This is a genomic window from Cohnella sp., assembly GCF_041640265.1.
Classification (GTDB): Bacteria; Bacillota; Bacilli; order Paenibacillales; family Paenibacillaceae; genus Cohnella.
Genome location: NZ_JBEQAP010000026.1, coordinates 1 through 57,671 on the forward strand (window position 1 = coordinate 1; position 57,671 = coordinate 57,671).

47 protein-coding genes and 3 pseudogenes (1 of these 50 running past the window's edge) are annotated in these 57,671 nt (G+C 47.4%); 35 read left to right on the forward strand and 15 right to left on the reverse strand.

The genetic code is table 11. The features are described 5' to 3' along the window. Positions 1-185: 185 nt before the first annotated feature. The 3 genes from ACESLK_RS17925 to ACESLK_RS17935 all read right to left on the reverse strand — a co-directional run bounded on the left by ACESLK_RS17925 (position 186) and on the right by ACESLK_RS17935 (position 1,772). Positions 186-659 (reverse strand): hypothetical protein, encoded by a 474-nt coding sequence (locus ACESLK_RS17925; RefSeq protein WP_326050465.1) that lies wholly within the window; start codon positions 657-659, stop codon positions 186-188. Positions 660-1,174: 515 nt separating this feature from the next. Then, a complete protein-coding gene (locus ACESLK_RS17930; RefSeq protein ID WP_373231069.1) occupies positions 1,175-1,351 on the reverse strand; it encodes a hypothetical protein in 177 nt (58 codons plus the stop codon). Positions 1,352-1,568: 217 nt separating this feature from the next. Beyond that, a complete protein-coding gene (locus tag ACESLK_RS17935) occupies positions 1,569-1,772 on the reverse strand; it encodes a hypothetical protein (protein ID WP_021624015.1) in 204 nt (67 codons plus the stop codon). A 231-nt stretch (positions 1,773-2,003) separates the two neighbouring features. Between ACESLK_RS17935 and ACESLK_RS17940 the strand changes: the two genes are divergently transcribed. The 7 genes and pseudogenes from ACESLK_RS17940 to ACESLK_RS17970 form a co-directional block, all read left to right on the forward strand. Next, positions 2,004-2,153 (forward strand): hypothetical protein, encoded by a 150-nt coding sequence (locus ACESLK_RS17940; RefSeq protein WP_373231070.1) that lies wholly within the window; start codon positions 2,004-2,006, stop codon positions 2,151-2,153. Between the two features lie 62 nt (positions 2,154-2,215). Beyond that, the gene (locus ACESLK_RS17945; protein ID WP_127610275.1) at positions 2,216-2,512 is read left to right on the forward strand and encodes a hypothetical protein; all 297 of its coding nucleotides are present in this window, start codon (positions 2,216-2,218) and stop codon (positions 2,510-2,512) included. A gap of 808 nt (positions 2,513-3,320) precedes the next feature. Next, a complete protein-coding gene (locus tag ACESLK_RS17950; RefSeq protein ID WP_029197840.1) occupies positions 3,321-3,467 on the forward strand; it encodes an SHOCT domain-containing protein in 147 nt (48 codons plus the stop codon). A 71-nt stretch (positions 3,468-3,538) separates the two neighbouring features. After that, the gene (locus tag ACESLK_RS17955; RefSeq protein ID WP_373231071.1) at positions 3,539-5,287 is read left to right on the forward strand and encodes a recombinase family protein; all 1,749 of its coding nucleotides are present in this window, start codon (positions 3,539-3,541) and stop codon (positions 5,285-5,287) included. A 232-nt stretch (positions 5,288-5,519) separates the two neighbouring features. Further along, positions 5,520-6,761 carry a carbohydrate-binding domain-containing protein gene (locus ACESLK_RS17960; RefSeq protein WP_373231072.1) on the forward strand — a complete coding sequence of 414 codons (1,242 nt, stop codon included), beginning with the start codon at positions 5,520-5,522 and terminating at the stop codon, positions 6,759-6,761. A gap of 169 nt (positions 6,762-6,930) precedes the next feature. Then, a pseudogene (locus ACESLK_RS17965) lies at positions 6,931-7,083 on the forward strand (ADP-ribosylglycohydrolase family protein); the annotation flags it as partial. After that, positions 7,073-7,273, forward strand: a pseudogene (locus ACESLK_RS17970) (DNA alkylation repair protein); the annotation flags it as partial. The pseudogenes ACESLK_RS17965 and ACESLK_RS17970, both read left to right, overlap by 11 nt. Positions 7,274-7,349: 76 nt before the next feature. Here ACESLK_RS17970 and ACESLK_RS17975 read toward each other — a convergent pair. Further along, positions 7,350-8,138 carry a lipase family protein gene (locus ACESLK_RS17975; protein WP_373231073.1) on the reverse strand — a complete coding sequence of 263 codons (789 nt, stop codon included), beginning with the start codon at positions 8,136-8,138 and terminating at the stop codon, positions 7,350-7,352. 165 nt (positions 8,139-8,303) lie between these two features. Between ACESLK_RS17975 and ACESLK_RS17980 the strand changes: the two genes are divergently transcribed. From ACESLK_RS17980 to ACESLK_RS18015, 8 genes and pseudogenes are all read left to right on the forward strand, one after another. Continuing rightward, positions 8,304-8,906, forward strand: coding sequence for a P-loop nucleotide/nucleoside kinase family protein (locus ACESLK_RS17980; protein WP_373231124.1), 603 nt, complete (start codon positions 8,304-8,306; stop codon positions 8,904-8,906). A gap of 334 nt (positions 8,907-9,240) precedes the next feature. Beyond that, complete coding sequence (gene serC, locus ACESLK_RS17985; protein ID WP_373231074.1) at positions 9,241-10,338, forward strand: 3-phosphoserine/phosphohydroxythreonine transaminase; 1,098 nt, start codon at positions 9,241-9,243, stop codon at positions 10,336-10,338. 2 nt (positions 10,339-10,340) lie between these two features. After that, positions 10,341-11,622 (forward strand): annotated as a pseudogene (gene serS / locus ACESLK_RS17990) (serine--tRNA ligase). A 571-nt stretch (positions 11,623-12,193) separates the two neighbouring features. Further along, the gene (locus tag ACESLK_RS17995) at positions 12,194-14,461 is read left to right on the forward strand and encodes a helix-turn-helix domain-containing protein (protein WP_373231075.1); all 2,268 of its coding nucleotides are present in this window, start codon (positions 12,194-12,196) and stop codon (positions 14,459-14,461) included. A gap of 274 nt (positions 14,462-14,735) precedes the next feature. Continuing rightward, positions 14,736-15,698 carry an ABC transporter permease gene (locus ACESLK_RS18000; protein WP_373231076.1) on the forward strand — a complete coding sequence of 321 codons (963 nt, stop codon included), beginning with the start codon at positions 14,736-14,738 and terminating at the stop codon, positions 15,696-15,698. A 14-nt stretch (positions 15,699-15,712) separates the two neighbouring features. Then, positions 15,713-16,612 (forward strand): carbohydrate ABC transporter permease, encoded by a 900-nt coding sequence (locus ACESLK_RS18005; protein ID WP_373231077.1) that lies wholly within the window; start codon positions 15,713-15,715, stop codon positions 16,610-16,612. A gap of 36 nt (positions 16,613-16,648) precedes the next feature. Then, complete coding sequence (locus ACESLK_RS18010; RefSeq protein WP_373231078.1) at positions 16,649-18,304, forward strand: type 2 periplasmic-binding domain-containing protein; 1,656 nt, start codon at positions 16,649-16,651, stop codon at positions 18,302-18,304. 65 nt (positions 18,305-18,369) lie between these two features. Further along, complete coding sequence (locus ACESLK_RS18015; RefSeq protein WP_373231079.1) at positions 18,370-19,425, forward strand: glycoside hydrolase family 88/105 protein; 1,056 nt, start codon at positions 18,370-18,372, stop codon at positions 19,423-19,425. Positions 19,426-19,642: 217 nt separating this feature from the next. Here ACESLK_RS18015 and ACESLK_RS18020 read toward each other — a convergent pair whose 3' ends face one another. After that, entirely contained in the window at positions 19,643-19,726 is an 84-nt protein-coding gene (locus ACESLK_RS18020; protein ID WP_373231125.1) for a putative holin-like toxin, read from the reverse strand. 480 nt (positions 19,727-20,206) lie between these two features. On the opposite strand from ACESLK_RS18020, the gene ACESLK_RS18025 reads away from it, so the two are divergent. The 15 genes from ACESLK_RS18025 to arfA all read left to right on the forward strand — a co-directional run bounded on the left by ACESLK_RS18025 (position 20,207) and on the right by arfA (position 41,292). Continuing rightward, entirely contained in the window at positions 20,207-21,190 is a 984-nt protein-coding gene (locus tag ACESLK_RS18025) for a phosphotransferase enzyme family protein (protein WP_373231080.1), read from the forward strand. Between the two features lie 319 nt (positions 21,191-21,509). Then, complete coding sequence (locus ACESLK_RS18030) at positions 21,510-22,391, forward strand: AraC family transcriptional regulator (RefSeq protein WP_373231081.1); 882 nt, start codon at positions 21,510-21,512, stop codon at positions 22,389-22,391. 135 nt (positions 22,392-22,526) lie between these two features. Continuing rightward, positions 22,527-23,810 (forward strand): glycoside hydrolase family 27 protein, encoded by a 1,284-nt coding sequence (locus ACESLK_RS18035; RefSeq protein WP_373231082.1) that lies wholly within the window; start codon positions 22,527-22,529, stop codon positions 23,808-23,810. Positions 23,811-23,981: 171 nt separating this feature from the next. Next, positions 23,982-26,249 carry a helix-turn-helix domain-containing protein gene (locus tag ACESLK_RS18040; protein ID WP_373231083.1) on the forward strand — a complete coding sequence of 756 codons (2,268 nt, stop codon included), beginning with the start codon at positions 23,982-23,984 and terminating at the stop codon, positions 26,247-26,249. Between the two features lie 226 nt (positions 26,250-26,475). After that, complete coding sequence (locus tag ACESLK_RS18045) at positions 26,476-28,101, forward strand: extracellular solute-binding protein (protein WP_373231126.1); 1,626 nt, start codon at positions 26,476-26,478, stop codon at positions 28,099-28,101. A gap of 84 nt (positions 28,102-28,185) precedes the next feature. Beyond that, positions 28,186-29,088 carry an ABC transporter permease gene (locus ACESLK_RS18050; RefSeq protein WP_373231084.1) on the forward strand — a complete coding sequence of 301 codons (903 nt, stop codon included), beginning with the start codon at positions 28,186-28,188 and terminating at the stop codon, positions 29,086-29,088. Between the two features lie 58 nt (positions 29,089-29,146). After that, on the forward strand, positions 29,147-30,019 hold the full coding sequence (locus ACESLK_RS18055) for a carbohydrate ABC transporter permease (RefSeq protein WP_373231085.1): 873 nt from the start codon (positions 29,147-29,149) through the stop codon (positions 30,017-30,019). 69 nt (positions 30,020-30,088) lie between these two features. Continuing rightward, complete coding sequence (locus tag ACESLK_RS18060) at positions 30,089-31,855, forward strand: hypothetical protein (RefSeq protein ID WP_373231087.1); 1,767 nt, start codon at positions 30,089-30,091, stop codon at positions 31,853-31,855. 5 nt (positions 31,856-31,860) lie between these two features. Further along, positions 31,861-34,116, forward strand: a complete 2,256-nt coding sequence (locus ACESLK_RS18065; RefSeq protein WP_373231089.1) for a glycoside hydrolase family 88/105 protein — start codon at positions 31,861-31,863, stop codon at positions 34,114-34,116. Between the two features lie 66 nt (positions 34,117-34,182). Further along, complete coding sequence (locus ACESLK_RS18070; RefSeq protein WP_373231090.1) at positions 34,183-35,193, forward strand: LacI family DNA-binding transcriptional regulator; 1,011 nt, start codon at positions 34,183-34,185, stop codon at positions 35,191-35,193. A 175-nt stretch (positions 35,194-35,368) separates the two neighbouring features. Further along, a complete protein-coding gene (locus tag ACESLK_RS18075) occupies positions 35,369-36,400 on the forward strand; it encodes a LacI family DNA-binding transcriptional regulator (protein WP_373231091.1) in 1,032 nt (343 codons plus the stop codon). 163 nt (positions 36,401-36,563) lie between these two features. Then, positions 36,564-37,922: an ABC transporter substrate-binding protein gene (locus tag ACESLK_RS18080; RefSeq protein WP_373231092.1), complete on the forward strand. Its 1,359-nt coding sequence runs from the start codon at positions 36,564-36,566 to the stop codon at positions 37,920-37,922. Positions 37,923-37,996: 74 nt separating this feature from the next. Further along, positions 37,997-38,899: a carbohydrate ABC transporter permease gene (locus ACESLK_RS18085; RefSeq protein WP_373231093.1), complete on the forward strand. Its 903-nt coding sequence runs from the start codon at positions 37,997-37,999 to the stop codon at positions 38,897-38,899. Between the two features lie 22 nt (positions 38,900-38,921). Next, positions 38,922-39,749: a carbohydrate ABC transporter permease gene (locus ACESLK_RS18090; RefSeq protein ID WP_373231095.1), complete on the forward strand. Its 828-nt coding sequence runs from the start codon at positions 38,922-38,924 to the stop codon at positions 39,747-39,749. A gap of 46 nt (positions 39,750-39,795) precedes the next feature. After that, on the forward strand, positions 39,796-41,292 hold the full coding sequence (gene arfA / locus ACESLK_RS18095) for an arabinosylfuranosidase ArfA (RefSeq protein ID WP_373231096.1): 1,497 nt from the start codon (positions 39,796-39,798) through the stop codon (positions 41,290-41,292). An 89-nt stretch (positions 41,293-41,381) separates the two neighbouring features. On the opposite strand, the gene ACESLK_RS18100 is transcribed toward arfA, so the two are convergent. From ACESLK_RS18100 to garR, 4 genes are all read right to left on the reverse strand, one after another. Then, on the reverse strand, positions 41,382-42,230 hold the full coding sequence (locus ACESLK_RS18100) for a class II fructose-bisphosphate aldolase (protein WP_373231097.1): 849 nt from the start codon (positions 42,228-42,230) through the stop codon (positions 41,382-41,384). An 81-nt stretch (positions 42,231-42,311) separates the two neighbouring features. Further along, the gene (locus tag ACESLK_RS18105; RefSeq protein ID WP_373231098.1) at positions 42,312-43,760 is read right to left on the reverse strand and encodes a four-carbon acid sugar kinase family protein; all 1,449 of its coding nucleotides are present in this window, start codon (positions 43,758-43,760) and stop codon (positions 42,312-42,314) included. Positions 43,761-43,794: 34 nt separating this feature from the next. Next, positions 43,795-45,150, reverse strand: coding sequence for a GntP family permease (locus tag ACESLK_RS18110; RefSeq protein ID WP_373231099.1), 1,356 nt, complete (start codon positions 45,148-45,150; stop codon positions 43,795-43,797). Positions 45,151-45,192: 42 nt separating this feature from the next. Further along, on the reverse strand, positions 45,193-46,086 hold the full coding sequence (garR, locus tag ACESLK_RS18115; protein WP_373231127.1) for a 2-hydroxy-3-oxopropionate reductase: 894 nt from the start codon (positions 46,084-46,086) through the stop codon (positions 45,193-45,195). A 197-nt stretch (positions 46,087-46,283) separates the two neighbouring features. Here garR and ACESLK_RS18120 point away from each other — a divergent pair, with 197 nt between their 5' ends. Next, positions 46,284-46,901: a GntR family transcriptional regulator gene (locus ACESLK_RS18120; RefSeq protein WP_373231100.1), complete on the forward strand. Its 618-nt coding sequence runs from the start codon at positions 46,284-46,286 to the stop codon at positions 46,899-46,901. Positions 46,902-46,979: 78 nt separating this feature from the next. Continuing rightward, complete coding sequence (locus ACESLK_RS18125) at positions 46,980-47,615, forward strand: spore coat protein (RefSeq protein ID WP_373231101.1); 636 nt, start codon at positions 46,980-46,982, stop codon at positions 47,613-47,615. Positions 47,616-47,693: 78 nt separating this feature from the next. Here ACESLK_RS18125 and ACESLK_RS18130 read toward each other — a convergent pair whose 3' ends face one another. The 6 genes from ACESLK_RS18130 to ACESLK_RS18155 form a co-directional block, all read right to left on the reverse strand. Continuing rightward, entirely contained in the window at positions 47,694-48,722 is a 1,029-nt protein-coding gene (locus ACESLK_RS18130; protein ID WP_373231102.1) for a DUF3231 family protein, read from the reverse strand. 172 nt (positions 48,723-48,894) lie between these two features. Beyond that, positions 48,895-50,346, reverse strand: a complete 1,452-nt coding sequence (gene katA / locus ACESLK_RS18135) for a catalase KatA (protein WP_373231128.1) — start codon at positions 50,344-50,346, stop codon at positions 48,895-48,897. Positions 50,347-50,521: 175 nt separating this feature from the next. Beyond that, entirely contained in the window at positions 50,522-51,631 is a 1,110-nt protein-coding gene (locus ACESLK_RS18140; protein WP_373231103.1) for a DUF3369 domain-containing protein, read from the reverse strand. A gap of 48 nt (positions 51,632-51,679) precedes the next feature. Next, positions 51,680-52,099, reverse strand: a complete 420-nt coding sequence (locus ACESLK_RS18145; RefSeq protein WP_373231104.1) for a response regulator — start codon at positions 52,097-52,099, stop codon at positions 51,680-51,682. Between the two features lie 4 nt (positions 52,100-52,103). Next, positions 52,104-53,597, reverse strand: a complete 1,494-nt coding sequence (locus ACESLK_RS18150) for a sensor histidine kinase (RefSeq protein WP_373231105.1) — start codon at positions 53,595-53,597, stop codon at positions 52,104-52,106. A 23-nt stretch (positions 53,598-53,620) separates the two neighbouring features. Further along, entirely contained in the window at positions 53,621-54,001 is a 381-nt protein-coding gene (locus ACESLK_RS18155) for a hypothetical protein (RefSeq protein ID WP_373231106.1), read from the reverse strand. A 209-nt stretch (positions 54,002-54,210) separates the two neighbouring features. Between ACESLK_RS18155 and ACESLK_RS18160 the strand changes: the two genes are divergently transcribed. The 3 genes from ACESLK_RS18160 to ACESLK_RS18170 form a co-directional block, all read left to right on the forward strand. Beyond that, positions 54,211-54,420: a hypothetical protein gene (locus tag ACESLK_RS18160; RefSeq protein ID WP_373231107.1), complete on the forward strand. Its 210-nt coding sequence runs from the start codon at positions 54,211-54,213 to the stop codon at positions 54,418-54,420. Between the two features lie 92 nt (positions 54,421-54,512). Continuing rightward, entirely contained in the window at positions 54,513-56,162 is a 1,650-nt protein-coding gene (locus ACESLK_RS18165) for a hypothetical protein (protein WP_373231108.1), read from the forward strand. Positions 56,163-56,475: 313 nt separating this feature from the next. Next, on the forward strand, positions 56,476-57,671 hold the 5' portion of the coding sequence (locus ACESLK_RS18170) for a putative bifunctional diguanylate cyclase/phosphodiesterase (RefSeq protein ID WP_373231109.1). The gene runs 391 nt beyond the window's last position; the window shows 1,196 of its 1,587 coding nt (coding positions 1-1,196); its start codon is at positions 56,476-56,478; its stop codon lies beyond the right edge, outside the window.

Here is a 57,671-nt window from a genome sequence, read left to right on the forward strand (position 1 = left end):
CCACCATTGTCGCGTAAATAGTACGTGAGTGCGCCAAATGTCAGTCATGTTGCGGCGTGCTTAGACAATCAATTGATAGGCTTGTTCGATTACATGATGAATCTGATTTTCGTCCACCGATGCCACCCCTTTCCGTTATCCGGATACCGATCATTTTTCATTCGATATGTGCCTGCTTTGCCTCTTTATATACGCGAGTTTCCATACAGTATATTCGACGTTACAAATACACCAACCGGCGGCAACGAAGTTGAAGGCGGTTGCGGTGGGACATAGCCGCTATACCCCGCCAAGTTTATATCAGTTGTCGCTACCCAGGTTCCATATTCGCCCGCTTGTAAAGAGGGGGGGAGCATCTGCAGACGTCCGGTGAGAACCAGATGCCGAAGTTGAATCTGGACATCGTCATAGATGGTTAAATGGCCGGAGTAGGAGGCGTAGGGGGAATGAAACATGATCTGCTGCGCGCTTTCATTCCAGCTTCCTTCAATTGAAATCGGCGTTCCGCGAAATTGGATGGTGCCTTGAATTTGCTGGTCCTGCAAAACACGCATCACTAGTTTGCCCCACACAACCGGTCTTCCGGCGACAGATGCATGAACTCCCCATATGGATAAGGGAGGTAAACTCTTTGTACTTGTTTGAGCCGCAATGGACATGATTTATCACTCCTCAAAGTTGGATCACGTCATTATATGCGTCCTCGGCAAAAATGCCAGTCACTGGCCATGAATTTTTTACAGATAGCCGAACCTGATCAAGTAAAAGAAGTGGACCCCTTATATTGGTTGGTTCTTAATGCAGACAGGTTTCGAACAGAATTGTTTCAACCCATCCCAGTTGCCCCAGATGCAATTTTTACATCGATTCGGTTGTCTTGGGGTAGAGATAGTCCGGTTTTCAACGCTTGTACTGAATGTTGGTGACATGCAGGTATCCGCCTTTCCAAATTTATGCAAACAGCATTTAAGTTGTCCAGAAACGAATCATCCTATTCCGCCAAGCAGTAATCCGCATCGTGAAAGTTCCGCTTGGATTCGATCCCATCTACCCTTGTCCCCTGCATACAAATATCAAAGACCGGAGCTGCCCATTTTGGGCAACAGCCGGCCTTTTGGTGGTCCTATTTCTCATGATAAGTTGTCTTCGAAAATTATACAATGAATTTTCCAACTTACGCACGGAGCAAGTCGGACATTTTGTTTAATCGGAATGCGGTTTGCAGCATTTCCTCGCTCTTCGCCGGTTGCCCCTCTGTCATGGCCGCCACCTCCTCGGGACAAAACGAAGTATGAATCGGTTCGTTTAAAAAAACTTCCGGCATTCTACCTATGGCTCGAATCGCAAACATTTTCCACGCACTGATTCTCCCAGTTGTTGCAGAAGTCCTCATATACTTGCTCTACTCCACAGTCGGATATCATGTGCCTGGCCAAAAAGTCATACCAGAACTGGTCGAAAGACAAGGGCATCCGGGTTCCATATTGGGAACGAAGGGTTAAATAACGGTCCCAGATTTTGATTCGGAATGCTGCCAATTCATCACATCGCTCCATGTCGGTTCGCCTTTAAGCGGCGCTGGTGCCGCTGGGTATTTCTGACGTTTTCGCTCTTTCTTCGGCCATCTTTTGAAATTGTTTCGCTCTTTCCAGATGAAAGGCACGCAATTGGTCTTGATACTGAGCCATTTTCACGTGCCAGTCGTACATTTGCCTGACATAAGCGGCGTGGTCATGCGTATACATGGGCATTTCCTGTTTGATAAACTGCATTCGAAACCATTCCTCCTTGGTAGGTGAGTTTTGATGAACTTACAACACCAGTCTATGGCAGATGCATAGAAGTGAACAACGGCATCCGCCCGGTTTCTGGTCATTTTTATCGGGTTGGTTGTCTATATGAGGCGGAAACACAGCCTTTTGGGGATACCGAAAAGCTCTGCTTTTCTTCAACTTAGTTATACCATTCTTTTTCATAAATGAGTCTAATTCACCTTCATAAACATGCATTCACCACTTATCTGCGATCCGCTTGAGACGCCTGCTACGAAGCCTCGGCGCTCTGCCGTGAAGCTGTTGATGTCTCAGGTACTCGGCGGTACCTGGCTACTGGATCAGTTTTGGAAGGAGTTTTTGGAGTTCGGCATCGATTAGGCCTTCATAAGCGCTTGGCGGACCGGGAATTCCGAAGTGACGGTAGAACGCGCCATTTTGCCATGGTGGCCAATCATGTGCTTGATCCCGGCAGCAAGCTGGCAGCCGAAGACTGGGTGGATCGTGAAGTTGTCATTCCACAACTGTCGTCCTTCGATGTGCAGCACGGCTATCGGGCGATGGACTTCCTGCTGGAATCCGACGAGCTTATTCAGCGTGAAGTGTTCCACAGCGTGGCCGGCCTGTTGGAAGTCGACTTGTCGCAAGTCGTCATCGGTTTCGCGGTCACCCGCGGCGAGTATTCCGATTCACTGCCGGGTATGGCCCGGCTTCAGGGAATCGTGGCATTACATTTGTAAGAAAAAGGAATCCATATGCAAATGCAAAATAAGTCTGCCCTTTACGCCATGGATTGGATACATAAATTGTTAAATTTAGCGGCATTAAGGAGATACTAAATTACAAATGATTTATGAATACGTCAATGGATGCGATAACATGCGATAACAAGTCGAATAGAAAATATAGCATACCATAAGGTTAAGCAGTAAACATTTCAAGATTGTATTGGAAGCTGCCAAAAAGCGTGAACAGGAATTTCTTGCACAGTCTTTTTATTTTACCAACTCCCTACCAACCTCCTCGTTTTCCATCCCGTAAAATATTTTTCTCGAAATCTTGCAACCGGAGTCCGATTTTATCCCGAAAACGTAGCGGATAGTAGAGGGATAAATGTCGCCCTCATCGCTCCTTAACAACCAAATACAATCTTATCCGGTACGTTCCCCGTATGGCCATGAAGGATAGCCACGTTGCAGGCGCGCCACGACCATTTTGTCGATTCTTGTTTTTGTATGCCTTGTTAGCAGAACCGATGGAATGCGAGCGATTTTGCCATGCAATCAATGAATGGCGGTACCATTTAAGGCGAAGACCCATGCGGAGGGATAATGATACTTCCGCCCAGCCATAGCTCATCGCAATGGGGGCGGCTTGCAGCGATCCTGGAAGAGGCTGACGCCTATGAGTACAGTTAACCACTGTCCGCTGGATAAGACTTTTAGGTATGCAACCAAAACAGAGGCGGAAACAGAGATGCGCATAAGTGAAATTTTTCGGGTGCGCATCTCTGCTTTTCAGCATGTCTGAATGATCGGGAGGTCGGGTATGAACTCAAAGCTGATCAGATATAGCATGCAAATTGCGATGATTAAACAGTTATTGAATCTCTCTTTAATCACTGAAAGTGAGTTCCATCAGATCAAGGGCAAAACCATGAGAGAGTACGGCATCATTTCGGACCTGACTTCATAATTTGCACATTTGTCGGTCCGCCCAACTCTTATTATACTGATGGCGAGTTAATAAGAATGGAGGATGAGGCTATGGCGCTTGAAGTGGAAGTGATTAAAGCTAGCCGAAAAATAGCTGATCGAAACGGCGGGAAATCGTCGGATGTTCTCCGTGTTGCCCCATATGCCCGAGTAAGCACCGACTCCGAGGAGCAGTTGAACAGCTACAAGTCGCAGGTCGCTTATTATACAGATCTCGTGAGCAAGCGCAGCGACTGGGTGTTGGTTGATATGTATGCGGACGAAGCGATTACCGGCACACAGGTGACGAAGCGCGAGGATTTCCAGCGCATGATTAACGACTGCATGGACGGAAAAATCGACATGGTCATCACGAAGTCCATCTCCCGTTTTGCCAGAAACACGCTCGATACGCTGAAGTACGTCCGTATGCTAAAGGATAAGGGCGTTGCTGTATTTTTTGAAGACGAGAATATCAATACGCTGACGATGGACGGCGAGTTGTTGCTTGTCATATTGAGTTCCGTAGCGCAGCAGGAAGTCGAAAATATCTCAGCTAACGTCAAAAAGGGCTTGAAGATGAAAATGAAGCGCGGCGAGTTGGTCGGCTTCCAAAGCTGCTTGGGGTACGATTACGATCCGAGCACGAAGAAGATTTCCATCAACCAGGAAGAAGCGGAGCTTGTTCGCTATATTTTTCAGCGCTACGTTGATGGCATGGGCGCATACGTTATTGCTAAGGAATTAACCGAGGCAGGACATAAGACCAAGTATGGAAGAATTGAATGGCAGGATACGAGCATTCTTGGTATCATCAAAAATGAGAAATACAAAGGCGACTTGCTACAGGGAAAGACCTTTACCCTCGATCCCATATCCAAGAGAAGACTTGAGAATTATGGCGAGGAAGATCAGTTTTATGTCAAAAATCACCACGAGCCGATCATCAGCGAAGAAGTCTTTGAGCGGGCGCAGGCTATCCTGCATAGAAGGGGCGAGAATCGCCGTCGCGGTATGAAAGGCAAACGTGACAAATACAGCAGGAAATTTGCATTCAGCAGCATGCTGGAATGTGCGTTTTGTAAAAGCAATTTCTCGCGGCGGAGCTGGCACAGCGGAACTCCACACGAAAAGTCAGTTTGGCAGTGCGTCACCTCTACCAAAAAGGGAAAGAAGCTCTGTCCTCACAGCAAAGGCTTGGATGAGAAAATAATTGAGGACGCCTTTGTGGAGTCGTACAAATTGGTATGCCGCAATCATACGGACATTATTGATGAGCTGATGAAAAGAATGGAAGATGTGTTCAGCGACCAGAATAGTCAAAGACGGCTGAATAAATTGATCACCGACATTCAGGCATTGGAGCAAAAACGCTGCAAGCTGATCGATCTGTGCTTGGATGAAAAAATCGACCGGGCAACTTACGAGCAGAAATATGCGGAGCTGGGCGCTTCGTTGTCGGGATTACTTGAAGAGAAGTCTCAGTTGGAGCAATCCGCACAAGAAGAAATCGATACGGGCAAGCGGCTGGAGCATTTTCGCAAGGTGCTTCGCACGAACGAGCTCTTGCCATCGTTTGATCGCAGCGTATTTGAAAGTATTGTTGATAAAATCATCATCGGCACGGACGCCGATCCAGAGCAACCTAATCCATACAAGCTGACCTTCGTATACAAAACCGGTTTTCATAACAGCGTTCAAGGCAAAACGTGCAGTCCATTTCAAAAAAAGTCGCTGAAAAATGAAGGGAGTGAATTGTGTCCCTATTCCAAGCACGACACATGTGGAGTGTGTTGTATCGATAGACAGGGAATAGCCTGATAGGAAGGGTTTTGAAGGTTATTAATTGAATATGAATTGTGTTTTATATTCCCTCAGACGGATAAGTTTGAGGGATTTTGTTTTTAGGGGCTGACTGTAATCGTGGAGGAGAACTTTAGGATTTGTTATTTAAGTTTGATTAAAGCTTTCTGTATTAGGATTGAAATAAGTCATGAAGCGATAATGCTTTCTGACAGATGATTGCAACTAATTATACGAGGAGTGTTCATTCATGAAAACCAAAAAGATGAAAAGCATAAGCGCCATTACTTTGGCCGCATTACTTACCGTATCTGCCGTGGGATGCTCTAAGGCACAGTTCGGCAGCGAGGTTGTTGCTGCAACCGCTCAAACAGCAAGTTCGACCGTGTCGCCAAGCGCAACGTCAGCAGCGGAAGCTTCCTCGGCGGAAACTTCCGTTCAAGACACATCGGAACGATTCAGTGATCGGGATTTAGAACAGTCGGCGGATCTAGCAACTGCAATACAATTGAATTTGGAAAGCAATCAAGATGTGACACTGAATAAGGAAGGCGTCTATGTCTTAAGCGGTGAGGTGGAAAATGTGACGGTTGTGGTTGACGCTGCCGAGGATGCAAAAGTTCAAATCGTTCTTGACGACGTCAGTATAACCAATGAAGATTCACCTGCCATTTATGTGAAAGCAGCGGATAAAGTATTCGTTACATCCACTGACAGTGAGAACCATATGGAGGTTTCAGGAAGCTATATAGCGGATGGGGATACTAATTTGGATGCAGTCATTTTCTCTAGAGCAGATATGACCCTGAATGGAACCGGAACCTTAGAAGTTGTATCGAATGAAGGTAATGGTATTTCTTCAAAGGATGATATCAAAATTACTGGAGGCGTGTATACCATCCATTCCTCTGCGGATGCTATAGAGGCCAATGATGCCATTCTTATCCATGATGGAACGGTTACAATAGATTCGGGTAAGGATGCCCTGCATAGTGAAAACGATGAGGATACTTCCCTTGGGTATATCTATATTGAAGGGGGCACATTAAATATCACGGCTGCCGATGATGCCATCCGCGCCAACAGCTTTGTTCAAATCGACGGCGGCACCATTAACATTGAGACTTCTGAAGAAGGCATCGAGGCAAACTATATCAAGATAAATGATGGTCAGATCACTTTGTACGCGAAGAATGATGGTGTAAATGCCGCACGAAAAGTCAATTCTGATGTGGCGATTGAAGTCAATGGCGGTACCATTGATGTAAGAATGGGCAGCGGCGATACGGACGCATTTGATTCAAACGGTAATATCTATATTAATGGAGGAACAATTACTGTAGAAGCAGCTTCCGCCTTTGACTCGGATGGTACAGCTCAATTAAATGGCGGCGATGTTACGGTGAATGGAGAAAAAATTACTCAGATTACCCCATCACGTGGAGGTGGAGGTCGAGGGGGGGCAGGCGGCGGTAGAGGCGTGGGTCAATAGTTTAGAAGTCGAGGAAAAAAACTCCGATGCTGCTTCAGTCGGCCGTTGCCCTTTACGCATAGTCATCATGCTATGAATCGCCTGAGGGATCCTCAATGAACACGATCCCTTGGGCCTTTTTTCTGTGAAGAAACACCGAATCATTTAAGCTGCATTAAAGCTTCGCCTTGAACAAGGCGCCCTATTTGCTGTTAACCTAGGTGACGATGCGGATACGATTGGCGCAGTTTATGGTCAAATTGCTGGTGCTTATTACGGCGTAGATGGGATTCCGGCAAAATGGCGCGATAAGTTGGCTATGAGAACATTACGCTATGAATAATTTTATTTACACAGTGGGGGTATCCTATTTGCCGTTCCATAATAAGGCGGTCGAGACTGCAAAGGCAGTAGGCCCAGTAGAAGTCAAACGGGACAAGACAAAAAGCAGTTTCCTTCTTGCTTCCGAAAATATTCAAAAGGTGGTAGATAAAGGGCAAGTTGGTTTCAAACGTAAACATGTAAGGTGTTAAATTACAAAGGTAATCATGGATGATGTGATATAAGGACGACACCGTTTTCTAGGAGTCGTCCTTTAACATAAGAAAATTATTTTCCAGTCGGACACACCCAACCCCAAATCGTATCCAACACCTTGCTCATGTTAGAGACGTTGTTTTCATCCTTACTTTCGTTGCAAAAATAACAAGGATGGCCGGCTACGATGGGCAAGCGGACTCGGTTACGTGGCGGTTTAAATAAGTTAAAGCCGCAGCGGCACACCAAATCCCCCCAACTGTTTTCCAATGCGTATACTCGATCCCGGAAGTTTTTTCGGATGGGTAATTGCGGAGATCCAACCATAATGATGTCGGTCACCGGATAACCGGCTTCCTCGAGCAATTGTCCTGCCTTGTACGATGCCACACCACCTCCACTGTGGCCGATGAGAACGATTTTTCCTCCACCTTCAGCATCGTAATCAGTGCGGATATCGCTGTATAAAGACCGGCCGCCACTTGTCTTTGCCGCTTTTTTTAGCATATCTGTAAACACAACGGCAGCTTGTCCGATAACGAACCGTTTATGTCGGGCCATCGGCACGTCATCAAGGTAACCGTAAGGATAAAATGTATTGACCCGTACGCGATTTATTCCTTCACTATGGCAACGGTGCTCTATATCTTGCATAGCGTCACGAAAATTTTCGTTTTTCCGAGAGATGCTGATTCCGGCTGCAAAATATACCGATAGGCTGGAACTGTCCGTCTGAGAAGCACTTGTGGTGCGGCAATCGGTATAAACCAATGAGATTCCACCTCCTTTTGCAAAACCGGCTGACAGCCGGAAACCAGAGTAATTTTTGTAGTATATCCGGGCGATGCCGTTTACTTTCATGTCGAACAAAAAAGCCGCGATTTTCGCGACCTTGAGGAATTTCGACCAATTCTGTTGAAGCAGTTAAGTTAGATAAGACGTTTCCCGGAGATTGTCCGGCGTAAGCGTCGTTTTTTTGCTATACTCAGTCTTGAATATAGTCTTGGAGGGATTCCGATGAGCGGCATGCGAAAGCTGATTTTCTTTGTCGGTGGAGCGGGTGCGGGGAAGACGACGCTGGCAAAAGCTCTCGCGAAGAGGCGCAGGGCAGCGTTGTTCGACATGGATACGTTGTCGCGGCCAGCATCTGAAGCGATTATGATCTTGTCCGGACTTGATCCGAGCGACCGCGATTCGCCCGTGTACAAATCGAATTGCCGCGACGTTGGGTACCGGCTGACGATGGATGCCGCGCTGGAAAATGTGGACATCGGAACGGATGCCGTAGTCGTCGGCCCTTTCACACGGGAGATTGCGGACTCCGCTTGGTTGGAATCGGAGCTCTCAAGAATCGGCGCGTCTGTGCAAGATGTGGATGTAAAGGTTGTCGTCGTGGGCCTGAAGGACCCGGATTTGTACCGTGCGCGCATTAGGGATCGGGGCTCCGTTCTGGACGCATGGAAACTGGATCATTGGGATGAGTTCAGGCGTTCCCTGACGGAGGTTCGGAAAGTGAAGTGGAGCCTTTCGGAGGATTGCATTCTTTATTTCGACAACTCGGGTCCGTCTTCTGCCGACAAAATCGCGCAATTGGAACGGTTTGCATACGGCAGCGGTAAAACCTTATAGCTCTGAAGGAAGTATTTTTAAAGGCGGAGATATATTCATGAGAATTGTCTCTTGACAACCACAATTGCAAGCTATAAAATCTTCAACAATTACACAATCGGATCATGCCTATGAAGAGAATCCAACTCGGAGGCGTTTTCGTCAAGAGCAGCCCGTATCGGGTTGTGTCCTAAGCTTACCGGCCCCGCCCGTTATCGCGGAACCAAGAGGATTGAATCGCGTTATGTCGCGGTTCGATCAAGTTGGGTGGCACCGCGAGCTGACGCTCCTCGTCCCAATTCGGACGAAGGGCGTTTTTTTGTTACCCAAAAACAGGAAGAGAGGTTGAGGAACAATGAATCGTGTCTACAATTTTAACCCAGGGCCGGCGGCATTGCCGCTTGAGGTGTTGGAGCAGGCGCAACAGGCATTCGTCGAGTATGGGCAAACAGGAATGTCGCTCATGGAAATGTCGCACCGAAGCCGAACGGTGGAGCAATTGATGGGGGAGACGGAGCAGCTTCTACTTGAGGTGATCGGGTTACCGTCAGGTTATCAGGTTCTGTTCATCGGGGGAGGGGCTAGCACTCAGTTTGCATTGGTGCCGCTTAATTTTCTCAAAAAGGGGAGGGTCGGGCAGTATGTATTGTCCGGGAGCTTTGCGGAAAAGGCTTATCAAGAAGCGCAAACGGTAGGCCAAACGGAGGTTCTCGCCAGCAGCAAGGCGGATAACTGGACCAAGCTTCCGGAAGTGAACCCTTTGACCGCCGGAATGAATACAGCCTACATTCACATAACGACCAACAACACAATCGAAGGCTCGCAGTTTCAGGAAATCCCCGATACCGGCCCGATACCGCTGATTGGTGATATGACGAGCGATATTTTGAGCCGGAGAATGGATTGGACGAAGTTCGCTATGTTCTACGCAGCCGCGCAAAAAAATCTGGGTCCCGCCGGCGTGACGGCCGTCGTTATTCGAAACGAATTACTGAAGGAAGGCAACGAGCATATTCCGACAATTTTCAAGTACGGTACCTATGCCCAGCATAAGTCGCTTTACAACACGCCGCCTGTACACGCCATCTATATGACGAAGCTCATGCTGGAATGGGTTATACGTCAAGGCGGTATCGCGGAACTGGAAAAGCGGAATGCGAAGAAAGCCGGGTTCCTCTATGAGGCCATCGATGACAGCGGCGGTTTTTACACAGGTATCGTGGATAAGCCATTCCGCTCCATGATGAATGTGACATGGCGAATGAAAGAAGAAGCATTGGAAAAGGCTTTTGTTCTGGAATCCCAGCGGAATGGATTCGAAGGTCTAGCCGGCCACCGCAGTGTGGGAGGAATGCGCGCTTCCGGTTACAACGCAGTCTCCATTGAGGCATGCCAGGCACTCGCCGATTTCATGAACGATTTTCGCAGAAGGCATGGGGAAGGGAGAGAATAGATATGCTGGATATTGCGTTTGTACGTGAACATCGGGAGCTTCTGCAGTATACGGCTGAGAAGAAGGAAATAACACTCTCCATTGCGAACCTGCTTGAACAAGACGAGTTGCGGAGGCGGTTGTTAAGGGACGTCGAGCGTTTGCGCCATGAGCGGAACCTATTATCCGAACAGATTGGCGAGCTTATCAAGCAAGGAAAGCATGACGAAGCGGAGCAAGTCAAAAGACAGGTCAGAGAAGCCAATGAAGCGTTGAGCGGGTTAGAGACCAGCCTGGCAGAGACGGAGAAGGTTTACCGGGAGCTGATGTTGCTCGTGCCGAATCCGGTTTCGACAGATACGCCGGACGGGAATTCGGATGCGGACAATGTGGAGATCAGAAGAGTGGGCGAGCTTCCGGCATTTGAATTTGTGCCATTGAATCATGTGGAGATCGGCGAACGTTTGGGCATTCTTGATCTGCAGCGCGGAGTGAAAATCGCGGGAACCCGCAATTACGTGCTCAAAGGAGTGGGATATCACCTTCACCGGGCCGTTCAGCCAGCTAGCTATGGATGTACTGGAGGGACGTAGTTTTACTCCGCTTGAGGTCCCCATGATGGTGCGTGGCGAAGCGCTTCTGAATACCGGCTTTTTCCCGACGGGTGAGGATCAGGTCTTCGCCGTCGCGGAGGAGGAAAAATATCTGATCGGCACTTCCGAGGTGAGCCTAGTGTCGTATTTCGGCAATGAAATCGTTGAACTGAAGGAGCCGATCCGCCTCGCAGCGGCAACCGCCTGTTTTCGGAGGGAAATCGGGTCGGCCGGACGTGATGTCCATGGGCTCTATCGGGTCCATCAATTTGCGAAAGTGGAGCAAGTTGTATTATGCGAAAATGATCCATCCCTGTCGGAGCAGCTCATGCAGGAAATGACCCGAAATGCCGAAGACATTTTGCAATTGCTGGAGTTGCCCTACCGGGTTGTTGCAGTATGTATCGGCGATATGTCGCAAAAAACACATAAGCAATATGACATCGAAACTTGGATGCCGAGCAGGCAATCGTACGGGGAGACGCACTCGTCCTCGAACTTGCTTGATTATCAGGCTCGTCGGGCAAATATTCGTTATCGGGATGCTCACGGAAGGATGCAGTATTGCCACACTCTTAACAATACCGCTATAGCAACGCCTAGGATATTGATCCCGTTGCTGGAAAATCACCAACAGGCAGATGGCTCGGTCTATATACCGAAGGCGCTGCGTCCTTATTTGAACGGAGCGGAGGAGATTCGGCCGCTATAGTGGAATTTGATTAGGAGCAATATTTGTCACAATAACGCGTTACGGAATCTAAAGTCGCTTGCGACCAAAGGCTCCGTAACGTTTTACGAATCACCCACAACCTGTCTAATCCTCTTGTGTGTCTGTAAATCTGTATGATTTTTCGAATAGAATAGTCGCGATAAGTGCTAAAGGGGAGATTCTATACGATTTTTCATATAGATTTAACGATTTTACCATTTAAGGGAAAAACCTATATGATTATTCATACAGAAAACGTACTTGTGATAAATTATTCAAATCCAGATACGGAATCAGCCAAGTATCAAGTTGACCACTTTGCTCCAATGTTACGATCGTTGTGATGCCCTTCTTGTATTTAAGGAAGGGATTTTTTGCTTTTGCAAGGTAAAAATAGTTACGGAAAATGACCCTAATCGCCTCGTTACAGTGTATAATTTATCCAATAATGTAACCACTTATCGAGCTGTAAAGTGTGGCTTGAAGAATATTGAAAGTTTCGCAAGAACATTTATGTAAGCGCTTTATGTGATTTAAGCTGCAAATCAATGTTAAGAGGAGGGGCCCTTGCATGAAGCGATTTCCGATGATGCTGCAATTAGCGCTAATCCTGTTCTGCATCATGGCTATTCCTACGGCGATACTGACGTGGTATAGCGGCACGCAGATTCTGCGGAATTCGGAAAGTGCTATCGCGGAATCGTCGCTTGCGGGACTGAACGCTAACCGCAAACTTAACGAGAATGCACTTAGCAACCTGGCAACGGATGCGGTGCGTCTCTCCGCAACTAGTATCTTCGACCGCATCCGCAATTTCGAGACCTTCGCCGAGCTTAACAGTAATTATAATTATGTGAGTAACGCGCAAGTGTTATTGAAAGAATTGGTGAATTTGAATCATCGGGTGGATGGTGTGTATTCCTCGTACTTCTACCTCGAAGGTGCGGATTATGTCGTCTCGACCGACAAAGGATTGACGACGCTGAAACGATACGAGCCCATCGACTGGATGGAGGATGCCCTTGTCGGTCGAAGAGGGATTAGCGGCGTTTGGTATCCACGCAAGTTGACCTCTGGGATCAACGTCGTATCGTACGTGCTGCCCCTTAACCGTCTGTCGACCACGACGCGGGGAATGATCGTTGTCAATATTCGCGAAAGCCAGATCGGGGATTACCTGCGCTCGTCGGAACCGGGGGAGAAAGGCTACCTGCTCATGCAATCGGACGGCACCATTCTCTCGCATAACGACAAGGCAATGCTGCTTACTGACGGGAGCAAGCAGCCCTTTATGCAAGAGATATTAGCAAGCACAACGAAGGAAGGTTACGCGTTCCTTGAGCGAGAGGGAGAGCGCTTGCTCTATACGTGGTCCCGCTCGAACCTGTACGGATGGTGGAACGTTAACCTCTATTCAATGGACGAGCTGATGACCAAGACTCTCACCTTGCAGAGCAAGATTATTTTGATTACCGCCATTATTATTTTTGCCGGGACCGTGTTGACGGTGTTCCTCGCGACATGGCTGTCCAAGCCGGTACGAGAGTTGGTAAGGATCGTACGGGCGCGAGGCAACCTGGAGGTAGCGAACAAGAATGAACTTGTGTTCCTCGACGCCGCGTTCAGGCGAATGCAGGAGGAAGAGGAGGGGCTCTACAAGCTGCTGCGAGAGCGTGAACGGGATACCCGCAGCCTCGCGCTCCATAACTTGTTGAGAGGCGAGGTGACGACGCAGATCGCCGAGATGTTCCCGGAACGCTATTACCTTGTTGCCGTCGTTTCCATTGATCGATACAGGCGGTATGTGAGTAAGACAAATCCGGAGACTAGGAACTACCACCGCTACCTGCTCATCTCCGAATGCGAGAGTCTGTTCCCGGATAGAGTACGGGTTAGATGCGTCTATCAGGGTGAAGGCTGTTTCGCAGTCGTGATCAATTATGGATATGAAGAACTTGAACGCAACTTCGACGGGATCAAGGGAGCCCTAGGCGGTATCAGGGATATAGCATTGGAGCTTCTTGGCCATTCCGTGACCATTGGCGTAAGCAGCCAGGCAGAGACCAGCTCTATGGTCTCGGACCGAGCGGTGGAAGCGATGGAAGTCATTAAACATCGGATGATCGAAGGAAGCGGCGGCATCAACTACTGGAAGCAGGAAGCACAGCGCAGCAAGAAATATATTTATCCCGCCAACAGCGAGAGGCGCATTCTTAACTTTCTGGATATTGGCGATCTCGACAGCATCATCAAAGAATTGGCGATCATCCGGGACGAGATCCATTCGGTTGAGTATATCTCCTACGATAATATCATGTTCATCTACAACCAATTGGCAGGCGCCACGATCAAGCACCTTAGAGAGAATAATATCAGTACGTCGCGTATCTTCGCGGGGCAGGGGAACATCTATTCAGCCATTGCTTCCATAGACACGCTTGACGAGCTCGAAGACTATTTGCGTGTGTTGTTCGGAGAGATCATTCAGTACCTTGCGCGCAACCCGGGCGAGGTCAATTATGGAGAGCGGATCATCCGTCACCTTGAAGGACATTTCTGCGAGGACATTGTATTCGAAGATATGGCGAAGGAGATTGGCATCAGCTATTCCTACATGCGTAAGATCGTGTATGACTTAACGGGAAAGAGCCTCATCGACTATCTCAATCTGCTGAGAATCCAGAAGGCTAAACAGCTACTGCTGGAATCCAATCTTAACATGACGCAGATTGCATCGGAGGTCGGCTACTACAATGTCCAAAGCCTCACTCGATTTTTCCGTAAGTACGAAGGCATGCCCCCGAGCAGCTACAAGGCTACAAAGTCTCGGACATCGTAATGTGAGCGTTCATACCGCATAAAAAGTTGAATGGAGCTGTCTTTCCGGCCTTACGGGTCGCTGAAGACAGCTCCACTTTTGCTTATTCCAATCAGAATTGATTATTTTACTTAACAAATATGCGATACGATTGGGAAAAATCAAAAATGACAGGGAAGATCAATACTCACGATTTACCAGCAAGAGGATGGAAAGGTATGATTCAGACACAACCTTACTATTGTCGGAACAAACGATAGGACCAAGGTAGTCAGACCGAAAAGGGGGTGAGACTGTGAAGGTTGAAAGCGCTTCACAAAATGAAACCGCTTTAAAAATCATCAAAGCGGATAGCCGCGGGATGATCTATTATCTTCGACGAGACTGGCAGCTTTATTTGTTGCTCTTAATCCCGTTATCTTTTGTGTTGGTGTTCAAATACGCACCGATGTCCGGGCTCGTTCTTGCTTTTAAGGAGTATAAAATTGCAAAGGGATTCTGGGGCAGCGAATGGGTCGGCTTCCAGGTGTTCGAAGAGATCTTCGCCAAGCACGATTTCATCCGCGCGATCCGCAATACGCTGCTGCTCAATAGCCTCGATCTCGTATTCAGCTTCACGATGCCCATTGTGCTGGCGTTATTGATGAGTGAGATCAAAAGCGTCAGATTCAAGCGCTTCAACCAGTCTCTGCTATATTTGCCGCATTTCCTGTCCTGGATTATTATCGGTGCGATCGCTTATCAGCTGCTTAGCGAAGGCAGCGGAATGATCAATAATCTCATCGAAATGATGGGCGGCAAGCGCATCCCGTTTCTACAGGAGGACACCCATTGGCTAATCAGTTACATAGCCATTGGAGTCTGGCAGAGCATGGGATGGGGGACCATCATCTACCTGGCTTCCATCAGCAGCATTAACCCGGAGATGTATGAAGCTGCCATCGTCGATGGCGCGGGGCGCCTCCGGAAGATGTGGAACGTCACGCTGCCTTCGATCCGCATGACCATCGTAACCTTGCTGATCTTGAATTTGGGCAGGGTGATGGAGGGCTCGTTCGAGCGTGTGTTTGCTCTACAGAACAAGGCTACCACAGAGTTCACAACGACCATTCCGGTATTGGTCTACCGATGGGGGATTGAGAGCGGGAACTTCAGCCGCGCGACGGCCCTCGGGTTGTTCCAGGCTGTCATCGGACTTGTGCTGGTGCTAATGGCTGATCGTATTGCCAAGAAACTCGGCGAAGACGGATTGATCTAGAAAGGAGGCGAACCATGAAAGCATCCAATACTGCAACGGCCGTGAATCGCCGAAGGCGCTTCGATATCTGGGATGCGCTGATCCGCCTTGTTCTGATCATCGCCTCGCTGGCCTGTCTGCTGCCGTTCGTTCATGTTGCTTCGAAATCCTTTAGCGAAGACGCATATGTTATCGCGAACAAGGTGTTTCTCTGGCCGGAAGGGTTTACCCTTGCGGCGTACTATAAGATCTTCGCCGACGCTAGCATCTTACGATCGCTTTATGTATCGGTTGTCGTGACGGTGCTGTTCACCATTCTGGGCATGATCATCACGATCTGCGCCGCCTATCCGCTCTCCCGCAAGCAGCTGAAGGGCCGCGCACTGCTGACGTTTATCTTCGTGTTCACCTTGTACTTCAGCGGCGGCATCATTCCGGAATACATGCTGGTTAACAATCTGGGGCTGCTGGATACGATCTGGTCGATCATTCTGCCGCCGGCGTTCAGCGCGTTTAATCTGCTGATTATGAAGACCGCGCTCTCTAGCAGCATTCCGGATAGCCTGGAGGAATCGGCACGGATCGATGGCGCGGGACACTTCCGAATTCTAATCAGCATCGTCATTCCGCTCTCCAAGCCGATCATTGCGACACTGTCCCTTTTCTACGCGGTTGGACGTTGGAATGCCTATCAGGATGCCTTGTTTTACATTAAGCAAAATGTGGATATACGGCCGTTGCAGCTTAAACTGTATTACCTAGTCATCCAGGCAAGCGAGAGCTTTCAGCTTGAGGCTACGCAGGTACAGTTAAGCAATCCCGAGGTACTTAAGGCATCGGTTGTTGTCTTCGCGACCCTTCCGATCCTGTGTGTCTATCCGTTTATCCAGAAGTATTTCGTCCAAGGTACCATGCTTGGAGCTGTCAAGGAGTAACATTGAATCGAAAATTCATTATTGGGGGAAAAAGCAATGAGCAAAAAGAAAATCGTATCTTTATTGATGGCTATATTTATGGTAATCAGTGTTCTGTCGGCTTGCTCTAATGACAAAAATTCAAATGCTAGCAGCAGCCCTAGTGAATCTTCTACTCCATCCGCAAGCAATACCGCAAGTGAGAGCGCTAAGGGCAGCGATGGCGATTATTCAAAAGGCTTCCCTGAGAAGGTTAACCTGGAGATTCCGGTCTACGACCGTGCCTTCGAAGGCTGGAACGTGACGGACAACTTCTATACCCGCTGGGTTCAGAAGGAATTCGGCGACAAGTACAACATCAACGTCAAGTTCGTGCCAATTACTCGCAGCAGCGAAGTTCCGGACTATGAGCAGCTGCTGGCCTCCCACAAGGCTCCGGACATTATTTTCCACTACGACATGCCTCAGGCTCTCGCCTACTACGGCGAGGACGTCTTGCAGCCGCTGGACTGGGAAGAGATCGCTAAATATGCTCCTACTTACTGGAAGAATATGAGCGAGACGATCCAGCAGTACGGTGTCGTAGACGACAAGAAGGTATTCTTCTTCGCCTCGCGTCCGAATGCAGATAACTACGTCACTATGATTCGCAAAGATTGGGTGGAGAAGGTCGGCATGAAGGTGGAGGACCTGACCTCCCTGGAGAAGTATAACGAGATGCTGGTGAAGTGGAAGGAAGCCGGTCTTGGAGTCGGTAGCGAAAGCTTAAGGAAGAACAACTACAACTTCAACTATGCATTCCGCGATTGGCCGATCGACGCGAAAGACCGTGCTCTTTACTCCGACCTCAGCGTAGCGGATCTGACGACCCCCGCCACCGAAAGCTGGCTGCGCAACCTGAACTATCAATACAATAACGGCCTGATCGACAAGGAATTCTATCTGCGTGACGATGACAACAAGATTAAGGCCGAGTTCGTAGCGGGCAAGACCGGCACCTATGGCTTCTACCTCGCCAGCAATACCGATGTAATCTCTTCCGTCCTTAAGAACAATCCGGAAGCACAATTCGCCGTGCAGAATGTGCTAGCCGGAACTCCGGAGGGACATAAGCCGCAGGGACGCGCATACTGGCCGTTCGGCTTGATCATGGGCATTAACTATGAATCCACCGATATGGAACGCGCAGCGGTGTGGATGTATCTAGAGTGGATGAGCCAGCCGGAGAACCTGTTTTACTTCCAGAACGGTGTCGAAGGCCAGAACTATACGCTTGATGCCGACGGTATTGCCGTGAAGACTGCGGATTTCGCAGGCGAATCCAAACTCTCCCTTAACAATAACAAGGACTACTGGGCGCTTGTTACCGAAGTCGCGCAGTATGCCGATCCTGCCGTGACCCGCAAGGCCTACCTCCGCGACTGGTCGCCTGCAGGCTACGAGTATCTAGCAGAGGATCTTCTGGCCAATTACGACAAGACTGCAGAATATCGCACGCCGGATGCACTGTTCGGTGTTGTGCTCGAGAAGGTGAATGAGTATAAGGCCGATCTGAATTCTCTCTTCCAAGAGCTGTATGTGAAGATCGCCATTGCTCCAATCGACCAATTCGATGCGACTTATGAAGCGGCTAAGAAAACTTACCTCGACGCGGGTTATCAAGAAATCTTGGACGAGAAGAAAGCCGCGATCGATGCGGGCAAATTCAGATAGGGATTAGTTCCCCATAATAAATATCTAAAGCCCCTGCTTCCAGCGAGGGCTTTGGATATGGAGGCATGATTAAGTTGAAAATTAATGCAGCTGCGACCGATTTGAGGCAAGTCGTCGGATGTGTGGTGGATTACACGTTCGGGATGGATTTGACTTGGGACTGGCCTGGCGGAGTGGCCTTCTACGGCGTCAGCCGAGCGTTCGAAGTGACGGGCGAGAAGGCCTATCTGGAACGAATGGCCGATTGGTGCGAGGAATATTTCGAAGCGGGACTTCCGGGCTGGACGGTGAACACCTGCGCGATGGGGCATATGCTGCTCACCCTCTATGAACAGACGAAGGATCAGAAATACCTCGAACTCATTTTGAGCAAAGTAGACTACCTCGAGAACAAGGCTTTGCGCTTCGGAGATCGAGTGCTGCAGCATACGGTGTCGGCCAAGAACGATTTCCCGGAGCAGTGCTGGGCGGACACGCTGTTCATGGCAGCGTATTTTCTGCTGCGCGTTGGCGTGAAGCTGGGGAAGAAGCCCCTCATTGACGATGCTCTGCACCAGTTTTATTGGCATATTAATTATTTGCAGGACGAGAACACCGCTCTATGGTACCACGGCTATAACAACCTCAAGCAGGATCACATGTCGGGCATTTACTGGGCACGGGCCAACGCTTGGGCGGCTTATACGATGTCCCGGGTGAGTAAGGTGCTGCCGGAGGGCTACCTGTATCCTCCTTTTATGCATATTGGAAGCTCCCTCCGCGATCAACTCGCCGCAATAAAGAGGCTTCAGAAGGAGGATGGCCTCTGGGGCACCGTTCTCGACTTCCCGGAAGCCTACGGCGAGATATCAGCTACAGCAGGCATAACGGCGGCGATGGTGACGCAAGACAATCCGCTGCATGCCAAATATGTACAGAGGGCGTTGGACGGAACGCTGGCTAATATAGCAAGTAATGGACGAGTCCTGAACGTTTCTGGCGGAACTGCCGTAATGAATGATATAGAAGGTTATCTTAGGGTGGATAAAAAGTGGGCTCAAGGCTGGGGACAGGGACTGGCACTTGCCCTGTTGACGGCGGTCATCGAATCCGGCGGATCCGATGATGATCCGATGACGTGATCATGGCAGCTTATGATTGATCGTGAGGTTTTTAGCCGAACTTAGCAGAGTTGTTTATGTATTTTTACTTCCTAACGTGTTATATTAGAGGTAGCAAATGCGTAAAATGCAAAGGAGCCGTGCTAGTAACACGACTCCCGAGCACACAGCCGCTTCAAAGGCGGTCGGCTTCGGATATGAGATCAAGAAATGACCGCTATCCTAGCAGATTGGGCGGTCATTTCCTTTTGTGGAATGAAAGTATAAGTACAACCAATGTCGCGAATGAAATCATAAGCGTCAATGCTTGGAATACCTCCATGGCATCACCTCCCTTCCGGGAGATTAGCCGACCGCCCTCGCAAGCCGTTCTCTGTGCTGGAATAATTATAACATAGAAAATACGAACGAGTATTCTCTTTAGTAGGTGGTAACTGCTGATAGGATACTCGTTTTTTTGTTGTTTTTTTACTATTGAACCTTGACGATTTCCTTGTTCTTGAATTTGGAATTAATGCTCATATTTCAAATCCCATTTAGAAATTGTTTCCAGAAACAATCTAAGGTAATATATAACTAATAGGTTTAGAAGGGAGTGAGCGGCATGAAACGCCGGGCTATTACTACTACTGTTGATATTAAGGTGATTCTTAACTGAATATTGTTGGCAGACACTAGGTCTGCCTCTCATTAAGGATATAACTGCTCATTATTCCGTAGACTGCAGCATAGCCTGCGGTCTTTTTGCGTTCAAAAAAGCTGCTTGGCGATAGATTTGGTTATTAAAGGAGCGGGATGCTTTGTGTTGAAGTTAAAATATCTTTTTGATGATGTGAATTTAGCAGAAATGGTTTTGAAAAATTGGAATTACGATGAAGGATCAATCGATATGTTTAAGTATTATCGGATATCGTCAAACGCCATTTATCCGTTCAAATGTGAAGGTAAGACCCACCTATTACGATTTGCCCCAAAGACAGAGAAGCTAAAATCAAATATTTTGGCGGAACTGGATTTCATTTCTTACTTGCGTGATAACCACTATGGAGTTTTAGAATCGGTTGAATCAAAGCATGGTGAGGAGCTTGTAGAGGTGCAGACTCCATGGGGAGATTATTTTGCATCCGTATTTAAACGTGTTTCTGGTGTGCAGATTAATAATACGGATTTTAGTGATACCATTATATTCAGCCATGGTAAAGCGCTAGGTAGGCTCCATCTCTTATCTAGTCAGTACACACCTGATAAAACCCAAAGATGGTCATACAGTGATGTTTTAGATTGGATTCAAGATGTTTTAATGAGTTTTCCAGAAGAAACAGCAGCATTGATGGAGACGAAATTACTACGAAGTTATTTTGCTTCAATCCCTGTGAATAAAAGTAATTTTGGACTGGTACATTATGATTTTGAATACGATAATGTATTTTACGATGACGAATCCAAATCTTGTAATGTAATTGATTTTGATGATGCGATGTATCACTGGTATGCAATGGATATCGAACAAGCGCTTGATAGTTTGCAGGACTATTTTTCATCTGAAATTTTTAATCATAAAAGGCAATGCTTCATGGACGGATATCTCACTGAATACGATATCCCAAATGATTTTGAGGTTATCTTACCCGCATGCAGGCGCTTTGCCAATTTATATGGGTATGTTCGTATTCTAAGGTCAATCGCTGATAAATGGGATAATGAACCTGATTGGCTAATAAATTTGAGGGAGAAATTGACAAAGGGTTTGCAAGGGGAATCCATTTGTTTTGGTAAGGAAATCTAGGGTGTGGACTGTAGGCTCAGAATCGAGGCTGTCGATTAATTGTGAACAGTTTTAAAGTGAACGTACACATGCAGAGAATGTATATGATTTTTCGCATACATTTACAGAATCCGGGCTCAAATCAATTTTTTTTGTATGAAATTTCGTATAGAATCGACTGATTCGATGTGTGTGACGCTCATTTTGTATGATTTTTCGCATACATTATGTGGTCTCCCGCAGATTTCCGAAGTTATGAGCTGTTGATCGACAGCCTTGAATCTGTACCTAAACCGAGTAGAGCGCCTGGGTCAATATCAGACAGCGGGGAAATGAGAACATGAAGGTTGATCAAGAAAGGGGAACTTACGGGTTCCGATTCGCCGATTCCGACAGCCTGCCTCTGTGCGGGCTGTTTGCAGTAGGGCATGAACGAGTAACCGACGTATCCTATGATTGGAACGGACTGACCCGGACGGACGGACCGCTCTTGTTGCTTCAATATACGGTAGAAGGTCAAGGGGAGCTCGAGGTTGATGGATGTACGCATACTCTTGAACCGGGCCGTGCTTTTCTTGTGGAGATACCTGGCGATCACTGCTACCGACTCCCCAAAGCAAGCCATTCATGGGCTTTCTATTTTGTCCTGTTGCGCCCGCATCTCGTGCTTCCTCTCTGGGAAGAAATCAAGAGCAGCTTAGGCGGGACACCTTATCTGCCGCATGGAAGCAGTCCGATTCTTGCTCTTAAAGATCTCTATCAATATGCATGCGAAGGTCGTATCACCGATCCTTACACAGCCTCCTGGCATACGTATCGTTTTGTTATGGAACTGGCCCGTTTTGCATCCTCCAAGGGACTGACTTTTGCCGAATGGCCGACCGTCATAACAGCCGCCGTTCAATTTATGGACAAAAACTACAACCGGATGGTAGGGCAGGAGCAATTAGCCAGAGAGTTGGGGATTTCCAAATACCATTTCCTGAGAACGTTTACCAAATTCGTCGGCATGACGCCGGGTGAATACGTGAATCGAATTCGCATCGGAAAATCCATCGAGCTGCTTCGCCAAACGGATTGGAGCATCGAACAAATCGCCATTTCCGTAGGTTATTCCAGCGGAAGCTACTTCATTAAAGTTTTCAGGAAGCTCACAGGGCAGACTCCTGCCCATCTCCGCTCCGGCAGCCATCTTCAATATAGTCGGCTTTTTTTCGAATAAGTCTTCGATCGGACTAGCAATTTAGTGCTATTATTCATCCAATATTACGGTGGATTTCTGCTACTTTGGCATTTATGATGGGAATTGTATAGCAATGTTTTACCATCATGCGTATTTACCAAGGAGGCATTTCACTTGAGTCATCGTCAATACGCCCCTACCCCGCCTTTGGGCTGGAACAGCTGGGACTGCTATGGGGCGGCAGTCACCGAGAAGGAAGTTCGCGGAAACGCCGAGTATATGTCAGAGAAGCTGAAACAATTTGGATGGGAATATATCGTCGTCGACATCCAATGGTATGAGCCTGGAGCCGTGTCTTCGCATTATCGACCTTTTGTCCAGCTGGAGATGGATGAGTATTCCCGTCTCATCCCTGCGTCCGGTCGGTTTCCCTCTGCATCAGACGGGGCTGGATTCAAGCCGTTGGCAGATTATGTTCATGGTCTTGGATTGAAGTTCGGCATTCATATTATGAGGGGTATTCCTAGACAAGCCGTTCATGCGAACATGCCGATTTTGGGCACTTCAGCAACAGCGCGCGAAATCGCGCATACGAACTCGATTTGTCCGTGGAATACGGATATGTATGGCATCGATGCCTCTAAGGAGGGATCGCAAGCCTATTACGATTCGTTGTTTCAACTGTATGCGGATTGGGGGGTTGATTTCGTTAAGGTGGACGACATCGCCGCTTCTAAATTGTATGGACCCCATCTGCAAGAGATCGAGCTTATCCGCAATGCGATTGACCGATGCGGGCGCCCCATGGTACTGAGTCTGTCTCCAGGACCGGCGTTGGTCGAGCAGGCCGACTTCCTCTCGGCTCATGCCAATATGTGGCGTATGACGGATGACTATTGGGATCAATGGCCCTTGCTGCTTGACATGTTCGATCGGTGCGAGCAATGGCAGAGCATCTCGGCACCTGGAGCATGGCCGGATTGCGACATGCTTCCGCTGGGGCACATCGGCATTCGTTCTGTGGATGGAGGCGGTTCCGACCGCTGGACGCGATTCACCCTGGATGAACAAATCACCATGATGTCGTTATGGACGCTGTTCCGATCACCGCTGTTCTTCGGCGGGGAGCTGCGGGACAACGACGAATGGACACTTTCACTGCTCACCAACCAAGACGTACTCGATATGCACCGCGATAGCAAGAACACCCGGCTGCTGTACCGCGATGGCGACCGGATCGTCTGGACCGGAGACGGCCCTAATGGTGAGAAATACGCCGCATTGTTTAATACCGGGAGCAGGGAAGTGGAAGTGTCGCTTGAACTCGCTGATATCGGTGTAATTGGCACTGTCCGTGCCAAGGACCTATGGACAGGCTCCGAGTGGGAACAAACCCAAGGGAGCTGCAGTGTCACAATCTCTTCCCACGGCGCCAAACTCATCCGGTTTGTCTCTTAGCTTTTTGAAAACGCTATGCTCGTTGCTGCCAAGCAGCGAGCATAGCGTTTTTTTTGTTTTTGGAAGCTATCTATTTCCATTGAATAGTTGGCCATTATCTCTTAAGATATGAGGGTAAGCGCTTTCTCCAAGGTTGTTGGCGGTTGTGTTTTTATACGGGGAGTGATGGAGATGAAGAGGAATTGGTACCGCCGAATGCTGCTATCGTATTTTCCTATTTTTTTGTTTACAGTAACGATCTTAATCTTCTTGTCCTTTATCGTCGTCAATGACATCTCGCATAAGGAAACCGTGAAGGCCGACCGGATTACAACCAGCTATATGGTGGACCGGCTCTCCCGTTCGCTTAGGGGGATTGAGATGGACGTGCTGGAGGAGGTTGAGAAAAATGATCGTTACCGTGATTTTTTGAACACGGAGCTTACGCGCGAGAATCGTCAGGTGCTCTTCGACGTCGTCGACAGCATGCGGACGCTTGCCGCTAACGATAGTCTAATCGATTCTATCTATGTATACAGGATTGAGGATAAGCAGGTGTTGACGCGGAGCGGACTTGTGTCATGGGATGCGTTCTCCGATCGGCTATTCATAGAGCAGGCGCTTAAGAATCCAGACAACCATAGTTGGTCGTCGATCCGGGGTTACCATGAGTTCAGTACAGAGCAGGATAAACGTGTGATTTCCATATATAAAAGAGAGCCGCTGCCCTTCGGAACCGAAGGTCTCATCGTGGTCAACGTCGATATGTATGCGGTCGAGCAGATGATCAGATCCATGAAAATCGGCGAAGTCTCGTTTGTGGATGTTCTCGACGAGTCCGGGGATATGCTGTTTTCCACGCGCTCAGCGGATTTATCCGAACATGCGGAGAAAAGCGGCAGAGTGCTCAATCGAATTGAGTCAGAGCTTCTCGGATGGCAGTTTGAGAGCGGAATCGCCGCCGGGCAGCTGTTTATATGGGTGTCGGTCATATCCTATGTCTGGGTTATCATTGGTTTGCTGACGGTTATTTTTGCCATCTTCTACATCATCTATATAACAAGAAAAAACTATAAGCCGATCCGGGTCATGATGAATCGGATTGAATCGATTCAGCTTCGCGAGGATGAGTTTGGGCTGAAAATGGACGAGCTGTCCATGATTGATCGTACGCTGGAAAACCTGATACAACAAACCGCGGATTTCGAGAAGAAACAGCGCGAGAACTTGCTTGTGAGCAGACGCCAGCTGTTCCACGACATCATGCAAGGCGATGATCTCGAGTCTGTAGCTGACCGATTAAACAAGCTGGGGCAGCTTCCTAAGGGAGAGAAGCTTGATCAACTAGCTTTCATAGTGGTCGAGATAAGCCAATACCGTGATTTTCGCAGCATATTTTCCGTACGGGATCAGCATACTCTGAAGTTTGCGTTGACGAACGTGTTGCAGGAGCTGGCGCAAGCAGACGGCATGTATGGCTGGGCGGAGTGGATAGCGGAGAACCGTATGGGCATGATTGTCGGTTTAGGCGGAGGAAATTCGTCGGTGAAGGAGAAAATTCGGATATTCGCAGACAAAGGACGGCTTTGGGTGGCCGAGCATTTGCGGCTGTCCCTGCTTTTCGGTGTCGGGCATGTTGAGCGGGAGTGGGGACATGTCGAACAGTCCTACCAGGCGGCGGTTGACGCGCTTCACCATAAAATGTCGCTCGGCAAAGAAGCAATCATTATGAGCGAGGATTTGCCCGGCGATGCGGGCCTGAAGTGGTATAAATATGTGCAATACAGTTCTGAGCTTGTAAGGGAGTTTAGGCTTTTAACAGGGGAATGGCGTGCGTATCTGGAGAGATTGTTCGGGCTAATGGAGACGGATTGCTTGAAGGATGAGGATATCAGAATGGTTTTGCAAACCATGATGGATATGCTGGGGAATGAGCTGTCGGAAATGTCCGGCGATTTGCACGAGCATTTCAAGGGCGCGAAGATTGCCGCCAAGCAGAGAGCAGCCGACGAAACGGTGACGCTTTATGAATTAAAGGCTCTCTATTTAGAACGTTTGACGGAAATATACCGCACCTATGTCGCACACAGCGAAACCAAAAATCATCGTGCGATGATTAATGAGCTGAAAGCTTATATCGAAGAAAATTTTGAAAATCCCGATTTGTCTTTAAAACACCTGAGCGACCGGTTTCATATTACAGGCAAATACGCCAGCTATTTATTTAAAGAAGAGTTTAATATGAAATTCGTTGATTTTATTGTGCAGCTGCGAATGGAGCGGGCGGAGGAACTGCTGGCGGAAACCGAAGAGTCCGTGCAGAAGATTGCTCTTCAGGTCGGGTATGCGAATTCCATTACGTTCGGGCGTGTGTTCAAGCGAATCGTCGGCGTGACGCCGGGAGATTATAGAAAACTGAAGTTAAAGCCCGGAAAAGCCCGTCAGTCCTGGGATATTTGAAAACAGTTTATGATGCGACAATAGTGTATTTTAGTAAAAATTGGATATTATCCTCAGGTTTATGGATCGGAAACTAGTTTATTGCCGCCTTCTCGAATGTCATGCCATACTTTGGTCATTCCGATTCGGGCTGCTGAAGCTTTACTGAAAGCGCTATCCTAAATAAAGATCAGCGGCCTGTCCGGTACAACATCAATCGATGAAGGGGTTGGGAACGATGATTGGAATGATGAGAAATAGAGGGGTTTCGAAAACGAAGAAAGCATCCTTGGTGCTCCTGGCTTGTACCTTGCTGTTCACGGCATGTTCAACCAATTCGAAGCCTGAAGCTTCAAATGGAACGAATGCGGCGGCGTCAAATGCCGGGGCGTCAACGGAACGTGTCACGCTTAAGGTTGAGGTGTTCGACAGAGGCAACTCTCCGGTTGGCTCAACGATTACAGACAACTATTTAACGAAATTCGTTCAAGAAAACTTCGGCGATCCGAACAACATTGATGTCGAATTCGTACCTGTACCTCGCTCGGAGGAAGTTGAGAAGCTGAATGTTCTGATGGCCAGCGGCAGCAACGTGCCGGACATCGTGTTTACTTACGATCCTAATACATTCAACCGTTATGCGACGCAGGGCGGTTTAACCGATGTCGGACCGCTGCTTGACGAGCATGCGCCTAATTTGAAAACCTTCCTTGGTGATGATCTTATCGGCTACGGCCAGTTCCAGGGTACCCAGTTCGCCGTCCCCGCGAAGCGCTCGATATTAGGCAAATACGCATCCTTCATCCGTCAGGATTGGCTGGATAAGCTAAGTATGCCGGTTCCGCAAACGACGGAAGAGCTGTATAACGTACTGAAGGCTTTTAAGGAGAAGGATCCGGGCGGAACGGGCGGTCAAGTCATCCCTCTGGGCATGACGATCGCATCCGCTCAATACGAACCGCTGATTTGGTCATTCATTAAGCCGACGACGGAGGAACAAAAGCACACTTTGATACAGCAGCTCGGATCTAACGATTATCCGACACTTCTTCCAGGCTTTAAAGATGCGCTGCAGTTTATGAATAAGCTGTACAACGAAGGCTTGATGAGCAAGGATTTCGGTCTGGACAAAGACAAGAAGAAATTAGGCGAAGACGTTTCGAATGGGAAAATTGGCTTCTTCAGCGAGGATGACATTAATCCTTTCTACGATAAAGGAAGTTACGATGTGCTGCAGCAAAACGTTCCAGGAGCTTTGCTGGCTTCCGTAGATGTGTACACGAATGAGGAAGGGAAGCACGCCAAGCCGATGTACGCGCCGAACGGCCTTTATATCATGATTCCAAAATCAAGCGAACGCTCGGTCGAGGCCATTAAATATTTGGAATGGATGGCGACTGGCGACAATTTGTTTAAGATGCAAAACGGCGTTGAGGGCGAAAATTATACGATGGTCGACGGTATACCGGTAGTTGTGGAGAATCCGACAGAGGAAGCGAAGAACCGCTTGTACAATTCAGGCGATATGGCCATTATTTCGAATGGTAAGCAGCTTGGCAGCATGGAGAAGAACCTGAAGGCTAGAGAGCTGGATAAGCCGAAGAGATTCCAGGATCAGGTAGCAGCTGCGCAGAAGGTGGCGAACACCGACGTGATTCCGCCTGTGTTAATGGATAGACCGATCGAAGCGCAGACGAAATACGCCACGACTTTGCTTGATAAATTCAATGAGATGATCGTGAAAACGACGATGTCAAAGCCGGAGCAGTTCGAAAGTATCTATGAAACGATGCTGAAAGACTACATGGCTAGCGGAGGTCAGGCGATATTAGACGAGCGTACGGCTGTTTATAAAGAGATGCAGGCCAAGTAACGACTGAGTGGGCTTGGTGAACGCGAAGGGACGAGGCGCGGCCTCGTCTCGCGTGTGAACCGATTGCATAAGGAGGAGACCGCTGTGAGTTGGAACGTCTATTTCCGCAGATATTGGCAGCTATATGCGCTGCTTGCATTGCCGATGGTATATTTCATCATTTTCAAATACGGCCCGATGTACGGTATTCAGATCGCGTTTAAGGACTTTAATTTCTTTCAGGGCATTATGGGAAGCGAGTGGATCGGCCTCGAGGCGTTTAGGGAAGTATTCGGCATGCGTGATTTTTACTTGACGCTGCGCAATACACTGATGCTCAACTTTCTCGATTTGCTCGTTTCATTTCCAGCGCCGCTTATATTGGCTATTATGCTCTACGAGATGAGGACGCTATGGTTTAAGAAGCTTTCGCAGACCATTCTCTATATCCCGCATTTTATTTCCTGGGTCATTATTGGCGGAATTGTCTATCAGGTGTTCGGAACGCAGTCCGGTATGATTAATAATTTGATTACCTCAATGGGCTTCAATGCCATCCCGTTTCTGACGGACAAGAACGATTGGCTGATCACCTATTTGCTTGTAGGCGTGTGGCAAAGCGCCGGCTGGGGGACGATTATTTATTTGGCAGCTCTTACCGGCATCAACAAGGAACTGTTCGAGGCTGCCGGCATTGACGGAGCGGGCAGACTGAAACGAATTTGGCATATTACGCTCCCGGGCCTTAAACCAACCATTGTCGTGCTGCTTATTATTAATCTGGGCCATATGATTTCAATCGGCTTTGAGCGCCCGTATGTGATCGGCAACTTGGCGGTGCGCGAATACTCCGACGTGCTCAGCACGTTTGTATACCGAATCGGTCTCCAATCGGGCCAATATACGCTGGCGACAGTTGTCGGTTTGTTCCAGGCCGTTGTAGGACTTGTCTTTGTGCTTGGCGCCAACTATGCCTCTAAGAAGCTCACGGATGAAAGCATCCTCTAGGAGCGATTGCACGCATATATCCATCCCGATTTTCGATCATTTGAAAGGAGCGGACGCTGTGAGAGAGAAAACTGCCAGCCGCGTTTTCGATTCCGCCAATTTTATCGTTTTACTCGTTTGCACGTTGATTTGTCTGGCTCCCTTTCTTCATATAACGGCCATTTCCCTTAGCTCGGCAGCACCGATTTTATCCGGGAAAGTGAGCCTGCTTCCGGTTGATTTTAATATGGAAGCCTACACCAAGGTGTTTTCTGATTCATCCATGATTCGCTCGCTCGGTTTTACGGTGCTGTTAACCAGCTTGTTCACCGTCTTATGCATGCTAATGACGATCGCGATCGGGTATCCCTTGTCCAAAAAAAAGCTCAAGGGCCGCAAAGTATTCATGTTCATTGTCGTCATTACCATGTTTTTCAGCGGCGGCATCATCCCGGAATATATTTTGGTCCGCAATCTTAACCTGCTCGATTCGATATGGGCGCTTGTACTGCCCGGACTGATCAACCCTTTTTATTTAATTATCTTAATTTCGTTCTTCAACAATATTCCGGAAAGCCTGGAGGAGTCTGCCGAAATCGACGGCAGCAGCCATTTTCGGACTCTGCTCAGCATTATGCTGCCCTTATCGCTGCCGGTCATTACGACTCTCAGCCTGTTCTATGCGGTTGGCCGCTGGAACGGATTTACGGATACGTTGATGTACATTACCAGTCCAGAGCTTTATCCGCTGCAGCTTAAGCTTTATCAGCTCATCCAGAACAACATGATTACGGATCTCCTGCAGATGGAAGGAGCGCAGATGGCGACCGTCGTTCCGGAAAGCCTGAAGGCGGCAAGCGTCATATTCGCCACCGTGCCTATTCTGATCGTATATCCGTGGCTGCAGCGGTACTTCGTAAGCGGTGTGATGCTTGGAGCAGTGAAAGGATAAGGCAATTAAGAAGCAGCTGCATGCGGAGTTAGGCAGAAATGACGGCTGAGGAAAGTGTGGGAAATAACAATGGGTGTATATGAAAAGCTTGTCTCAATCAATGACCATTGGGTAAAAGACGGCATGGATCATCAGGTGCTTGACAGCGGCAGTGAGTTCTACGGAGGAGTTACCGAACCCGTGAATGGCCTCGCCTGGCCAAGCCATGGCGGAACGCCGATGGTAATGGCATTATGGACATCCGCTCTCATCAATGAAGATTCGCGGTTTTATCACAATAAGGAGCTGCTTATAAGCCTAGAGCTAGGCGCAAGGTACATGCTGCGGTTCCAGCATAACGACGGAACGATTTCGCCGCCATGGACGAATATGCACTCACCGCCGGACACCGCATTCGTCGTAGGCGGCCTGGCACAGGCTTATGAGCTGCTTGCCGCCCATGTATGGGAACCTTTGCGCCAAGCGACGGAGGATATCCGGCTGTTTCTGGAGCGGACCATTCCGGCTTTGCTGACAGGAGGCTGCCACACCCCGAACCACCGCTGGGTCATTACGGCGGCGCTGGGATTTATGTATAAGCTGACAGGACGACCGGAGCTAAAGGAACGGGCGGACCAGTGGCTTGCGGAAGGAATAGATAACACGGAAGACGGAGAGTGGACGGAGCGGAGCAATGGCATCTATAACGCCGTCAGCGATATCGTCCTTTTTTACGCGGCGGAGCTCTTCGATCGGCCGGACTTGCTGGAGCCGGTACGGCGGAATTTGCGGATGATGGCCTATATGATCCATCCGGACGGAGAGGTGGTAACGGACTATTCCGGCCGTCAGGACTTCGGCAGCAAATACGACATGGGGAGCTATTTTCTCGTAGCCAAGCTGATGGCCAGCATGGACCGGGAGCCTCTTTTTGCGGCAATCGCCGAGCTGGCAGGCGATGCGTTGAAGCATCCGGGGTGGCTGCCCAACAACGCGCTTATCGGCTTGTTGCGTTATCCGGCGCTTCGTGATTGCAAGGTACAGGCTGAAGGGCTGCCGGATCCCTACCGAGTTGTCATCAATAACGGTTTTCCGCGTGATAGATACCTGAGCGGGATGGATGCGGCCGGACACGGTGGACGAATTTATCACAGTCGGCTGCACCCCGATTTCGGCGCTCCGGTGGCCAGGCATCGGAACGGGGCGACAAGCGCGACCGTCATCACCGAAGCGACTTCGTTTTTTGCATTGCGGCATGGCGCTGCGCGGCTGCTTGCCGTGCAAATCGCAACCTCCTTCGAGCCCGGCTTCGTCAAGCTGAAGCGGCTGGAGGAGCTTGAGCACGGTTACCGGTTAACGGCGACTGAGAGCAAGGGGTACTACGGTCCCATATCGAAACGGGATTTACCTGAAACCGCAGGCGGGGCGGTCAGCCCCTGGTATTTGCTGCCGCATCATTTAAGAGAAGTAACACATGAGCAGCAGCATCAAGTCGAGGTTGTGTTAACGGAAAGCGAACAAGGCTGGAAAATTCGCGTCCATTGCAAGCAACCGGAAATATTGATGACTCAAATTTCTTTTGTGTTCGGCAAGGAAGGCGCATTGTCTGGGGAAGGACTGATGCCGGCAGCGGCTGGAACGCTGTTCTGGGAGAAAGGGACAGTCCGCTTAACCGCGGGAAGCGATTGGATTGAGCTGGACGGCGGCGCGCATGAGCACCGTGCTAAAGCGCTTAACAATACAAGTTATCCGGCAGATTGCCAAACGCTGGTCGTGAATTTAATGACTCCGTATGACAGAACGTTCGATATTAGGCTGTCGCGTCAGGACCGGGATGACAGCAAGCAGGAGGAATGAAAGGTATGAGCGTATATATGGAGCCGCGCGAAAGCGCGCGTTACTGGTTCGGCAACGATGAGCGCCGCATACTGGAGGTGCTGGCAGGTCGATATGTCGGCGCAAATCCACCCGTTCCCTTCGCGCTGCGGGCGTTTGCCAAATCGGGTGTGCTGCAGACCAGGGAAGGGCTTTACGATATGAATTTGTCCGTCAAGCTGCCGGAAGCGAATAACGGCGATTACGCTTATGTTTACGGGCTTGTGTGGAGCGACGACGAACGTTCGATCGACGGTGTCATGGAACCGCTGGGTCCTATACGGCTGTATGTCAATGAAGAGCAGCTGTATCGGTCGAATGCGGTAGACGAAATGAAGCCGGGTGCGAGAGCCATTATTCCCCTTCTGCTGCGCAAGGGCTGGAACGCTGTCCTTGTTGAGGCACGTAAAACGGAAGCGGGCTTCGGCTGCCGCTTCGGGGCGGATGAGGCGAAGGTCCGTATTATGCAGGTGCTGGCTCCGTTCGCAGGCAGGGAGGGAAGCGCTGGCTGGGTTTTTACAGGTTCTATGAAAAGTCAGCTTTACGGAAGTGAAAGAGGGTTCCCTGATTTCAAGCTAGCTGAAGAGGAAACCGGCTTAACGTGGCTGCCGCGGGTGAAGTGGACGAAGGAGGAAGCTAAGCTGCCGAACTGCGAGCGGCTTTTCGGCCGTCCCGTTCAACCGGCTGCAGCTTACGGATGGAGCGGTTTACAGCTGCCATCAGCATCGGATACGTTAATGCTGGAAGGCCACGCTTTAGGACCGACCTCCATTTGGCTGGATGGATTAAAGGTTATCGAGCTTCAGTCGGCAGGTGCCTATCGGACACAGGTTTCCGCAAGCTCCGGATTCCGACAGCTGGTCGTACACAGCGTGAGCGGCTCTGGCGGCTGGGGGTTCGAATTGAACGTTTATTCCGGCGGCAACCTGCTGCCTCTAGAAATGCCGGCTGCCGTCCATGGCGGAGAAGGAGCATGGCTGTACGCGGGACCTCTGGATCCGGAGGCAGAGCCTGACCCAGCTGCGGTTTGCACAACGACTGCCCTTTATCCTGCCGTCGATTCTGAGGGCCGAGCTGACGGACATACGTATTGGATGATTGATGCTCCTCAGTCCATGGTTAGACCCTACTATGAGAACGCCATGTTGAGCAACAAATGGACGACCGGAAGCGCTACGAATTACGGGCGCTGGGATTATCCGCTCGGCGTTACAATGTACGGGCTTCTGCGAACCGCGCGCGAGCTTAACCGTCAAGACTTGGCTGATTACGCGCTGGGGCACATCCGCAGCTGTACGGATAGGTATGAATATTCGTTGTGGGACCGGGACCAATACGGGTTTCCGTCGGTTAACCACCAGCTTGTCTTGATTAAGATGCTGGACAACTGCGGCTCGTTTGGATCGGCTATGCTTGAAGCCTATCTGCAAACGGGAGATGAGCAATTTCGGACAATAGCCGATGTTATTGCCGATTTCATGCTTCGCAAGCTGGAGCGTCGGGAGGATGGGGCGTTCTACAGGCTGTGCCCAGGCGAATATGCGGCTGATACGATGTGGGCGGACGATCTGTACATGAGCGCCCCTTTCCTGATACGATACGCTGCTGCAACGGGGCAGAACGAAGCGCTGGATGAGGCGGCGAGACAGTTTCTGCTGTATAAGCGTTATTTATTTATCGAGCCGGAAGGCGTCATGTCGCATGTGTTTGATTTCAAATACGGCAAGGCGACGCGCGTGCCGTGGGGACGCGGAAATGGCTGGTGCCTGTTCTCATTGTCCGAGCTGCTCGAGAAGCTGCCCGAAGATCACCAGAGTCGGAGCGCACTGCTCGCTATGTTTCAGGAGCTTTGCGCGGGTGTGGCCTTGCTGCAGTCAGATTCAGGATTATGGCGTCAGGTGCTTAACCAGCCGGATGCATATGAGGAAGCTTCCTGCACCGCGATGTTCGCTTATGCCTTCGCCAGGGGAGTGCGCTTCGGCTGGCTGGAAGGAAAGGAAAGCTATGCGGCCGCCGCGCATAAAGCTTGGCAGGGTCTGACCGGCGGAGCGATCGATCGTCAGGGCAATGTGCATGGCGTTTGCAGCGGGTCACGGTACTCCTATTCTCCTGAATATTATATGTATGATTTGCGGACCGTCGTGAACGACAATCACGGCATTGGCATTATGATGCTGGCTGGGGTGGAAATCAGCCGGATGAGCAGCGTAATTAAGCTGCGGGATGCTCATACGCGATTGTGATTGCCAATTCCATCCTTCTCCAAGCATAATAGAGGTGAGGACGACTAGAGTGAGTGAGGAATGCGCGTGAAAGCAACAATTTACGATGTAGCCAGAGAAGCGGGAGTATCCATAGCAACGGTATCTAAGGTAATGAACGATAAGGGGAAAATAAGCCAGGAGAGAAGGCGTGAAATTATCGCCATCATGGAGAGGCTCCACTATCAACCAAGCGTTATCGCATCCGCTTTGACCGGAAAGCATACCTATACTATAGGCCTGCTTATTCCGGACATTGCGAACCCTTTTTTCGGTGAAGTTGCGAGAGCTGTTGAGGACAGAGGGCATCAACTCGGTTATAGCGTTATTATTTGCAGCACGGATAACAAGGACGAACGTATTGAACAATATATTTCGGTGCTCAAGCAAAAGCGGGTTGACGGCATTATGATCGGTACGGGTATGGAGAATACGGATATATTGCGCCAACTAAGCGGTTCGATGCCAATCGTGGTCATAGGACGCGAGGTGCCTGCCGTCTCCGTACATACCGTTGTGGCGGACGATTGGCACGGAGGCCGCTTGGCAGCCGAGCATTTGCTGCGTCTAGGTCATCGCCGAATGGCGGTTTTATCTGAAATCATTTCGGTCAGCAGCAGCCGTGAAAGGCTTCAGGGCTTTAAGCAGAGGCTTACGGAAGAGGGCATCGAGATGACTGATAACCATGTGAAGCTGTGCAAGCATCGTGTGGAGGATGGCAAACGGGAGGCTGCTGAATTGCTGGTACGCGCCGACCGGCCGACCGCTATATTTTGCTGCAATGACCTGCTTGCCGTCGGTGCACTCCAAGCTGCAAAGGAGGCGGGGATTCGGGTTCCATCCGAGCTGTCGATCATCAGCTTCGATAACACCATCCTGGCTTCGGTAACCGATCCTCCTCTAACCTCAATCGCTCAGCCGATGGAGCAATTAGGGGCCGTCGCCGTAGACCTGCTGCTCAAGGAATTTAAACAAGCCCAGACCATAAAGGAGCGCATCGCTCTGAGAACGGAGCTTGTCGTGCGGGAATCTACGGCCTGCGTCAAGCTTGCTGAATGAGAAGCACGGAAGAGGAGCCAAACATCAATAGGAGAGGGCAGCAAACGGGCCCTGTGCAGACAGGGCAGCAAAAAAAGCGGGCATAACCCTTGTTCATTAAATAAATGTTGACGGCAAAATGAAAACGCTTTATTATAAAATTAATTAAATCGATTTAAAGAAAGGAATTCTGAGGATGACGAAGGTGCATATCACTTTGAAAGATATAGCAAGAGTTGCTGGTGTTTCGACAGCGACAGCTTCATTAGCTTTATCCGGAGACCCGCGTGTTAATATAAAAACTAAGAAATCTGTTGAGGAGGTTGCTAAGCGTCTTAAATATGTTCCGAATGAAATCGGTCGCAGCTTACGCGCCAGGAAAGCGGAAACCATTGCTTTGATTTTCCCGAATACGCCGCATAATGCATTTTCCCATCCTTATTTCGTGCAATTATTAGAAGGTATTACAGAGGTTTTAGTAGAAAATAGCTTTCATCTGTTGCTATCCACTTCTCCTACGGAATTAGATGAGTCAGCTGCATATGACAAGATTCTACGGAATCGCAGAGCAGACGGAATAATTCTCTGGCCGGCATCGATCAAGGATCGCAACATTCTGAAAATCATTGAATCTGGTTTTCCCCTCGTTTACTTAGGCAAATGGCTACATGATGATGTCATGACTGTAGAGCGCGATGAATTCGGAGGAGCATATAAGGTGACGAGTCATCTTCTACAACTGGGTAGAAAACGAATTGTGCATATTACAGGCCCTTTGGAGTACCAAGTTAGTATTAATCGTCTAGATGGCTATAAACAAGCGCTGCAAGATAACAAAATTCTATATGACTCCTCTCTTGTTATAGAAAAGGATTTTTCCCTGGAAGCAGGGACAAATGCCGTTGCGGAGTTAAGAGGCAGGAATGTGGAATTCGATGGAATATTCGCAGGCAATGACTTGATGGCAATAGGGGCTATGAAAGGTTTACAGAAATTAGGGATATCTGTACCCCGCGATGTATCGATAGTTGGGTGCGATAATATTGAGATGGCCAATCTGACTAACCCTGCATTAACAACTATTGATCAATCCATACGGCAAGTTGGCAAGATTGCTGCAGAGAAAATGATAGCATTCCTCGGAAGTACGAAGGGGCAAGAGAATCAAACGATCGTACCCGCTCAATTAATTGTACGGGAATCGTGCGGAGCAGGTGAAGAAGGCTAATTTTTTAGATTATTTTTAAATCGATTTAAATTAAGGAGAGGAGTGATTTCGGCAAACAACTCCGGAGCACGGCAATCATTATTGGGGGAGCAACACGGTTGAAATTAACAGCTTGAACCATGTACAAGCATCAAAAATGAAATATTCCAGAGGAGGATTTCACATGGCAATTGTATCGAGAAAAAAGACATTTAACATCCTGGTTTATATGCTTCTAGTCTCCATGTTGTTTGCACTCACAGCGTGTGGTAATAACAACACAGCAAATTCTGGCATGGACAATTCAGGCACAGAAACCAAACAACCAAGCAAAGACACCCCTGCAGTGGATAAAGCTCCGGACAAGAAAGTGACAGTCTCGTTCTGGAACGGCTTTACCGGACCTGATGGGGATTTATTAAAGCAAATTGTTGATGATTACAATAAGAATAATACGGATAATGTTGAAGTGAAGATGGATATTATGCCATGGGATCAACTATTCCAGAAGCTTCCTCCATCCATCGCTACCAAGACAGGGCCTAACTTAGTTGCAATGTGGCCGGGTGCTGCAAGGCCATATATTGAGAACAAAACCTTCTTGCCGCTGGATGATTTCTTCACAGTAACTGGAGCCGATAAAGCCGGATTCACTGAATCCTCTCTAGAATTTGGGCAAGGTCGGACAGGGACTCAATATATGCTTCCGATGCAAACCAACGGTATTTACTTATTCTGGAATAAGAAGCTCTTTAAAGATGCAGGACTCGATCCAAAAAAGCCGCCTGCAACATTAAATGAGTTAGCTGAATACGCCGTAAAGATAACGGATGCTAGTAAAAATCAGTTTGGTATGGCTCTACCTGTCAAAGGTTCTCCATTACACTTTATTCCTTTCATGAAAGGCAATGGCGGGGATATTGTGGATATAGCGAACTTAAAGTCCGTTCTGAATTCCCCGGAGAATATAGCAACCCTCACATGGCTTCAAGACCTTGCCAAGAACAAGAAGATATCACCAGCAGGTGCGACAGGAGCGGATATGGATAAATTGATGATGAGTGGACAACTGGGTATGTTTATTACAGGCCCATGGCTTGTCGGGGGTTTGAAAGCGAACAATATCGACTTCGGTGTCTCCGTTCCTCCAGCTGGCTCAAAGTCTCAATTTATTGAAGTTGATGGTATCGGATTCTCGGTTCCAGAGGGGACGACCGAAGAACAGAAGAACGCAGCATACATGTTTATAAAGTACTGGAGTTCTGAAGAGATCGTCAAGAAATGGTCGCTGGCGAATGGATTTCCTCCATTCTTGGAGAAGGTTTTGAACGATCCGGAAATTCAAGCTGATCCTATCGTCTCTGCTATGTCTGCTATGGGCAATACCGGTGAGCCGTTCTTGAAAGGATTGATCACTGCAGACCGGATTAATAATGATGTATTGTGGACAATGATTGAGGCAATCCAGGCAGGTCAAGATGTAGCCGAGGTAGTCAAGAAAGCTTCAGACGACATTGACGAGATACTAAAAACAGAACCATAAGTCGGAAGGCATCTACGGCCTGCCGTCGTAAGTGATGGCGGGCCATTAAATCTATCAAATTGAAGGTGTGGATCATGATCCAATATCTTAATTTCTTCAAGAAGCCTCAAGGAGCTGCTTATTTATTTATCCTTCCTGCATTGGTAATCTTGCTGGTATTTACAGTGATACCTCTTCTAGCGACGATAGTCATTAGTGTACTGGATATGGATATTTTCCTTAAGGGCGCCTCATATTCAGGGATGGAAAATTTTCAAAAGCTATTGAGTGATGAGCGATATTGGAATGCGATGAAGAACACTTTCTACTTTACGTTTGTGCAGATGCCACTACAAATTATGCTAGCCCTTGTTGTTGCCGTTTTTGTCTCAACAAACACGTTGTTTCGCAAGATCTTGAGAACTGCATTCTTTCTGCCATTCGTATGTTCTTTAACGGCAATCGCCATTGTTTGGTCCTTTCTTCTCGATCCTCAAACGGGTTTGTATACACACTACTTGCATCTAATCGGGCTGCCTCGACTGGAATTCCTGCGTGATCCCGAGCTTGCCATGCCTACTGTCATTCTGATGACCGTCTGGAGAAACTTTGGCTACAGTATGATAATTCTTATGGCAGGCATTCAGAGTATTCCGAAGTCCTATTACGAAGCGGCACAAATTGATGGAGCAAGTAAGCTGAAGCAATTTAAGAACATTACCATCCCTATGCTCATTCCTGCACTCAGTTTTTGTGTGATAACGACGACCATTAGTGCTCTGCAGGTGTTTGATCAAATTTTCGTAACGACACAAGGCGGACCGCTCTTTAGAACAGAGACAGTGGTCAATTACATCTATAACACCGGATTCAAGCTGGCACCTTACGATTTGGGGTATGCATCAGCTATATCCGTATCCTTAATGGTTGTTATTATGTTAATCACTCTGTCCATGAATCGTTATTTCCTTAATAATGAAACATCGGATGTGCTATAGCTTTGGGAGGAGGTTAAGAGTAATGGGGAACAAAATGACATGGGGAAAGGCAGCTTCATATACTGCAATATTGATTTTACTCGCAATTGTCCTGCATCCGTTCTTATGGCTGATTATATCCACATTTAAATTTGAGCAGGAGCTGCTAAAGTACCCCCCTACCTTCTTTGCGGAGCAATATACCCTCTCACAATATATGAATGTCTGGGATCGAATACCGTTGCTGGATTTCTTTAAGAACACGGTGATATTCGCACTTACAGTAGCGGTGGTGTCCGTATTTCTGGATTCGATGGCAGGATATGCTTTTGCTAGAATTCGATTTAAAGGGAATAAACTACTATTCACACTGATTCTCATTACCTTAATGGTACCTTTTCAGGTATTAATGATTCCATTGTTTGTAGAGGTTTATAAGCTAGGCATCCTAAACACTTACTGGGGATTAATACTACCAAGAGCGAGCAGCGCGCTAGGCATCTTCTTGATGCGTTCCTTCTTTATCTCACTTCCTAAGGACTTGGAGGAGTCAGGAAGGGTCGATGGACTGAATGAGTTTAGGATTTATTGGAACATTATGCTGCCGCTTTGTAAGCCCGCGATGGTTACCCTAGGTATATTTCACCTCATGAATAACTGGAATGATTTATTATATCCGCTTATGATGACTAGCTCCACCGAAATGAGGACATTATCCGCAGGAATTGCCATGTTCGTCGGACAAAGATCAATCGAGTATGGCGCCACACTTGCTGCAGCGACAATTGCCTTAATTCCGCTATTGTTTGTGTATGCCGTTGCTCAGAAATATTTTGTTCAGGGTGTAGCTACATCTGGGCTTAAGGGTTAGCACGTTATATCAATAATAACTAACATAGAGATAAGGTGGATTGAGGATGAAAAAGGCGAAGATGATCGTCAGTAAGGATTTCACAATTGGCCGAACGAATGAAAGATTATTCGGCTCCTTCGTTGAGCATATGGGCAGTGTTGTTTATAACGGCATATATGAACCAGGGCATGCAACGGCGGATGAGGATGGGTTTCGTCATGACGTTCTCGAGCTTGTGAAGGCATTGAATTTGTCTGTTATCCGTTACCCCGGCGGTAACTTTAGCTCAGGCTATAACTGGGAGGATGGAATTGGTCCGAAGGAGCTGCGAATCCCTAAGACAGACATAGCTTGGAGAGCCATTGAACCGAATACCTTCGGTTTGAACGAGTTCATGAAGTGGATAGGTTTGGTTGGCGCAGACCCGATCATGACAGTAAATTTAGGCACACGCGGTATTGAAGAGGCTAGAGATATTATCGAATACTGTAATTTTAGTGGAGGAACGTACTGGAGTGATTTAAGAAAATCTCACGGTATTAAGACTCCTCATCATATTAAAACCTGGTGTTTAGGTAACGAATTGGATGGAGAATGGCAGGTTGCCAGGAAAACCGCCGACAACTACGGCTTGCTGGCTTGTGAAACAGCCAAAGCTATGAAATGGATAGACCCGACCATTGAGCTTGTAGCCGTCGGCAGTTCGACTCGACAAATGCCTACCTTCCCGGAATGGGACAAGACCGTACTAACCCACACTTATGATCACGTCGAATATCTATCCCTGCATAATTATATCGGCAAGCGTGAGGCAGATACTCCCACCTATCTGGCTATGCCCATGGATATGGAGAAACAGATTCAAGAGGTTATCGCAACCTGTGATTATGTAAAATCGAAAAAACGAAGTAACAAGACGATGCAGCTCTCCTTTGATGAATGGAATGTATGGAGAGAACCGGATATCGAATATACCCCCTGGCAGATTGGAAGCCCATACGATTGGGTGAAATTTCACATGGAGGACGCGTTAGTATTCGGATCGGCGATGCTGACGATCCTTAAGCATGCAGATCGGATCACGATAGCTTGTCAATCGTTGCTCGTTAACACGATTCCTCTTATTCTTACCGAGAAGGGCGGTAAGGCATGGAGAAATCCGACCTACTACCCATTCGAGCATGTATCTCGGTATGGAAGAGGAGAGGTGTTACGCACTTTGGTTGATTCCCCGAAATATGATACTTCAAGCTATTCGGATGTTCCCATCGTGGATTCAGTGGCTGTTTATAATGAAGAGAAGGAAGAGCTTACGGTATTCGCCATCAATAGAAGCGATGAACCCATCGTACTGGAGATGGATATCAGAGACTTTAACCAGTATACGATAAAGGAGCACATTGTCCTTAAGCATGAAAGCTTGCATGCAGTTAATACTGCAGACCAACCATTGGAAGTACATCCGGGACAATGCCAAGACACTATGCTGAGCGATGGTCGGGCGACAAGCAGGTTGGATAAGTACTCGTGGAATGTGATCCGATTTCATATGGGATTGTAGCAGTGGACTTAAAGGAAGCAACCTAACCTGCTGATAAAGTCGGGTTGCCCCTTTTTATATCTCAAATCAACTATATATTGGGTAATGATTCAATTGGTTTTATTCGCCAGCAATCTAACAAATTTAGTCATCACAGGCTCCATAGATATTTGCATATCAGACATAATTGTTGAAAGGTGCGCCTTAGCATCGCTATAACGTCGGATATGGGTTTGCAGGTGGGTAACGGCTGCCATGGATATTTCCGTGTTCACGTTAATTTTACATATTCCCAACTTGATAGCTTGCGTAATCATTTCATCAGGTGTTCCTGACCCGCCATGCAGAACTAGCGGAACTTGGACTGATGCGCGGATTTTTTCCAGAAGAGAGAGATCGATATGAGGCTCTCCATGGTACAAGCCGTGTACAGTGCCGATAGCCGCAGCCAAAAAGTCGATACCTGTTTCTTTAACGAAATATTCAGCGGACTGCGGGTCCGTTAGTGTTCCATCGCCTTCGTCCTCATCCGAGAAAGCCCCTCTTGCAACGGAGCCTATCTCGGCTTCAACCGATACACCTGCCATATGTGCAATGTCGACTATATCCTTCGTGTTACGTATATTGTGCTCAAGATCAAATTTGGATCCGTCATACATAACGGATGTAAAGCCGCATCGAATGGCACGAATGATTGATTTCTTCTCATAGGCATGATCCAAATGAAGGGAGACAGGTACGGCAGCTTTGGCGGCTATCGCATGAACCATTGCAGAGAACCCCTCAACATCTACCTCCCCGAAGTAACGTTCTCCCAAAGCGATAATAACGGGTTGATTCACCTTCTCGGCAACGCGAATGGCAGCTTGAACGGTTTCTAAATTATATACATTAAAAGCAGCGACGGCATATTTCCCGCGCTGTGCATCTTCGAGTACTTTCTTTGTATTCACTAACATAGATAGACCTCCCGATTAGATAGAAGGGCATATACGATTGATCACTAGATTAGCTGTGATTTCGCCGTATACGCCCGTTGTTTATGATCTCTGCGAGTTCAATATCTCTACGGTTTCCCTCAGTGTCGTCTTTGCCCCCACATTACCAGGAAAAATAACGTAAGCGATTCCCGGGAACTTGCTCTCATCTCCGGTAATCCAAACGGGGATCCCCGGCTTGATTTGACCTGCTACGGTTGCCCTTCGTACCTGAAGACCCTTGGTTCCGATATCGCTCGATGTGATACCGCCTTTGGCTACAATATAACTCGGTCTAACCTTTAATCTCTGAACGATGCTTGTAACCGCATCCGATATTCTGACGGAAAGCTGCAGTTCTTCTTCTTGTCTGTCTTTGCCCAGATCCAGTCTTTCCCTTCGGGTATAGACGGTCACTGTGGTTCCCGAGCCAAGAAAATCCTCACACAATGCAATGACTCGATTAACCTCGGCATTGAATTTTTCAGGATGCAAGACAAGATGGGAATCGAATTCAATAAATTGGATAGATGTACACTTTTTCAATTCTTCCAGCTGTTCAGTAGTCTTCTTTACATGGGATCCAACTAGAATTAATCCGCCATTGCCGGATTCTTGCTTAATAAGCTCTTCTCTCGTAAGCAAGGCTTTGTCACTAACGCCGCCAATAACCTTTGTGAATGCGGCTGCACTTCTGAATAGGAAATTTTTGCCCGATTTTATTGCCCGTAACAGAGCAATCGTAAAGATCTTCACGTCAACATAATCTACCGCGTTAACGACTACTTTATTGAAATCCGTAACCTCGAGCAGCTGCTTTGTTATTTTATCGATTTCAAGCAACCGAATGCTATCAAGCGAGATATAGGTTGTATCCTCAGCTTTGAATTCGTCATTCGATTTCTCTTCTGCCCATTCCCCTAAATGAGATTTCGTATAACCAAATGTCCGATCTTGCGCAAATTCCGTTTCACCAGCGGGTATGAGATAGTCCTCAACCTGAACATAGTGAATATTATCTATGGTGAAGCGTCCACCCTCCTTGAAGAATGGAATGAGCACCTCGCCATCGAATTGCATTTCCGATTTTTTTTCGATCGTACCCTTTAATGTCTTCGTTTCAAGAGGATAATGCCCTCTAAGCGTTGAATCGCCGCGGCTGATGACAATAAACGGTTGGTTGAGCTTATGAGCAACCGCCGCAATATGGGCGGCGATTTCCCGGTGCGCCGCTTCAGTTTCAGCCGCAATGAATCCTCGGGAATTGGTCAAAATAAAGAACATTGGATTATCCTCTAGAAATCCCCGTTTAATACTTTCTTCGGACCAATCGGTATAGACGGATATTCCATGAACGGTCTGCACGCCGGTAGGGTCGTCGTCAAGGACGATGATTTTACGGTTGAAATGGCGGGATTCCTGCTCCAGCTTTTCGTCAACCAACACACTGTCAACAGCAGGCAGTTGATCGAAAACATCAGAAGCTAATATCTTGTGCATTTGATTATTCATTTCTATTCACTTCCTCCTGCTCAATGATGCAAGCTTAAATACCCGGTAATATGCCAGCGAATAAACTGAGAACATAGACCATGCCAAGAGCTGTTAAGCCGGCGATAAACCCGCCAATCGTCCATGCTTTCAGTGTTTGCGGAATGGTCAGCTTGCCGAATTTATTTACGACCCAGAAGCCGGAATCGTTAGGAAGTGATAAGCCGACTCCACCCGCGCAAATCGCTAGTCCCAGCAGCACAGGGGAAACGCCTAAGTCCAATGCGAGCGGTCCCATAATACTTGAAGTCGTAACAAGAGCTACAGTAGCAGACCCAAGTGAAGCGCGTAAAATTTGTGAGAATATGAATGCCAAGAGCAGAACGGGAATGCTCCAGCTTTGCATAGTAGCAATGAGATAGTCTCCGATACCGCTTTTATTAATGACAGCGCCAAATGCTCCGCCTGCACCTGTAATAAGAATAATGATCCCCGCTGAATTAATGGCTTCGGAATACAGTGATTCTTTGGAAGCTTTAATGTAAGGAGACAGCACGACGACGGCAGCAATAACGCTAATAAACAACGCAATATTTTTATCGCCGATAAAGCCGAAGAAGGTTGAAATCATGGTATCTGGGAAAATAAGTTTGGACAGGGTATTCGCCAAAATCAGAACAATAGGCAAGGAAAGCATACCCAACGATAGAGCGGCGCTGATTTCTTTCTTAGGTTCCGAATTGGCAGAAGAGGTATCTGCTTCTTGGATTTCAGCAACCTCGCCGGAATGATTTAGACGTTTTCCTATAAACATTCCATACAAGTACCCGCCGACCAATGTAGCAGGTATGGAGCAAATGATACCGTATAAGATGAACAAACCTAAATCGGATTTGGTGTTCTCCGCAACGACTAATGGACCTGGAGTCGGAGCAATCATACTGTGGGACACAATCAAACCTACTCCGAGAGCGGTTACAAAAGTAATAATGGATATTCCTGTTCTTTTGGACAAGCTCTTGATCAATCCGCTCAGGATGACGAACGCTGCATCGAAGAAGACCGGAATAGAAACGGCAGTGCCTGTTAACGCAAGGCCTGCAGGTGAGCGCTTAATGCCAAAAGCCTTTAGCACCGATTGAGCGATTTTTTCTATCGCGCCGGATGCTGCGAGAAATTGCCCAAAGATGACGCCAAGTCCGATCAGAATACCGACACCCGCGAGTGTATTGCCAAAACCGGTCGTGACTACGCCTGGAACATCCTTTAATGGCATTCCGATCGCGACAGCCGTCATAACCGCCACGCCAACTAGTGATAAGAATGGCTCCAGCTTCAGTTTAAGAATCAGAAAGAACAAAACGGCCAATGATAAAATAAAAATAACGATTAACATATTTCCTGTGACCATGGGATATCCTCCTCATTAATTAAATCCTTTTGATTGGTTTGATTATTTCTTCTCTACAGTAACATCAGCCAAATTCTCATAATATTGAACAATCCCGCAATGGTCATTCGCCTGTTTGCCCTCTCCTACAAGCACTTGGAAAATATCCAATACTTGGCTTGTTAATGGCAGAGGCACTTCAAAGGCATTTGCCGTTTCCATAACGTTTGTTAAATCTTTCAAGTTAATGTCAATGCGTCCTCCGGCCTGAAAGTTGCGTTCCAGGATCATGGGTACTTTCGCATCGAGAACAGCACTGCCAGCCAGTCCGCCCCGAATCGCTTTGTACATCTTATCGATATCAATGCCGGATTTTGCTGCCAATACAAGAGCCTCGGACATAGCAGCGATATTGACATTAACAATAATTTGATTGGCAAGCTTAGCTGTCGAACCGCAGCCGTTGCCGCCGACCAATGTAATATCCTTGCCCATGCAAGCCAGAACAGATTCAACTCGATTAAATATATCCTCATTACCGCCAACCATAATGGACAATGTCCCGTCAATCGCCTTCGGTTCTCCGCCGCTGACAGGGGCATCCAACATATGCATGCCTTGTTCGTTCAAAAGCTCTGCGATTTCTTTCGAAACGACAGGGGAGATAGAGCTCATATCGACAACGATCGCATCTCTTCTTGCGCCATGAATGACACCGCTTTCACCTAAGAGAACAGTTTTTACAATTTCTTGGTTAGGCAACATGGTAATAATGACATCGCTTACATTTGCAACCGCTTTAGGTGACGGTGCAGCTGTTGCCCCGCATTCGGTTAACTGTACAATCGTCTGTTCATTCACATCATAAACGGTTACTTCATATCCGTTTCGGAGCAGATTATGTGCCATTGGTTTTCCCATAATTCCTAACCCAATAAAACCGAGTTTCAAATTAATTCCTCCTACAAGCGTTTCTGAGTGATCATCTCGAGGTTATTGTACACAAAATATTAAAAATTGTATACAAAAAGTTTAAAAGTGTATAAATATTATAATTACGCTTTCAAATGTTCGTTATTCATTTTATACTTTGAAAGAATTATGAATTTAAAATTAGATGCTTTTTCGTAATAAAGAGAGGAAGGTTTACCTGAATGACCAAGCAGCCGTTTCAATTAGCCTATCTGCAATCCTATGAGTATATAAGAGACAAAATTTTAAGCGGAGAGCTTCCTCGGGGAACCAAGCTGGTAGAAGAAAAATTGGCAGAGGAAATGGGAGTCAGCCGTACTCCGGTCCGTGAGTCAATCCGCAAATTAGAGCAGGAGGGACTCATCAAACAGAAGAGAGTCGTAAATCCAACGGACACCGATTTGCGGAATATATTCCAGGTTCGAATTTTACTGGAAGGTTTCTCAGCTCGATGTGCGGCAACCTATATGAATGAAAAAACGCTTCAAATCCTCTATGATTGCATCACCATAGCTCGTAACGGAACCGTAGAAGAAACAATGAAAGCGAATAAAGAGTTTCATGATATCATCGTACAATCCAGCAACAACCCTGATATGATTGAAATCATTGATCGTATGCAATCCATTATTTATCTGTTTAGGAAAACCGTAGTTTACCACAAGCGCCCCTTTCTTATAGATGAGCACGAAGAGATATACCAAGCGATCAGGGCGCACGACGGGCAAAAAGCAGAGAGTTTAATGCAAGAACATTTACAGGCGGATTTAGATTTTTGTCTTCATTTAATAAAACAATAAATGCTACGCATATTTCTCCCCCATGACACTCATATTATGGAAGTTAACTCACCCTAAAGGTAAAAGGAGACTTCGAGAATGCAGCAGCAAACACAATTCGGCAACCAGACACAAGGCGTGCAGCAAATGAATCACGGGGGTCATGAGCTTTTTGATATGCACGAGGTGTTATCCTGTACGATCAATGTATTGGATCAATTCATGATTTCCAGACAGTTCGTACAAGATAACGAGCTTCTGGATATTCTGGATCGGCAATACAATTTTATACTTTCACAATACAACCTGACAGCAGAGTGCTTTACAACGGGGCAAAAGCCGAGCCAAGAAACGTCTACGTATATGATTAAAGAAATGACACAACCGATCTATGGTATCCAATCAATTCAGCCGAAAAAGCCGATTCAATCGCTGGCCGATGTGAGTGATGCAGGCATCGGCGGGCATATGCTCGGCTTGATTAAAGCCCATGCTTCGCTTCTGACGAAGAGTGCCGCTGAAGTGACAAATCCTGTCGTCCGTCGTGTATTGGCTTCTCAAGTACAGCATTTTATTGAGATGGCGTATGAAATTTTCATGTACCAAAATAAAAATGCTTATTACCAAGTGCCGCAATTGGAGGCTTCCGATATGCAAAAAATGCTGAGCATGTTCGTTCCGGCAACAGGAACTCCGCAAATGCCGGCCAATAACAAAGCAGCCGCTGTTCACTAATAACTGCAAAAGCCCAGCATCGGTTTTCATAACCATGCTGGGTTTTCTATCTCCTGATTCAATTACTGTTGCTTTTGCTCATTTCTCTTCATTTGCCAGCTTATTTCGATCCGCTGCTTGAGGTGGCTGCTCCAACCAGCCATTGTCGATCATAATATTCGCTCCATCATCTGAAAATGGACCAATCTCCGCAATAAGACGACTGTAAACTGCTGACAAATCACGTCTAGGACTTGTTCCAAGACTTCTGCCATAGTGCCCAATCCCCGCTCCATTTATTGCTGCAACATGCATCATCATCAACTTATCCGAGAATGGAGAAACCGTTGAATCGGTTGCTATGGTATCCCATGCACTTGCAGAGGGAAGAAATTCATCACTTAATAAAGATCCGAAGATTTCCACATGCTTATCTGCGATATCTCTCCCCCTTAACATATAATCACGAACTTTTGGAGACTTTGCCACTTGGCTAAAACCCATAAGTAGTGATCTGCCCATCTGATTCTGAATCATATTAAAAAATACATTTTGTATTTCGATTGCATTTAACGGTCTTCGGTGGCCAAACCAACCGGCTAAGTAAGATTGCTTCTGAACGTACTCCACTTTCTTTGCTTCCGGTATAAGCGGCGCTCTCATAAATGTTCCTTTGGACAACATGATCTCAGTTGCTTTATTAAACAGTCTTGCCGATTCATTCAAGCCTTCGGTAAAATATTCACAAATATCCAAACGAGCAGAGGCTGCTAAAGCCAATGTATATCCCTCCATACCGATTTTACCAATATTTTGAATGTAGAAAAGGTAAAAATTATCCGTAAACAAACGGGGGGCTTCCTTATTTACATCTGCTTCTTCCGAAAATCCATCGGGTATAGGAATTTGTTCTTCCGAGAACAATGATTTTAGTTTGTTAACGTGAGAGCGAGAAAGCTTTAACGCAAATTCTAGAACGGAATGAATTTGTTGATCTTCAACATGTGACAAAAAATTTCCTATCGTGCATATTGCTAATGAATCATTCATGTACATGGTCCAAAGGCTTGCAACTTCAGCTGACGACAATTTGATTTTATGCTCCGTCTCCATTGTTGTTGATCCCATAACTCTTATGCACTCCCTATAATGATAGTCGCATCACGTAACCTTTTTATAGAGTTTAGTTTGTTGTTCTTCCCGCCAAAATATTCTTCGTATGGCACCAATGGACACAAACAAAGCCCTAGACTATTAAAGTCTAGGGCTTTGTTTACGTTGTAGGAAGGATATGGGGAGGTTAAGCCAAGGAAGGAACGGATAAACCAAGTCCTGCTGCAATACGTTGACCAAGCTCTGCGTCAGCTTTATACCAATGTCCGATTTGACGAAGCTTAATCTCATCTTTCTCCACGGGCATCATTGCCCCGACAATCGTATCTACCAGACGAGCCCGTTCATCTTCACTGAGCAGACGGTATAAGTCGCCCGGCTGTGTGTAATGATCGTGATGATCATATCCCGCACTGTCGGCTAAGCCTGTTACTGGGAAAGGAGCCGGCTTGTTCTTTGGAGATTCTGTTGGTCCGCTGTAGCTGTTCGGCTCGTAGTAGGTGGATGCTCCGCCATTAGCGTCTGAACGCATTTGTCCATCGCGCTGATTGTTATTGACCTCTGCGACTGGGCGGTTAATTGGCAACGTATTATGGTTAGTGCCGACCCGGTAACGATGGGCATCTGCATAGGCGAATAGGCGTCCTTGAAGCATCTTATCCGGCGAAGCTTCGATGCCAGGCACGAAGGAGCCTGGCGAGAACGTAGCTTGTTCAACCTCCGCGAAGTAGTTCTCAGGGTTCCGATTGAGTACCATGCGGCCGACTTCGATGAGTGGATAATCCTTTTGCGACCATACCTTCGTCACATCAAAAGGGTCAAAACGATACGTATCAGCATCCTCCAACGGCATGATTTGGACATGCAGTCTCCATGCGGGGAAATCACCTTTGTCAATCGCGTTAAACAGATCCTCGGTATGGTAATCGGGGTTCTCACCTGCAAGCTTAGCTGCTAGGTTTACATCCAGGTTCTTGACGCCTTGCTCGGTCTTAAAGTGATATTTCACCCAAACGGCTTGACCTTGCTCATTCACCCACTTAAAGGTATGGCTCCCGAACCCGTGCATATGTCTTAACGTTGCCGGGATTCCGCGATCGGACATGAGAATGGTGACCTGGTGCAAGGATTCGGGAGATAGGGACCAGAAATCCCATACTGCGTTAGGGTTTTTCAAGTGCGTCTGCGGATGACGCTTCTGTGTATGAATGAAGTCGGGAAATTTAATCGCATCGCGAATGAAGAAGACAGGGGTGTTGTTACCGACCAAATCATAGTTTCCTTCCTCGGTGTAGAACTTCACGGCGAACCCGCGAGGATCACGCACCGTATCTGCAGAGCCTAGTTCGCCGGCAACGGTAGAGAAACGAATGAACATCGGCGTGCGTTTGCCGATCTCGGAAAGGAAGCTGGCCTTTGTATATTTCGATAAATCGTTCGTAACCTCGAAATAGCCATGCGCTCCGGCGCCCTTAGCATGAACAACACGCTCGGGAACACGTTCTCTGTTGAAATGCGCGAGCTTTTCTAACAAGTGGACATCCTGGATTAAGGTTGGTCCGCGCGAACCGGCAGTCATGGAGTTTTGGTTATCTCCAACTGGGGCTCCCCAGCTGGTCGTAAGCTTGTTGTCACTCATCATTTAATCACCTCATAATGATTTATAAAGAGATCTTATCACCCATGGAGAGGGGGTGCATGAAGATAGGATGAAGATACAATGAAGCCTGCATGAAGAATTTCAGAGTCCGAATGTGTTCAACCTTCAGATCCGCTCCTTGCATTATACGGAACAAGTTTTTTTGTTATGACAATCAAATAGAGGCTGTCACGTCTGAATATTGATCCCTGATCCGCAGAATGCCATCCAAGTTATCGAAGAAGATCGTAACTAAACCCGGATCGAAATGCTGTCCGCTTTCTTGTCTAAAGTAATCTAATATGTCTTCAAGCAACCACGCTTTCTTATAGACCCTTTCACTGCCAAGCGCATCGAAAACATCTGCAAGTGCAGCGATTCTTCCGTAAATATGAATGTTTTCCCCTGATAATCCGTTCGGATACCCTTGGCCATTGTATTTCTCATGGTGCTGATAGGCAATAATAGCCGCAGTCTTAAAGATATCGCGGTTCGAGTGGTTTAACATGGCATAGCCGTGATTGGTATGATTCTTGATTGTATCGAATTCATCGGGAGAGAGCTTGCCTGGCTTGTTAAGGATCGCGTCCGGTATTGCAACCTTACCCACATCATGCATGGATGAAGCAAGTCGGACGATCTCTGCCTCTTCTTCCGGTATGCCATACTTGAGGGCGAGAAGCTTCGAATATTCAGCAACTCTCTTAACGTGGTGCCCTGTTTCTTTAGAACGGGTTTCGGCGATTTCTCCCAAGGTGAATATAATTTCATTCTGCGAATTTTCTACTTCCTCGTTGAGGTAGATATTCTCGAAGGCTACGGATACGTTGGAGCAGTAGATCTCTATTAAATAACGATTCCACTCCGTCAGCTTTGTTGAGCCTTCGAAATAGATCACGTTCTCGCTGCCTGTTTTGCTCTGAAAGTAACAAGTGAAGTAATCGTCGAAGAAATCGCCTTTCTTATCTCGGAACGTATTCTCAATGCTTCCAAGCACACGAGGAGGAACGACATCTTGGATTTTATCGTTCTCATCGGGGGAATAGTCGCCTGTGGCAGCTAGAATAAAGATCTCTTCCCGTCCTTTGGAGACGGCGAAGCTGTTACAATGAAGCGCGTTCTTGTGCAAATTCAAGATCGAGGTCAATTGAGTCAGAACGCCCGAAGCGAACTTCTTCATGGACTTGAGCTCGAACAGATCAGCGGATGAATGAATGATTTTCTCCAAGCCAAGCTTGTTGTTCTCGATTGTCATAATATCCCGATAAGACCGTAGAGCTGTCATGATGGTCGTAAAAAGCTTCTGGGTGGTCAGCTCCGTTTTTTCTTTGTATTAGTTAATATAGTAATTCGTGATGACCAGCTTTTCCGGTGCTTGTCCAGGCTGTCCCGTACGCAAAATAATGCGAACCGATGAATATTTCAGCTGCTCACGTATGTACTTAACGATTCGAAGTCCGGAATCGTCTTGATCCATAACGACATCGAGTAGAATAATTGCGGTATCGGGATTATCTTGGATAACGCGAAGAGCTTCTTTCTCTGTGTATGCACTAATGAAATCGATGTGTTTTCCATCGAATTCGAAGTCGCTTAAGACCATTCTGGTAAGGTGGTGAACCTCCGGTTCATCATCGACAATGATCACTTTCCATTTCTCTTTGTCATGGACTGATTCGAATATGTTTACTTGCTCTTCGTCAGCAAATGTAAGGAAATCTTCTTCTTCTTCTTTTTGCTGATTTCTATCCATTAGGTCATCCCTCATTCATGGGTATTTGAATAATAAAGGCGGTACCTTCACCAACCTGACTCTCGCATTTGATCGTTCCGCCCAGTGATTGGGTTACAAGGTTGTACACGATATGCATCCCTAGACCGGTTCCGCCTCCGCTGCGATTGGTGGTGAAGAACGGGTTGAAGATTTGCTCGGCGACGTCCTTCGGCATTCCTTTGCCGTCATCGAAATAATGGATGATTAAATCGGAGTATCGGAGTGAAACCGCAATGGATATCTTACCTTCGGCTTCTGCGTCATAAGCATGAATAAGCGAATTCATGATGAGGTTTGTAATGATTTGCGAGATTGCACCTGGGTCGCTGTTGATCTGTACGCCATCCGCGCCAATAACCGTCACCTGATGTTTGGTCTTTTTCAGATTAGGCTGCAGGCTGATCAGCACTTCCCGAATATATTCCTTAACCTCGAATCTTCTCTTCGTTTCAAGAGAGCGATCGACAGCAACCTGCTTAAAGCTTTTTATAAGCTCCGAAGCACGGAGGAGGTTGGTCTGAATCATGCCAGTAGTCTCACTGATCGTTCTGAGATAGTCATCTAAATCCGAGCGTTTCATCTTATTATCCTGATACAAGATTTGAAACTCCTTGGATTTCTCATCCATGTAAGAGACGGCAGTTACTCCAATGCCGATAGGCGTATTGATCTCGTGTGAAACACCTGCTACCAGATTGCCTAAGGCAACCATTTTCTCAGACTCCACTAGCTGCTTCTGAGCTTGCTGTAATTCGAGGTAACGGCCCTCTAGGTTACCAACCATCTCGTTGAAGGCGGAGGCAACCTCATTGATTTCTTGGCCGGAGTTTAAGGCGATCTCCTTATAAGCAGATCCTCTTTTGACGGCTATGGCGGCTTCGCGTATTTTCAACAACGGGCGGATGAGCATCTTGCGGATAATAAACCAAAGCGTGATTAATAGCAGAACCGTGATCGAAACGCCGACGATGATAATGAACTGTATCCGATCTCGTATTAACGCCTTGCTATCCGAGGTGTTAAGGAGCAGCTCGATCGCACCAATCGTGGCTCCATCCTCCTTTAGAGGAGCGTTAAGCCGGACCTTGGGGATGCCATCCTTGTCGTTACGAAGATGAGATACAATAGTCTCGTTAAGCTCAAGATCATTCATCATAGTGGACAACGTCGGTCCGCCGATGCGTTCCCGTTCCGTGGATGCAAGCACCTCGTTTAACCCATATAAGGTCATCTCTAGAACATTAGGATTCTTATATTGAATGTAATCGAAGATGAGCTGGACATCTTCAATGTCACGAGATTCTTCATACCTTCCATTGATCGCAGTTGTCATTCCGTCCAACTGGCTGACATAGGTTTCTTCAACGGACTTTTGAAGACTGTAAGAGTCAAATGTGACAATGACAGACATCATTATAGAGGTTACAACGGTGACGAGAATGAGAATACGACTTTGCAGGCTTAATTTACGCAGCACAACGATTCTCCTAGTATGAAAATTTATTTGATTTCAAACTCAACCGTTCTTGTCACATCATAAGGAGTGTGATCGTTATTATGTAAGGAAACTCTTAATATATGGCTCCCTGCAGCAAGGTCGGGAAATTCTTTGACTCCTTTAGCTACAGTGACCTTCTCCCCATTGTCCAAATACATGTGAATATGGCCTTCGCCCGCTTTACGAGCTTGTCCCACGTTAGCTTCTGAAATGGACATGTCAGTATCCACGGTTACCTCAGCCTTGTTACCCGTTACTTCGACGTTAACATTTAGTGAGGGTTTCTGCTGCTGGGCTTGCCCGGTGCCGGAATTCGTCGCTTTATTGCTGCTGCAAGCTGTCATCATTAGACAACTAAGGAGTAATATATACACGATTTTCATTTGTACACCTCAATTAGATTAAGTATAAATCTATTATACGGTTAATTCTCATTATTTTCTAATATAAAAGAGTTGAAAAAGGCGCCTCGTCTGTCGAATGGAAAGAATCCGAGGGAATGAAGGCAGCCATACTAAGAATGGTGTAGAATAGAGGGATAAGATCACGTGTACACCATCACGTAGAACTAACCAATATGAGGTGATATAGCATGAGTGAACATCATAATAATCCAGCTGCTGAGTCTTCAGAGGAGCCGAAGAAATTAAGCCAAGCCGATGCGATCAAGCGAATTTTGGAGCAGAAGAAAGCCAAGCAACAAGGAAGCGGGCAACAAGGCTTTCAGGGAACTGAAACGAAGAAGATGAGAAGTCAAATTAACAAGAAGCCGAACAATCAGAAGAAACGCACGGGCGTTTAATGCAGGGTAGAAGGCAGGAACGCTCGCTGAGCTTACTCCTGTCTTTTTGTTATTTTTCTATGGGTACTTAAGCGATATGGAGGATGAAGAGAATGTCAGAGTTTGAGGCAAGAAAACGTGAAATCATACTGCAAGCAGCTACTTATGCGTTTGAGTTACCGAAACTCAGCAGCGGGCTCTGGTTTCACAATGATATAAGAAACAATTTCTATTATGCATCGTATTTATTCGCGGCCGCTCAGGACAAGTCGCTCCAGCTTCCCTTTAACCGAGAAGAAGCGAAACAAGTTGCATCGCGTGTGCTCCATCTCGTTCTCGAGCTTCAAGATCAGAACCCGTTAAGCGCTACATACGGTCATTGGCCCCTTAACTTAGAGCCGTTTCCCAAGGAAGCACCCCTAAATATTCTGCCTGTTGAGCTGATGGGTATCCTAATGGTTTTCTTCAATAAAACGTATGCTGCAAGCCTCGATGAAGCTTTGCGGAAGACTCTGTACAACTCTCTTAGCCATATCTATCGGAGCCAATTCTTTCGTAAGCCGCTTGAACATTTCGGCCATCATGAGGCGAAATATACGGCGTCCAAGCTTGTATTCGGACAGTTGTTCAAAGATGGGGAATTGCTGGAGGACGGCCGTCAAAGCCTGAAGCAAATGTTAGAGCGAGTAACAACAAAGGGAATGTCTGAATATGGTGCGTTACCTTGGTTCTGGCACTGGGTTCAGGCATTTACTTGCGCGTGGGAGTTGACTGAGGATAAGAGTATTAGAATAGAAGCAGCCAAGATACTGGACTATCTATGGACCGTTCGGTCTGATTACTATCTCAGAGGCGCATGGGTTGGGCCGCATTCAAGAGGCTTAGCTCACGATATTCCCAGAGACAGCAATGTCTTGTTTGATTATGTGCAATTCGGAGACTTTGAGCTGCCCAAGGATATGCCCCGGACAGAATATGTGGGGTTCCTATTCTACGAAGCACCGACTTTCGCAAGGAGTAAAGCTCTAAATCACGCTAAACCGTCGGAAATCAAACGTATAATCCCGCGCACTCCAGGAAACACAGGAGAGTTGTTGCATAGCTACGTTTACATGACGGAGAACTTTGCAGTGGGCGGCATGTGGGAGCGTTCGGATGAATTCGACAATGAACAGCATAGGTGGGATATATCGTTTCCTATAGGAGAAGGCCAAGCTGCGAATCAGGCTTACTTCTTCCTGCCTGCAGTTGGGAACGACACAACTGACTTAAGGCATCAGAGCGGGAATACAGAAGTCCTTTTTCACCAAAATGTTGTGCTGACCCTCTACCCCGAAGCGGCAATACAATCAGAAGCGTTAAGAGGCTGCTTGCCTAAAGGGAAGTGGATACAGGAACAATATGCGCTGTTCGGACAATGCGGGCAGGTATTTATGGCTGTGTATCTTAAGCAGGCTTATCAGATAGAAGAGCAAGAATACCTTATCATGGTTACTAGCCCGGGTGGACCGAATGGTGTCGTCATCGAATGCATAAGCACAGATGAGGCTGAGCAGAGGGGATACGCCGATTTGCAGCAGTTCGCACAGGCCATGAGACAGAGGCTTCCACGCTTTTACGGTGGGGAAGATCTGAGCGTCGAGTATACTTCCTTGAACGGCGATTTATTGGAGCTAGTTAAAAGCACCGATGGAAAAGTCGAACAGAGCATCAATGGGATACCCGTTGATTGGTCAGAATATACCGCTAATGCGCAACATTAATCGGTCTCGTGTTTATCACGGGCAGAACCCCGCTTGAACTCCGAAAAGCTCAAATCGCCGACAAGTGACCGTTCATACGGGCTTGTCGGTTTTTTTTTGTACAATCAGATGAGTATAAGTTTCTATGTACTTATACTCATCTGATCGCTCGATACAAACGTCTACAGCCATCTTGAGGACGGTGAAGGCGTGTTACTTGCACGATAGTATTTTGATGTTTGCAGGATTTACGCATATTTCGGCGAATTTTGTAACTATTGGTCGAAAAAGGACCGGAGCAGCATCCAAATACAGGGAGGGCAGACGAGACAAAATGGCTAGTCAAGATCGTAAGCGAGCTAAGCTTAATAAGTATCGACCGTTCGAGGTTTCCTTCCGGATTACCTTCATTTATTTAATATGCGGAGCGTTATGGATTCTGTTCTCGGATCATGCGTTGAGTACTCTGGTCAAAGATAAAGATAAGTTTGCGTATTTCAGCGTCATTAAGGGCTGGTTCTATATCGCGATGACTGCGCTCCTTTTATTTTTTTTAATCTACAAAGTCACACGCAGAATGAGCGCCGCTGAGCGGAAGCTGCATAATCAATATATTGAGCTGCACGACAACCGAGAGAAGCTTCGCCAGGTTGCGTTTCGCGACCAACTGACAGGTTTGCCGAACAGACTGGCACTATACGAGAATCTAACAATGCTTAAGGATGCCTCCCTGCTTTATGTGGATCTGGATGATTTTAAATATATAAACGATACGTTAGGACACGCATTCGGTGATCGCTTAATTGGTGTCATCTCTGAGAGATTAACTGAAGGCCTTCAGTCTGGAGAACAATTATACCGCTTGGGTGGAGACGAATGGGTATTAGTTTGCCGCGAACCGGCAGAAAGGCTTCAGAAGAGGGGGGAAGAGCTCCTTCAATTGTTCGAGAAGCATTATTTGGCTGGGGAGCATCGTATGCATTTGACGGTCAGCGTTGGAATTGCTCGTTTTCCAGCACACGGCAGAACTTTAGAAGAGCTGCTAATCAATGCGGATATTGCCCTATATGAAGTAAAGAAGCAAGGGAAGAACAGCTTTACGATGTATAATCCTTCGTTGCGCGTTCCTGTTCAGCATCGAGCAAATATGGAACGCCTTCTAAGGAATGCGGTTGATAACGGGGAATTCGAGCTTTATTACCAGCCTCAAATAAATCTTGAAAGCGGGAAAGTTGCAGGGGTTGAAGCGCTCATTCGCTGGAACAGTCCTGAGCTTGGACGAGTACAGCCTGATCAATTCATTCGGATCGCAGAGGAAACACAGCTTATCATCCCAATTGGAGAGTGGGTTCTCCGAAAGGCATGCGAGTTCATCCGTTCAATCCATGAGAAGGAAGGCAGCGAGCAGACCGTCTCCGTTAATGTGTCGGTTGTTCAACTCGTGGGGCATCGGTTTGTGGAAAGGGTTCTTGAGATTTTTAAAGAAACAGGCGTTAATCCGAGCTGTGTTGAGCTGGAGGTGACGGAATC

Excerpts from the sequence above, each read along its gene's own strand:
- ACESLK_RS18085 (WP_373231093.1), top strand. The coding sequence starts at position 37,997 with ATGATCCAATATCTTAATTTCTTCAAGAAGCCTCAAGGAGCTGCTTAT.
- ACESLK_RS18065 (WP_373231089.1), top strand. The coding sequence starts at position 31,861 with ATGAGCGTATATATGGAGCCGCGCGAAAGCGCGCGTTACTGGTTCGGC.
- ACESLK_RS18090 (WP_373231095.1), top strand. The coding sequence starts at position 38,922 with ATGGGGAACAAAATGACATGGGGAAAGGCAGCTTCATATACTGCAATA.
- ACESLK_RS17940 (WP_373231070.1), top strand. The coding sequence starts at position 2,004 with ATGCATTCACCACTTATCTGCGATCCGCTTGAGACGCCTGCTACGAAG.
- ACESLK_RS18010 (WP_373231078.1), top strand. The coding sequence starts at position 16,649 with ATGAGCAAAAAGAAAATCGTATCTTTATTGATGGCTATATTTATGGTA.
- ACESLK_RS18145 (WP_373231104.1), bottom strand. The coding sequence starts at position 52,099 with ATGGATAGAAATCAGCAAAAAGAAGAAGAAGAAGATTTCCTTACATTT.
- katA (WP_373231128.1), bottom strand. The coding sequence starts at position 50,346 with ATGAGTGACAACAAGCTTACGACCAGCTGGGGAGCCCCAGTTGGAGAT.
- ACESLK_RS18130 (WP_373231102.1), bottom strand. The coding sequence starts at position 48,722 with ATGGGATCAACAACAATGGAGACGGAGCATAAAATCAAATTGTCGTCA.
- ACESLK_RS18125 (WP_373231101.1), top strand. The coding sequence starts at position 46,980 with ATGCAGCAGCAAACACAATTCGGCAACCAGACACAAGGCGTGCAGCAA.
- ACESLK_RS18015 (WP_373231079.1), top strand. The coding sequence starts at position 18,370 with ATGATTAAGTTGAAAATTAATGCAGCTGCGACCGATTTGAGGCAAGTC.
- ACESLK_RS18160 (WP_373231107.1), top strand. The coding sequence starts at position 54,211 with ATGAGTGAACATCATAATAATCCAGCTGCTGAGTCTTCAGAGGAGCCG.
- ACESLK_RS18075 (WP_373231091.1), top strand. The coding sequence starts at position 35,369 with ATGACGAAGGTGCATATCACTTTGAAAGATATAGCAAGAGTTGCTGGT.
- ACESLK_RS18110 (WP_373231099.1), bottom strand. The coding sequence starts at position 45,150 with ATGGTCACAGGAAATATGTTAATCGTTATTTTTATTTTATCATTGGCC.
- ACESLK_RS18155 (WP_373231106.1), bottom strand. The coding sequence starts at position 54,001 with ATGAAAATCGTGTATATATTACTCCTTAGTTGTCTAATGATGACAGCT.
- ACESLK_RS17995 (WP_373231075.1), top strand. The coding sequence starts at position 12,194 with ATGAAGCGATTTCCGATGATGCTGCAATTAGCGCTAATCCTGTTCTGC.
- ACESLK_RS17930 (WP_373231069.1), bottom strand. The coding sequence starts at position 1,351 with ATGTTTGCGATTCGAGCCATAGGTAGAATGCCGGAAGTTTTTTTAAAC.
- ACESLK_RS17975 (WP_373231073.1), bottom strand. The coding sequence starts at position 8,138 with ATGAAAGTAAACGGCATCGCCCGGATATACTACAAAAATTACTCTGGT.
- ACESLK_RS18020 (WP_373231125.1), bottom strand. The coding sequence starts at position 19,726 with ATGGAGGTATTCCAAGCATTGACGCTTATGATTTCATTCGCGACATTG.
- ACESLK_RS18100 (WP_373231097.1), bottom strand. The coding sequence starts at position 42,230 with ATGTTAGTGAATACAAAGAAAGTACTCGAAGATGCACAGCGCGGGAAA.
- ACESLK_RS17950 (WP_029197840.1), top strand. The coding sequence starts at position 3,321 with ATGAACTCAAAGCTGATCAGATATAGCATGCAAATTGCGATGATTAAA.
- ACESLK_RS17935 (WP_021624015.1), bottom strand. The coding sequence starts at position 1,772 with ATGCAGTTTATCAAACAGGAAATGCCCATGTATACGCATGACCACGCC.
- ACESLK_RS18030 (WP_373231081.1), top strand. The coding sequence starts at position 21,510 with ATGAAGGTTGATCAAGAAAGGGGAACTTACGGGTTCCGATTCGCCGAT.
- ACESLK_RS18080 (WP_373231092.1), top strand. The coding sequence starts at position 36,564 with ATGGCAATTGTATCGAGAAAAAAGACATTTAACATCCTGGTTTATATG.
- ACESLK_RS18040 (WP_373231083.1), top strand. The coding sequence starts at position 23,982 with ATGAAGAGGAATTGGTACCGCCGAATGCTGCTATCGTATTTTCCTATT.
- ACESLK_RS17955 (WP_373231071.1), top strand. The coding sequence starts at position 3,539 with ATGGCGCTTGAAGTGGAAGTGATTAAAGCTAGCCGAAAAATAGCTGAT.
- serC (WP_373231074.1), top strand. The coding sequence starts at position 9,241 with ATGAATCGTGTCTACAATTTTAACCCAGGGCCGGCGGCATTGCCGCTT.
- ACESLK_RS18105 (WP_373231098.1), bottom strand. The coding sequence starts at position 43,760 with ATGAATAATCAAATGCACAAGATATTAGCTTCTGATGTTTTCGATCAA.
- ACESLK_RS18005 (WP_373231077.1), top strand. The coding sequence starts at position 15,713 with ATGAAAGCATCCAATACTGCAACGGCCGTGAATCGCCGAAGGCGCTTC.
- ACESLK_RS17925 (WP_326050465.1), bottom strand. The coding sequence starts at position 659 with ATGTCCATTGCGGCTCAAACAAGTACAAAGAGTTTACCTCCCTTATCC.
- ACESLK_RS18060 (WP_373231087.1), top strand. The coding sequence starts at position 30,089 with ATGGGTGTATATGAAAAGCTTGTCTCAATCAATGACCATTGGGTAAAA.
- ACESLK_RS18045 (WP_373231126.1), top strand. The coding sequence starts at position 26,476 with ATGATGAGAAATAGAGGGGTTTCGAAAACGAAGAAAGCATCCTTGGTG.
- ACESLK_RS17960 (WP_373231072.1), top strand. The coding sequence starts at position 5,520 with ATGAAAACCAAAAAGATGAAAAGCATAAGCGCCATTACTTTGGCCGCA.
- ACESLK_RS18140 (WP_373231103.1), bottom strand. The coding sequence starts at position 51,631 with ATGACAGCTCTACGGTCTTATCGGGATATTATGACAATCGAGAACAAC.
- ACESLK_RS17945 (WP_127610275.1), top strand. The coding sequence starts at position 2,216 with ATGGTGGCCAATCATGTGCTTGATCCCGGCAGCAAGCTGGCAGCCGAA.
- ACESLK_RS17980 (WP_373231124.1), top strand. The coding sequence starts at position 8,304 with ATGCGAAAGCTGATTTTCTTTGTCGGTGGAGCGGGTGCGGGGAAGACG.
- arfA (WP_373231096.1), top strand. The coding sequence starts at position 39,796 with ATGAAAAAGGCGAAGATGATCGTCAGTAAGGATTTCACAATTGGCCGA.
- ACESLK_RS18120 (WP_373231100.1), top strand. The coding sequence starts at position 46,284 with ATGACCAAGCAGCCGTTTCAATTAGCCTATCTGCAATCCTATGAGTAT.
- ACESLK_RS18165 (WP_373231108.1), top strand. The coding sequence starts at position 54,513 with ATGTCAGAGTTTGAGGCAAGAAAACGTGAAATCATACTGCAAGCAGCT.